At 60.8% G+C, this 54,925-nt stretch carries 58 protein-coding genes; 34 read left to right on the top strand and 24 right to left on the bottom strand.

Translation table 11 applies throughout. The features are described from left to right. Positions 1-106: 106 nt before the first annotated feature. The gene (locus A2I95_RS06680; RefSeq protein WP_291729017.1) at positions 107-1,438 is read right to left on the bottom strand and encodes an amidase; all 1,332 of its coding nucleotides are present in this window, start codon (positions 1,436-1,438) and stop codon (positions 107-109) included. Between the two features lie 111 nt (positions 1,439-1,549). Here A2I95_RS06680 and A2I95_RS06675 point away from each other — a divergent pair, with 111 nt between their 5' ends. Continuing rightward, positions 1,550-2,776 carry an FAD-dependent monooxygenase gene (locus A2I95_RS06675; protein WP_291729016.1) on the top strand — a complete coding sequence of 409 codons (1,227 nt, stop codon included), beginning with the start codon at positions 1,550-1,552 and terminating at the stop codon, positions 2,774-2,776. A 26-nt stretch (positions 2,777-2,802) separates the two neighbouring features. Here A2I95_RS06675 and A2I95_RS06670 read toward each other — a convergent pair whose 3' ends face one another. Genes A2I95_RS06670 through A2I95_RS06660 form a run of 3 tightly spaced genes read right to left on the bottom strand, consistent with a single transcriptional unit; the run spans position 2,803 to position 4,586 of the window. Further along, positions 2,803-2,991 (bottom strand): Trm112 family protein, encoded by a 189-nt coding sequence (locus A2I95_RS06670; protein WP_129372445.1) that lies wholly within the window; start codon positions 2,989-2,991, stop codon positions 2,803-2,805. Continuing rightward, a complete protein-coding gene (locus tag A2I95_RS06665; RefSeq protein WP_291729015.1) occupies positions 2,988-3,632 on the bottom strand; it encodes an LON peptidase substrate-binding domain-containing protein in 645 nt (214 codons plus the stop codon). Before A2I95_RS06665 ends, A2I95_RS06670 begins: the two co-directional genes overlap by 4 nt. A 27-nt stretch (positions 3,633-3,659) precedes the next feature. After that, on the bottom strand, positions 3,660-4,586 hold the full coding sequence (locus A2I95_RS06660) for a tetratricopeptide repeat protein (protein ID WP_291729014.1): 927 nt from the start codon (positions 4,584-4,586) through the stop codon (positions 3,660-3,662). Between the two features lie 74 nt (positions 4,587-4,660). Here A2I95_RS06660 and A2I95_RS06655 point away from each other — a divergent pair, with 74 nt between their 5' ends. Further along, positions 4,661-5,182 carry a DUF6653 family protein gene (locus A2I95_RS06655; RefSeq protein ID WP_291729013.1) on the top strand — a complete coding sequence of 174 codons (522 nt, stop codon included), beginning with the start codon at positions 4,661-4,663 and terminating at the stop codon, positions 5,180-5,182. A gap of 158 nt (positions 5,183-5,340) precedes the next feature. Here A2I95_RS06655 and A2I95_RS06650 read toward each other — a convergent pair whose 3' ends face one another. Continuing rightward, complete coding sequence (locus tag A2I95_RS06650; RefSeq protein WP_291729012.1) at positions 5,341-6,129, bottom strand: exodeoxyribonuclease III; 789 nt, start codon at positions 6,127-6,129, stop codon at positions 5,341-5,343. A 233-nt stretch (positions 6,130-6,362) separates the two neighbouring features. Further along, positions 6,363-7,049: a response regulator transcription factor gene (locus A2I95_RS06645; RefSeq protein ID WP_027256830.1), complete on the bottom strand. Its 687-nt coding sequence runs from the start codon at positions 7,047-7,049 to the stop codon at positions 6,363-6,365. 173 nt (positions 7,050-7,222) lie between these two features. On the opposite strand from A2I95_RS06645, the gene ribA reads away from it, so the two are divergent. Beyond that, the gene (ribA, locus tag A2I95_RS06640; RefSeq protein WP_291729011.1) at positions 7,223-8,311 is read left to right on the top strand and encodes a GTP cyclohydrolase II; all 1,089 of its coding nucleotides are present in this window, start codon (positions 7,223-7,225) and stop codon (positions 8,309-8,311) included. 14 nt (positions 8,312-8,325) lie between these two features. Further along, positions 8,326-8,820 (top strand): L,D-transpeptidase family protein, encoded by a 495-nt coding sequence (locus tag A2I95_RS06635; protein WP_291729154.1) that lies wholly within the window; start codon positions 8,326-8,328, stop codon positions 8,818-8,820. 57 nt (positions 8,821-8,877) lie between these two features. Here the strand turns inward: A2I95_RS06635 and A2I95_RS06630 are convergent, their stop codons facing one another. Together A2I95_RS06630 and A2I95_RS06625 are read right to left on the bottom strand one after the other, a co-directional pair. After that, positions 8,878-9,528 (bottom strand): YggS family pyridoxal phosphate-dependent enzyme, encoded by a 651-nt coding sequence (locus A2I95_RS06630; protein WP_291729010.1) that lies wholly within the window; start codon positions 9,526-9,528, stop codon positions 8,878-8,880. A gap of 123 nt (positions 9,529-9,651) precedes the next feature. Next, a complete protein-coding gene (locus A2I95_RS06625; RefSeq protein WP_291729009.1) occupies positions 9,652-10,668 on the bottom strand; it encodes a porin in 1,017 nt (338 codons plus the stop codon). A gap of 310 nt (positions 10,669-10,978) precedes the next feature. Between A2I95_RS06625 and A2I95_RS06620 the strand changes: the two genes are divergently transcribed. From A2I95_RS06620 to A2I95_RS06600, 5 genes are all read left to right on the top strand, one after another. Continuing rightward, positions 10,979-11,467 carry a DUF3576 domain-containing protein gene (locus A2I95_RS06620; RefSeq protein ID WP_291729008.1) on the top strand — a complete coding sequence of 163 codons (489 nt, stop codon included), beginning with the start codon at positions 10,979-10,981 and terminating at the stop codon, positions 11,465-11,467. 88 nt (positions 11,468-11,555) lie between these two features. Continuing rightward, positions 11,556-14,120: a leucine--tRNA ligase gene (gene leuS / locus A2I95_RS06615; protein WP_291729007.1), complete on the top strand. Its 2,565-nt coding sequence runs from the start codon at positions 11,556-11,558 to the stop codon at positions 14,118-14,120. After that, a complete protein-coding gene (gene lptE / locus A2I95_RS06610) occupies positions 14,107-14,622 on the top strand; it encodes an LPS assembly lipoprotein LptE (protein ID WP_291729006.1) in 516 nt (171 codons plus the stop codon). Before leuS ends, lptE begins: the two co-directional genes overlap by 14 nt. Further along, positions 14,619-15,647 (top strand): DNA polymerase III subunit delta, encoded by a 1,029-nt coding sequence (gene holA, locus A2I95_RS06605; protein WP_291729005.1) that lies wholly within the window; start codon positions 14,619-14,621, stop codon positions 15,645-15,647. Before lptE ends, holA begins: the two co-directional genes overlap by 4 nt. A gap of 75 nt (positions 15,648-15,722) precedes the next feature. Further along, positions 15,723-16,313 (top strand): glutathione S-transferase family protein, encoded by a 591-nt coding sequence (locus tag A2I95_RS06600; RefSeq protein ID WP_291729004.1) that lies wholly within the window; start codon positions 15,723-15,725, stop codon positions 16,311-16,313. Here the strand turns inward: A2I95_RS06600 and A2I95_RS06595 are convergent. Next, entirely contained in the window at positions 16,286-17,485 is a 1,200-nt protein-coding gene (locus A2I95_RS06595) for a TIGR03862 family flavoprotein (RefSeq protein ID WP_291729003.1), read from the bottom strand. The two genes, A2I95_RS06600 and A2I95_RS06595, sit on opposite strands and share 28 nt — an antisense overlap. Before the next feature lie 137 nt (positions 17,486-17,622). After that, on the bottom strand, positions 17,623-18,324 hold the full coding sequence (locus tag A2I95_RS06590) for a GntR family transcriptional regulator (protein ID WP_291729002.1): 702 nt from the start codon (positions 18,322-18,324) through the stop codon (positions 17,623-17,625). 202 nt (positions 18,325-18,526) lie between these two features. Between A2I95_RS06590 and A2I95_RS06585 the strand changes: the two genes are divergently transcribed. The 3 genes from A2I95_RS06585 (at position 18,527) to A2I95_RS06575 (ending at position 21,722) form a co-directional block, all read left to right on the top strand. Further along, positions 18,527-19,612 (top strand): TRAP transporter substrate-binding protein, encoded by a 1,086-nt coding sequence (locus A2I95_RS06585; protein WP_291729001.1) that lies wholly within the window; start codon positions 18,527-18,529, stop codon positions 19,610-19,612. Positions 19,613-19,677: 65 nt separating this feature from the next. Then, a complete protein-coding gene (locus A2I95_RS06580) occupies positions 19,678-20,175 on the top strand; it encodes a TRAP transporter small permease subunit (protein ID WP_291729000.1) in 498 nt (165 codons plus the stop codon). Next, entirely contained in the window at positions 20,172-21,722 is a 1,551-nt protein-coding gene (locus A2I95_RS06575) for a TRAP transporter large permease subunit (protein WP_291728999.1), read from the top strand. The genes A2I95_RS06580 and A2I95_RS06575 overlap by 4 nt, the downstream gene beginning before the upstream one ends. A gap of 62 nt (positions 21,723-21,784) precedes the next feature. On the opposite strand, the gene A2I95_RS06570 is transcribed toward A2I95_RS06575, so the two are convergent. From A2I95_RS06570 to A2I95_RS06560, 3 genes are read right to left on the bottom strand one after another with little or no spacing between them, the layout of a single operon-like run. Next, positions 21,785-22,471, bottom strand: a complete 687-nt coding sequence (locus A2I95_RS06570) for a VOC family protein (protein WP_291728998.1) — start codon at positions 22,469-22,471, stop codon at positions 21,785-21,787. Next, positions 22,468-23,079, bottom strand: a complete 612-nt coding sequence (locus A2I95_RS06565; RefSeq protein WP_291728997.1) for an enoyl-CoA hydratase/isomerase family protein — start codon at positions 23,077-23,079, stop codon at positions 22,468-22,470. The genes A2I95_RS06570 and A2I95_RS06565 overlap by 4 nt, the downstream gene beginning before the upstream one ends. After that, entirely contained in the window at positions 23,076-23,825 is a 750-nt protein-coding gene (locus A2I95_RS06560; RefSeq protein ID WP_291728996.1) for an SDR family oxidoreductase, read from the bottom strand. The genes A2I95_RS06565 and A2I95_RS06560 overlap by 4 nt, the downstream gene beginning before the upstream one ends. 135 nt (positions 23,826-23,960) lie before the next feature. Between A2I95_RS06560 and A2I95_RS06555 the strand changes: the two genes are divergently transcribed. The 5 genes from A2I95_RS06555 to lpxK all read left to right on the top strand — a co-directional run bounded on the left by A2I95_RS06555 (position 23,961) and on the right by lpxK (position 30,038). Continuing rightward, a complete protein-coding gene (locus tag A2I95_RS06555) occupies positions 23,961-25,484 on the top strand; it encodes a DUF2125 domain-containing protein (RefSeq protein WP_291728995.1) in 1,524 nt (507 codons plus the stop codon). A gap of 122 nt (positions 25,485-25,606) precedes the next feature. Beyond that, positions 25,607-26,953 (top strand): TldD/PmbA family protein, encoded by a 1,347-nt coding sequence (locus tag A2I95_RS06550; RefSeq protein WP_291728994.1) that lies wholly within the window; start codon positions 25,607-25,609, stop codon positions 26,951-26,953. Further along, positions 26,940-27,743, top strand: coding sequence for a 3'(2'),5'-bisphosphate nucleotidase CysQ (locus A2I95_RS06545; RefSeq protein ID WP_291728993.1), 804 nt, complete (start codon positions 26,940-26,942; stop codon positions 27,741-27,743). The genes A2I95_RS06550 and A2I95_RS06545 overlap by 14 nt, the downstream gene beginning before the upstream one ends. Positions 27,744-27,856: 113 nt before the next feature. Then, positions 27,857-29,050: a glycosyltransferase N-terminal domain-containing protein gene (locus A2I95_RS06540; RefSeq protein WP_291728992.1), complete on the top strand. Its 1,194-nt coding sequence runs from the start codon at positions 27,857-27,859 to the stop codon at positions 29,048-29,050. Next, complete coding sequence (gene lpxK, locus A2I95_RS06535) at positions 29,037-30,038, top strand: tetraacyldisaccharide 4'-kinase (RefSeq protein WP_291728991.1); 1,002 nt, start codon at positions 29,037-29,039, stop codon at positions 30,036-30,038. Before A2I95_RS06540 ends, lpxK begins: the two co-directional genes overlap by 14 nt. Positions 30,039-30,142: 104 nt before the next feature. Here the strand turns inward: lpxK and A2I95_RS06530 are convergent, their stop codons facing one another. Together A2I95_RS06530 and A2I95_RS06525 are read right to left on the bottom strand one after the other, a co-directional pair. Then, entirely contained in the window at positions 30,143-30,814 is a 672-nt protein-coding gene (locus tag A2I95_RS06530) for a DsbA family protein (protein ID WP_291728990.1), read from the bottom strand. Beyond that, on the bottom strand, positions 30,811-31,338 hold the full coding sequence (locus A2I95_RS06525) for a DUF721 domain-containing protein (protein ID WP_291728989.1): 528 nt from the start codon (positions 31,336-31,338) through the stop codon (positions 30,811-30,813). The genes A2I95_RS06530 and A2I95_RS06525 overlap by 4 nt, the downstream gene beginning before the upstream one ends. A gap of 84 nt (positions 31,339-31,422) precedes the next feature. Here A2I95_RS06525 and mutY point away from each other — a divergent pair, with 84 nt between their 5' ends. Together mutY and A2I95_RS06515 are read left to right on the top strand one after the other, a co-directional pair. Further along, positions 31,423-32,487, top strand: coding sequence for an A/G-specific adenine glycosylase (mutY, locus tag A2I95_RS06520; protein WP_291728988.1), 1,065 nt, complete (start codon positions 31,423-31,425; stop codon positions 32,485-32,487). Between the two features lie 85 nt (positions 32,488-32,572). After that, positions 32,573-33,706 carry an alkane 1-monooxygenase gene (locus tag A2I95_RS06515; protein WP_291728987.1) on the top strand — a complete coding sequence of 378 codons (1,134 nt, stop codon included), beginning with the start codon at positions 32,573-32,575 and terminating at the stop codon, positions 33,704-33,706. A 3-nt stretch (positions 33,707-33,709) separates the two neighbouring features. Here the strand turns inward: A2I95_RS06515 and A2I95_RS06510 are convergent, their stop codons facing one another. The 4 genes from A2I95_RS06510 to A2I95_RS06495 all read right to left on the bottom strand — a co-directional run bounded on the left by A2I95_RS06510 (position 33,710) and on the right by A2I95_RS06495 (position 37,732). Next, positions 33,710-35,098, bottom strand: a complete 1,389-nt coding sequence (locus A2I95_RS06510) for an adenylate/guanylate cyclase domain-containing protein (RefSeq protein WP_291728986.1) — start codon at positions 35,096-35,098, stop codon at positions 33,710-33,712. A gap of 194 nt (positions 35,099-35,292) precedes the next feature. Next, entirely contained in the window at positions 35,293-36,396 is a 1,104-nt protein-coding gene (locus A2I95_RS06505; protein WP_291728985.1) for a site-specific DNA-methyltransferase, read from the bottom strand. A gap of 107 nt (positions 36,397-36,503) precedes the next feature. After that, positions 36,504-37,121 (bottom strand): ribonuclease HII, encoded by a 618-nt coding sequence (locus A2I95_RS06500; protein WP_291729153.1) that lies wholly within the window; start codon positions 37,119-37,121, stop codon positions 36,504-36,506. Positions 37,122-37,216: 95 nt separating this feature from the next. Continuing rightward, a complete protein-coding gene (locus tag A2I95_RS06495; protein WP_291728984.1) occupies positions 37,217-37,732 on the bottom strand; it encodes a hypothetical protein in 516 nt (171 codons plus the stop codon). 170 nt (positions 37,733-37,902) lie between these two features. Between A2I95_RS06495 and A2I95_RS06490 the strand changes: the two genes are divergently transcribed. The 3 genes from A2I95_RS06490 to A2I95_RS06480 all read left to right on the top strand — a co-directional run bounded on the left by A2I95_RS06490 (position 37,903) and on the right by A2I95_RS06480 (position 40,586). After that, a complete protein-coding gene (locus A2I95_RS06490) occupies positions 37,903-38,196 on the top strand; it encodes a hypothetical protein (protein ID WP_291729152.1) in 294 nt (97 codons plus the stop codon). Further along, complete coding sequence (locus A2I95_RS06485; RefSeq protein ID WP_291728983.1) at positions 38,168-38,869, top strand: hypothetical protein; 702 nt, start codon at positions 38,168-38,170, stop codon at positions 38,867-38,869. Before A2I95_RS06490 ends, A2I95_RS06485 begins: the two co-directional genes overlap by 29 nt. Positions 38,870-39,011: 142 nt before the next feature. Continuing rightward, positions 39,012-40,586: a DUF427 domain-containing protein gene (locus A2I95_RS06480; protein WP_291728982.1), complete on the top strand. Its 1,575-nt coding sequence runs from the start codon at positions 39,012-39,014 to the stop codon at positions 40,584-40,586. Positions 40,587-40,830: 244 nt separating this feature from the next. On the opposite strand, the gene A2I95_RS06475 is transcribed toward A2I95_RS06480, so the two are convergent. Together A2I95_RS06475 and A2I95_RS06470 are read right to left on the bottom strand one after the other, a co-directional pair. Next, the gene (locus A2I95_RS06475) at positions 40,831-41,865 is read right to left on the bottom strand and encodes an ACP S-malonyltransferase (protein ID WP_291728981.1); all 1,035 of its coding nucleotides are present in this window, start codon (positions 41,863-41,865) and stop codon (positions 40,831-40,833) included. Next, entirely contained in the window at positions 41,862-44,051 is a 2,190-nt protein-coding gene (locus A2I95_RS06470; RefSeq protein WP_291728980.1) for an alpha-ketoacid dehydrogenase subunit alpha/beta, read from the bottom strand. The genes A2I95_RS06475 and A2I95_RS06470 overlap by 4 nt, the downstream gene beginning before the upstream one ends. Before the next feature lie 908 nt (positions 44,052-44,959). Here A2I95_RS06470 and A2I95_RS42520 point away from each other — a divergent pair. The 3 genes from A2I95_RS42520 (at position 44,960) to A2I95_RS06460 (ending at position 45,975) form a co-directional block, all read left to right on the top strand. Continuing rightward, positions 44,960-45,226 carry a cyclic nucleotide-binding domain-containing protein gene (locus tag A2I95_RS42520; RefSeq protein WP_367150962.1) on the top strand — a complete coding sequence of 89 codons (267 nt, stop codon included), beginning with the start codon at positions 44,960-44,962 and terminating at the stop codon, positions 45,224-45,226. After that, entirely contained in the window at positions 45,160-45,570 is a 411-nt protein-coding gene (locus A2I95_RS42515; RefSeq protein ID WP_367150960.1) for a Crp/Fnr family transcriptional regulator, read from the top strand. Before A2I95_RS42520 ends, A2I95_RS42515 begins: the two co-directional genes overlap by 67 nt. Before the next feature lie 234 nt (positions 45,571-45,804). Continuing rightward, entirely contained in the window at positions 45,805-45,975 is a 171-nt protein-coding gene (locus A2I95_RS06460; RefSeq protein WP_291728979.1) for a DUF1328 domain-containing protein, read from the top strand. Between the two features lie 87 nt (positions 45,976-46,062). On the opposite strand, the gene A2I95_RS06455 is transcribed toward A2I95_RS06460, so the two are convergent. After that, positions 46,063-46,878 carry a response regulator gene (locus tag A2I95_RS06455; protein ID WP_291728978.1) on the bottom strand — a complete coding sequence of 272 codons (816 nt, stop codon included), beginning with the start codon at positions 46,876-46,878 and terminating at the stop codon, positions 46,063-46,065. 92 nt (positions 46,879-46,970) lie between these two features. Between A2I95_RS06455 and A2I95_RS06450 the strand changes: the two genes are divergently transcribed. Genes A2I95_RS06450 through A2I95_RS06435 form a run of 4 tightly spaced genes read left to right on the top strand, consistent with a single transcriptional unit; the run spans position 46,971 to position 50,952 of the window. Next, complete coding sequence (locus A2I95_RS06450; protein WP_291728977.1) at positions 46,971-47,171, top strand: NepR family anti-sigma factor; 201 nt, start codon at positions 46,971-46,973, stop codon at positions 47,169-47,171. Then, positions 47,164-47,721: an RNA polymerase sigma factor gene (locus tag A2I95_RS06445; protein ID WP_291728976.1), complete on the top strand. Its 558-nt coding sequence runs from the start codon at positions 47,164-47,166 to the stop codon at positions 47,719-47,721. The genes A2I95_RS06450 and A2I95_RS06445 overlap by 8 nt, the downstream gene beginning before the upstream one ends. Continuing rightward, positions 47,718-49,490, top strand: coding sequence for a sensor histidine kinase (locus tag A2I95_RS06440; RefSeq protein WP_291728975.1), 1,773 nt, complete (start codon positions 47,718-47,720; stop codon positions 49,488-49,490). The genes A2I95_RS06445 and A2I95_RS06440 overlap by 4 nt, the downstream gene beginning before the upstream one ends. Beyond that, positions 49,468-50,952 carry a phospholipase D family protein gene (locus A2I95_RS06435; protein ID WP_291729151.1) on the top strand — a complete coding sequence of 495 codons (1,485 nt, stop codon included), beginning with the start codon at positions 49,468-49,470 and terminating at the stop codon, positions 50,950-50,952. The genes A2I95_RS06440 and A2I95_RS06435 overlap by 23 nt, the downstream gene beginning before the upstream one ends. Positions 50,953-51,074: 122 nt before the next feature. Here the strand turns inward: A2I95_RS06435 and A2I95_RS06430 are convergent, their stop codons facing one another. Next, on the bottom strand, positions 51,075-51,200 hold the full coding sequence (locus A2I95_RS06430) for an entericidin A/B family lipoprotein (RefSeq protein ID WP_129369379.1): 126 nt from the start codon (positions 51,198-51,200) through the stop codon (positions 51,075-51,077). 10 nt (positions 51,201-51,210) lie between these two features. Next, positions 51,211-51,699: a hypothetical protein gene (locus A2I95_RS06425; RefSeq protein WP_291728974.1), complete on the bottom strand. Its 489-nt coding sequence runs from the start codon at positions 51,697-51,699 to the stop codon at positions 51,211-51,213. A 324-nt stretch (positions 51,700-52,023) separates the two neighbouring features. On the opposite strand from A2I95_RS06425, the gene A2I95_RS06420 reads away from it, so the two are divergent. The 5 genes from A2I95_RS06420 to A2I95_RS06400 all read left to right on the top strand — a co-directional run bounded on the left by A2I95_RS06420 (position 52,024) and on the right by A2I95_RS06400 (position 54,857). After that, complete coding sequence (locus tag A2I95_RS06420; protein WP_291728973.1) at positions 52,024-52,512, top strand: MgtC/SapB family protein; 489 nt, start codon at positions 52,024-52,026, stop codon at positions 52,510-52,512. A 161-nt stretch (positions 52,513-52,673) separates the two neighbouring features. Then, positions 52,674-52,841 carry a NepR family anti-sigma factor gene (locus tag A2I95_RS06415; protein WP_291728972.1) on the top strand — a complete coding sequence of 56 codons (168 nt, stop codon included), beginning with the start codon at positions 52,674-52,676 and terminating at the stop codon, positions 52,839-52,841. After that, a complete protein-coding gene (locus A2I95_RS06410) occupies positions 52,838-53,386 on the top strand; it encodes an RNA polymerase sigma factor (protein ID WP_291728971.1) in 549 nt (182 codons plus the stop codon). The genes A2I95_RS06415 and A2I95_RS06410 overlap by 4 nt, the downstream gene beginning before the upstream one ends. Positions 53,387-53,555: 169 nt before the next feature. Next, positions 53,556-54,281 (top strand): Crp/Fnr family transcriptional regulator, encoded by a 726-nt coding sequence (locus A2I95_RS06405; protein ID WP_291728969.1) that lies wholly within the window; start codon positions 53,556-53,558, stop codon positions 54,279-54,281. Positions 54,282-54,608: 327 nt separating this feature from the next. Continuing rightward, the gene (locus A2I95_RS06400) at positions 54,609-54,857 is read left to right on the top strand and encodes a hypothetical protein (protein ID WP_291728967.1); all 249 of its coding nucleotides are present in this window, start codon (positions 54,609-54,611) and stop codon (positions 54,855-54,857) included. Positions 54,858-54,925 lie beyond the last annotated feature (68 nt).

Below are 54,925 nucleotides of genomic sequence, written 5' to 3'. Positions count from 1 at the left end.
TAATGCCTCGGTCACAGGATCATTGGCGCCCCGTTTGCGCCTCAGGTTACAGGTGGCGGGCGGGTGCGTCCACCCGGTGAAGTGCCCGATGGGCCGAATGTGGCTTTCAGGCCAAGGCCATTTCAATCGCGGCGCCGGTGCGCAGCAGAGCCTCTTCGCAATCCGGCTGGCCCATCACTTGCAGTCCGCAACTGGGCGTGCCCGTGGGCAGCGAAAGCGCGCACAGCCCCATCAAGTTGCCGATCCGCGTATTGCGCAGTGCCAGCAGGTTGGACTGCACATAATAGTCATGATCGCTTTGCAGCCTGTTCAAGTTCGGCGGCAGGATCGGCGATACCGGGCTGAGCACCGCATCAAACCCGGCTGCCGCCAGATCCCAGGCCATCCGGCATTGCTCCAGTTTACCCCAAGCCGCGACATAATCCGAACCGCTGAACTGCGCACCCGAGCGGAAGCGCTCAAGGATTTCAGAATACATCAGATACGGCGTTGCCTCGATCACGTCTTTCCACAGGCCATAGGCTTCGGTGGTGTAGAGAATCGGGCTAAGGCCCATTGCCTCCTCAAGCTCTGGCACTTCTAAAGGCACGATTTCGGCGCCGGCCTGTCTCAGCCTGTCCAGTGCCTCACGGTGTGCGGCCGCAACTGCCGGGTCCAGATCGTTCTGCGCCACGGTCTGCAGGTCAGCAAAACGGCGCCCTTTGAGCGGCGCAGGATTGCGCAGATCCGGTCCCGCCGTTCCCTCCAGCAGCCCCAGCAGCAGCCCGGCATCCTCGACCGAGCGGGCCAGCGGACCGATGGTATCGAACTTCAGGCACAGCGGCACCACACCCTCCAGCGTGACTCGGCCCGAAGTGGTCTTGAGGCCCGCCAGGTCATTCCAGGCTGACGGAATACGGACCGAACCGCCCGTGTCAGAGCCGATCCCGGCCGCGGCCAGGCCAAAGGCAACCGACGCAGCCGCCCCGGAAGACGAACCGCCTGGTGCGGCGTCCGGATCATTCACACAAGGCGGCGTTTCCTTGATCGGATTGAAGCCAAGGCCTGAGAACGCCAGTTCGCTCATATGTGTTTTGCCCAGGCAGACCGCCCCCATAAGGGTTGCGTTGTGCAGGACCGCTGAATCGTGTTCCGGAACCCGGTCTTTCAGCAGATCCGAACCGGATTCGGTTGCGGTGCCCGCACTGTCAAACAGATCCTTCCAACTGACCGGCACCCCGTCCAGCAGCGACCTGCGCAGGCCGAGATCCGCACGTGCCTGCGCGGCTTCTGCCTCGGCCAGGGCGCGATCATGTGTCACTTGGGTATAGATCCGGTCCTTCAACGGGTGCGCATCAATGGCGTCCAGATAGCAGCGGGTCAGCGCCACCGGACCGATTTCACCCGCCTCGATCCCCCGCCCCAGATCAGCGGCGGTCATTGTCAGCCAGTCTTGCATCAGCCCGTCTCCCCAAATGCAGTTGATGCAAACGGTAGCGGCAGTAAGACACAGGCACAATCCCGCGCTTCCCGGATGGACAATCCCGCCAGCAGGCGCATATTGCGGGGCATGAAAAATGCGTCTGATATCCTGATCGTAGGCGGCGGGCTGAACGGCCCCGCGCTGGCCCTGGCTCTAGCGCAGACCGGCCACAGCGTCACCGTGGTTGACGCGCATACCCCGGACAAGCTTGCCGACGAGGGCTTTGACGGGCGCGGCTATGCGCTGGCACTGGCGTCGCAGCGGCTGCTGCAGCAGACTGGCGTCTGGCAGCAAGCCGGCAACAACGCGCAACCCATGCTGGAGATCAAGGTGACAGACGGCCATGCAGGCCAGGGACCATCGCCTTTCTTTATCCACTTCGACCACGCCGAGCTGGAAGAAGGCCCGATGGGCTATATGGTTGAGGACCGTTTTTTGCGCCGCGCCTTTCTGCAGGCTATGGAAGACGCGCCGGGCATCACTCTGGTATCCGGGCGCACGGTGGTCGCCCAGGCACCGGATCAGACCGGTGTCACCGTCACCCTGGATGACGGCGGCGAGTTGCGCGGCCAGGTTCTGGTCGGCTCGGACGGGCGCCGCAGCGGCACTGCGCAGCGCGCAGGCATCAAGCGCACTGGCTGGGACTATGGACAGACAGCCCTGGTCTGCGCCATCGACCATGAGAAACCGCATCACGGCATCGCGCATCAGTTTTTCATGCCGCCTGGCCCGCTGGCAATCCTGCCGCTGCCGGGCAACCGGTCCTCCATCGTGTGGAGCGAGCGGACGGAGACCGCCAAGGCCATCCACGCGCTGACTGACGCCGAATACATTCAGGCGCTGCGGCCGCGCTTTGGTGATTTTCTCGGAGAGATTTCCCTGGCGGGCAAACGCTTCACCTATCCGCTGAACCTGACCATCGCCAACAGTTTTATCGGCGACCGCATGGCGCTGGTGGGGGATGCGGCGCATGGGATGCACCCGATTGCTGGTCAAGGGCTGAATGCAGGCCTGCGGGATGTCGGAGCATTGGCCGAAGTGATCACCGAGGCCACACGGCGCGGCGAGGATATCGGCTCATCCCTGGTGATGGAGCGTTACCAGCAATGGCGCCGGTTCGACACAGCCTCATTGGCTGCAGCCACGGATGTATTCAACCGGCTGTTCTCCAACGACAACCCGCTGCTGCGTCTGGGACGGGACATTGGCATGGGTTTGGCTGGAGCGATCCCTGGCCTGCGCCGCAATTTCGTGCGCGAGGCGGCGGGCCTGACCGGCGACTTGCCCAAGCTGTTGAAAGGGCAGCCAATCTAAGGCGTTGACGCCGGCATTGTGCAGCGTCAGTCCAGCGCGCGCGCCTCATCTACCAGCATCACCGGGATGCCATTGCGGATCGGAAAGGCCAAGTTGGCAGCACGCGAAATCAGTTCTTGCGCCTGGGCATCGTATTCCAGCACGGCCTGAGTCAGCGGGCAGACCAGCGCTTCCAGCATCCGGCGGTCAAAGGCAGGCGCCTGTGTTTCGGTCATTGCAGGGTTTCCTCCTGAGAGCCGCCGCGCAGGGCGAATTCAATCAAAGTGACAAGCGTTTCCCGCCTTGTGGCAAGGCAGGGCGCTTCGAGCAAGGCCTGTTTCTCTTCGGTGTCAAATTCCAAGAGCATGGCCAGGGAATTGATCAGCAGTTCGTCGTCCGCATCTTTCAACGCTTCCCAATCGGTCGACAGGCTCCGGGAAGAAAAGAACCGCTCCAGCAGATCCAGAAAGGAAGGCCGGTCAAGGGTATCGTCCGCCTCGGAGCGGCCAAGGTCCCTGTCAAATCCCGTCCAGCTGACGTCGCAACGCTGATAGGGGGTAAATCCATTGGCTTCGCGGGTGATACGGAACCGGGACACGCCTGAAAGCGTGACCAGGTATCTTCCGTCTTCTGTCTCGGAGAACTGCGTGACGCGCCCGGCGCAGCCAATCACATGCAGCTCCTCCCCCGTCCCTTTTGGCCCCGGACAGGGCTGCACCATGCCAATCAGCCGCTGCCGCGTCTTCAGCGTGTCTTCGAGCATCTGCAGGTAGCGCGGCTCGAATATATGCAGCGGTAAGCGCGACCGGGGCAGCAAAAGCGCCCCGGGCAATGGGAACACGGCAATCGTGTCCGGCAGATCAGCTGGTTGGATCATGGGACAGAGTGTAGTGCTGCCCCGGCCTTAGGCAAATATCATTGAGCTCAGTTTCCGGCGCCCGTTGAGAACCACCGGGTCGTTGGGCTTGAGCGCATCAAAGATGGTGAAGAGCTGCACCTTGGCGGCCCCCTCGTTCCACTCGCGGTCACGGCGGAAAAGCTCCAGCAACTCATCTACTGCGGCTTCCGCATCTCCTGCTGCATGAAGCGCCTGCGCCAGGTCGAAACGCGCCTGCAAGTCATCCGGGTTGGCGTCCACCGCAGCCCGCAATTCCCCCACCGGGCCAGCGTTCTCGGCCTGCCGCGCCAGAGCAATCTGCGCATGCGCGGCTTCAATCTCGGCGGCATCCGCAATCTCGGCGGGTGCGCCGTTCAAAACGGCCTCCGCCTGATCCAGATCGCCGAGCGCGATATGCGCGCGTGCCAATCCTCCGTAAGCCGCGGCATTCTTGTCATCTTCGCCCAGGATTGCGGCAAAGGTCTGTGCGGCATCCGCCACGGCACCCTCAGTCAGCATCTGTTCCGCCGCTTCCAGGGCTTCGCCCAGACCGCCGTCGGCTGAGCCGCCCCCCGCCTCGATGGCCTTATTCACAAAGGCCTCAATTTCCGATGCCGGCAAGGCCCCTTGGAACATGTCGATCGGACGCCCCTCTACGAAGGCAACCACAGTGGGGATCGACTGCAGCGGCAACCCCTGCTGCGCCAGTGCCTGTGCCAGGCGCTGATTTTCGTCCACGTTGATTTTGGCCATGGTCGCGGCGCCCTTGGCCTTGGTGACAGCTGCCTCCAGCATCGGACCCAGGGTTTTGCAGGGGCCGCACCAGGGCGCCCAGAAGTCGACAATCACCGGCGCCTGCATCGACGCTTCGACAACGTCCTGCATGAAAGTGGCTTCGGTCACGTCTTTGATCAGATCACCCGCCGGTGCGGTGCTGCCAAGAATTTCGGTCATCAGATTGTTCTCCGCTTGGAACTTGCCCCCTATATGGAATCCCAAGCGCCGGAAACCAAGAGAGGAGTTTGCCGATGGCCAGCCGCAGGTTCGATCTCTTTGCCCTTTCTGAAAAGATGATGCGTATGGATGACGCCGCTTGGGCGCGGCACGCCAACCCGTGGAGCGTTGTGAGTAGAATGACTGTTCTGCCTCTGATGACACTCGCCATCTGGTCCCGTGTATGGCTGGGTTGGAGGGCGGTTCTGCCCATAGCGCTGGTGCTGTTGTGGATCTGGTGGAACCCGCGCGCCTTTGGCCGGCCTGCCAGCACGGACACCTGGGCGTCCCGCGGCACATTTGGCGAGCGGGTGCTGCTGAACCGGGCGCAAGTTCCCATACCGCGCCATCACCTGGGCTGGGCTAAGGGCCTGGCATGGATCTCCGGCATAGGAGCGCTCCCCTGGCTCTATGGTCTTTGGATCTTGGATCCCGGTTTCATCCTTGGTGGCCTGACGCTGATGATTGGCGGCAAGCTGTGGTTTGTGGACCGGATGGTCTGGCTCTACCAGGACATGCAGGACAGACACCCCGAATACGCCCGCTGGCTGCGTTGAGCGGAAGTGCTCCCGTCTCCGTCAGCGCGCCCTGTCTGCGCCAGAACCCTTACGGTGTTGGGCCGGGCGCCGCGCTGCGCGTCAGCGCAGTGCCATGCCCAACGGAGGAGAAACATCCTGCGGATGTTGTGGATCAGGCGGGAGCGCTCCGCCTGTTGTCACAGATCAAAGGTTGCAAATACCGGCGCATGATCGCTGGGCTTTTCCCAGCTGCGGGCATCCCGCAGGATCCGGCTGGAATGGGCCGCGTTTTTGATGTCCGGCGTCGCCCAGACGTGGTCGAGACGGCGCCCCTTGTCGGCGGCATCCCAATCCTTGGCCCGGTAGCTCCACCAGCTGTACAGACGGCCGTCGGGGATATCGTTCCGGGTCACATCGGACCATCCGCCCGCATCCATCACTTCTGCGAAATGCTCCACCTCAATGGGCGTATGGCTGACAACCTTCAACAGCTTCTTGTGGTCCCAGACATCATCCTCGCGCGGGGCGATATTGAGGTCGCCGACCAGGATGGACTTTTCCGGTTTGTCCGCCTGGAACCAGTCACGCATCTCCGTGAGGTAATCGAGCTTCTGGCCGAATTTTTCGTTCTTTTCCCGGTCCGGCACATCACCGCCCGCCGGTACATAGAAATTGTGGATCACCACTCCGTTCTCCAGCCGCCCGGCCACATGGCGGGCATGGCCAAGACCGGCAAAATCCTGGTCCCCAGCATCTTCGATCGGCAGGCGCGACAGGATCGCTACCCCGTTGTATCCTTTCTGGCCGCGCGCAACCATGTGGCCGTAGCCCAAAGCAGCAAAGCCTTCCAACGGAATCTTGTCCACCGGGCTTTTGCACTCCTGCAGGCAGAGCACATCCGGCCCTTCCTCCTGCAGCAGCTTCTGCACAATCGGTTCGCGCAGGCGGACCGAGTTGATATTCCAAGTGGCAAGAGTAAATGGCATCGCGCGCCTCATCGTGAAATCCGGGTTCCGGCGCGATACTGCCTGTCCGGGCCGGGAAGGGCCAGAGATGAATTGACCCGCGGTTAAAACCATCCAGACAAAAAAAGGCCGGGCATCACGCCCGGCCAAGTCCAACAGGGAGGTGCATACCGTGACCCGGATATGCGCGGGATAGGGTCCGTTCTAAAGATGAACCACAGGGTCTTCTTTGATCTGGCTCAACGCCGATTACATCAGGCAACCAGCCGGTAACCGCCGGATTCCGTCACCAACAGGCGTGCATTCGACGGATCGGGCTCAATTTTCTGCCGCAGACGGTAGATATGGGTTTCCAGCGTATGCGTGGTCACGCCTGCATTGTATCCCCACACCTCATGCAGCAGAACATCACGCGGCACCACACCATCGCTGGAGCGATAGAGAAACTTGAGGATGTTGGTTTCCTTCTCGGTCAGCCGGATCTTACGCTCATCCTCCGTGATCAGGAGCTTCATCGACGGCTTGAAAGTATAGGGTCCAAGCGCAAAGACCGCGTCCTCAGACTGTTCGTGCTGACGCAGCTGAGCCCGAATCCGCGCCAGCAGCACCGGGAACTTGAAGGGTTTAGAGACATAATCATTGGCACCGGCATCCAGGCCCAGAATGGTGTCTGCATCGCTGTCATGGCCTGTCAGCATCAGGACAGGCGCTTTCACCCCCTGCTTGCGCATCAAGCGGCACAACTCGCGCCCGTCGGTGTCGGGCAGGCCCACGTCCAGAATAATCAGATCATAGAGGGCCTCCTTGGCGCGCTCCATTGCGCCTTGACCGTTTTCCGCCTCGAAAACATCAAAGTCCTCGGTCATCACCAGCTGCTCGCTCAAGGCCTCTCGCAGGTCTTCATCATCATCAACCAGCAGAATTTTCTTCAGTTGCGCCATCAGCTCGCCCTCCTGTTCACTCGACCACACATGCGCATCCCTTGCGCCCTCGGCAAGATTTGCTGCAATACTCTCACGCCGACGTGTCCATGGCAGGGAAAATGTTTCACATCCGTTGCATTTGGGCGTAAAGACAGCGAGCCTTTGTTACAAAATAACACCGGAATCCCCGTATGAGCCTGATGCCCACTATAATCGAACTGCTGGCCCGTGCCCGGGTCGATCTGCGCATGGGCCTGCCGGTGGTATTGAGCGATGGCCCGGAGGCCGCGCTGGCAATTGCTGTGGAATCACTGACAGACGCACGTTTGGCAGACATGCGTTTCTTGGGCGTTCCGACTTTGGCGCTGACCGCCCGGCGAGCGGAAACCCTGAAGGCCCGGGTGTATGATGCGGACACCGCCCGTATAATTGTCCCCGGCACTGAGGATCTGAAATGGATCCAGTCGCTGGCCGACCCGGCGGATGATCTGAACACACCGATGAAGGGTCCGCTGTCCAGCCAGCGCGGCGGCAATGCAGACCTGCACCGGCTGGCAATTGCACTGGTTAAATCCGCGCGCCTGCTGCCAGCTGCTGCTCTTGTGCCCATCAGCGATCCGTCCGGATTTGCCGCGGCCCACAGCCTTACCGCCATTTCGCGTACAGCCGCAGAACCCTTGCTGAGTGAAAGCTCCCCCCTGCACCCGGTCGCAGCTGCCCGCCTGCCAATGAATGCCGCCGAAGCCGGCAGGCTGCATATCTTCCGCCCGGAGGATGGCGCCGAGGAGCATTATGCTGTGGAAGTCGGCCGCCCCGACAGATCCAAGCCGGTTCTGGCCCGGCTGCATTCGGCCTGCTTCACCGGCGACGTGCTAGGCTCGCTGAAATGCGATTGCGGCCCGCAGCTGCACGGCGCACTGGCACAGATGGGCGCGGAAGGTGCGGGTGTCCTTCTGTACCTGAATCAGGAGGGCCGTGGGATCGGCCTTGCCAACAAAATGCGGGCCTACTCCCTGCAGGACCAAGGCTTTGATACAGTGGAGGCCAATCACCGTCTGGGGTTTGAGGATGATGAGCGCGACTTCCGGCTGGGCGCCTCTATTTTGCAAGAATTGGGATTCTCCCAAGTGCGGCTGCTGACCAACAACCCGAACAAGATTGCGATGATGGAGAAGACCGGCGTGCATGTGGCAGAGCGTGTTGCGCTGAAAGTGGGTGAGAATGCCCACAATCAGCACTACCTGGCGACCAAGGCCCGCAAGTCGGGGCATATGCTGTGACATCACCTGCCGATCTGGTCCTGACACCCCGCGGCGTGCGTTTTCTGGGGCGTGTGCTGCCTTGCACAATCGGCAAAGGCGGACTGTCCCGGAACAAACGCGAAGGGGATGGCGCGACTCCCGTCGGAGTACATCGCATTGCAGGCATGTATTACCGCCCCGACAGGCTGTGCCGCCCTGTCTCCTGGGCCAAGCCCATTGGTCCGCGGGACCTATGGTCGGATGATTCAGGAGATGTGAACTACAACCACCATGTGCGGACACCGCACCCGTTCAGCCATGAAAGACTGCGGCGCAGTGATCCGCTGTATGATCTGGTTTTGATCACCGATTGGAACTGGCCAGCCGCAACTCCGGGACGCGGTTCTGCGATCTTCCTTCACCAATGGAGGGGGCCTGGATACCCCACTGAAGGCTGCATCGCTTTCTCACGCGCGGATCTCCATTGGCTTGCTGACCGGGTTCAACCTGGATCCCGGGTTATCGTCCCGCAGCTAGCGCGCACCTGACGCAGCCAAGACTTTTCAAAAAGTCTTGGCAAAAGTTTTGCCCAAAACTTTTGTACCTCAATAGGTGCGGGCACCGAAAATGGCAGAGCCGACGCGAACATGGGTGGCACCAAGTGCTATGGCTTTCTCGAAATCGCCGCTCATTCCCATCGACAAACCCTTCAATCCGTTGCGCTCAGCAATCTTTGCCAGCAGCGCGAAATGCAGGCTGGCCTCTTCTTCCGCAGGCGGGATACACATCAGCCCCTTGAGAGGCAGATCAAGCTGGCGGCAGTCTGCGATGAAAGCATCTGCATCGGACGGCATCACGCCTGCCTTTTGCTCCTCCTCGCCGGTATTCACTTGAACGAACAAGTCCGGGCACTTGCCCAGCTCTTGCGCCAGCCGGGCCAGCGTATTGGCCAGCTTGGGCCGGTCGACTGAGTGGATGCTGTCAAACAGCTCCATCGCCTGGCGGGTTTTGTTGGTCTGCAACGGGCCGATCAAATGCAAATCGATGCCGTCAAACTGTTCCGCGAATCCCGGCCACTTTCCAGCGGCCTCTTGCACCTTGTTTTCACCGAAACAGCGATGGCCTTCCTGCAGCACCGCCTCAACCCGCTCGTCCGGCTGCACCTTGGAAACCGCAATCAGCTGCACACTGCCCGGCATACGGCCGGCCTGCTGTTCAGCTTTGGCGATTCGAGAACTGATATCTTCAAGCGGCATGGATATGGCCTCATAGCTGTTTGGCCGCAAAAAACACTGTTTGCCTGCAAATGTTAAGGGGCAAAAGAAAAGGGCGGGCTCCCGAAGGAACCCGCCCCGAATTCACGCTAGGTGAACTTCAGCTTAGAAGCTGAAGTGCAGACCTGCCTGAACGGAGTTGTCGTCGTTGTCGGCTGCAGTGTTCACGTAGCCAGCAACGAAGGTCACGCCGCCACCCAGGTCGTACTCGTAGTTGATGCCGAATGCGGTGCCGTCGGTCACGGTCTGACCTGCAGTCACGCCGGTATCGATGTCGGTGGAGTTCACCCATGCGATCAGGGTCGAGGCTGCGCCGATTTCAGCTTCGCCAGCCAGGGTAACGCTGTCAGCTTCTTCGGTCTGAGCCAGCTGCAGAGTCGCGCCGAACTGGCCGAAGTCAGCACCACCTGCCAGGAAGATCAGATCGTCGTCGGCTTCAACTGCAACACCACCTTTGGTGATGGTGCGACCGTTGTCTGCGGACTGGTATGCACCGGTCACGAAGTAATCGCCGAACGAGTAGTTCAGCATCAGCGCGGTGCGCTCAACACCGTTTGCGTCGGTAGAGGTACCTGCGACGCCGTTCTGCTTCGAGTAGGAGATGTGGCCGGTGAAGCCGCCAGCGGAGTAGATGGCTTCGATGCCGCCAACGCCAGCACCAGCAGAGGTGAAGGTGTCAAAGCCAGCGCCTTTGATGGCCAGGGAGTTGAAGCCCATGCCGTCGATGCCGGTGCCAACCGAGGTGGTGTTCAGGTACAGGCCCGGTGCGGAGTCGATCGCGCCCCAGATGTTGCCAACGTTCACACGCAGGCCGCCGTATGCGACGTGGAACTGCGGGCTGGAGAAGGTGGCATTGCCTTGAGCGCCGTCACGGTTTTCTGCCTGGGCACGGATACGGGCACCAACGGTTACACCGCCATCGGTTTCTTCCGACACATCAAAGGTCAGGCGGAAACGGCTGGTGATGTTGGTTGCATCGGTGTTGTCCAGGTTGCCGGTCACGTCGTTGGCTTCGTTGTAGTCCAGACCGAAACGGCCGTAGCCGGAAATGTTGACACCTTCAGCCGCGGCCATGCCTGCGGTGGCGATCAGCGCGGTGGTCGCGAAGAGAACCTTTTTCATCGTTTTTCCCTCGGTTTTCTAATCTTAAGCCCAAACCGGGGAATCCGGCGTGGGTATGCCAAGGGGTTTCGCTCTTTCACCCCCGTTTTGGCAAGTGTTGGGAAAGTCAGGCGAAACGATGCGCCGCGGGATGGTGCAGCTTTGCCACAGTCCCCCCTGCCGCGTCGCCCGTCCTGAAGAACCTTCATCCATTCTATGCCCTGAATTCCCCGGAAACGCGCACTGGAGCAGTACTATAGACGCTAAGGCCTTGCTCCGCCGGCGCGGCTTGCGTTAGGTGTTCGCGCAGAAAATGGCTCCGGGAGCGGTTATGAAATACGGAAAGACCCTGCGGGTAACAGTGATCGGCGCGATCTGTCTTGGCCTTGCGGCCTGCGGTGGCGGTAATAAAGGCGGAAAGCCGCCGGCAAGCACCGCACGGACGATCAGCCATAAGGAAGAGATCCAAGGCGCCGCGACACAGTCCTCGATCTGGGATGTATTCCGCGGCCAGCCTGACCAGAATGTGCAGGTCAACCGGTATCTATGGGCTGCCAGCCTGGACGTGCTGAACTTCCTGCCGGTTCAATCGGTCGATCCATTCACCGGTGTTATCGTCACGGGCTATGGCACCCCGCCGGGCGGCGGCCGCACTTACCGGGCCACCGTTCACATCAAGGACCCGGCCCTGGACGCGCGTTCCCTGAACGTTGCGCTGCAATCCAAGGGCGGCCCGGTCAGTGCCAGCACGTCCCGCGCAGTTGAGGATGCGATTCTTTCCCGCGCGCGGCAGCTGCGAATCGCAGACAAAAAACTCTGACCCGCTGCGCTCTGGAAACACCAGCCAAACCCCATTATCAGAAGCGCCGGGCCACTTGCCCGGCGTTTTCATGCAAAGGACCGCTCTGATGTCGCGTTACGAAGCCCCGGAAATCGAAGCTAAATGGCAGGAAGCCTGGGACAAGGCCGGGATATTCCAGGCCAAGCGCACCGGCGGCAAGCCGAAGTATTATGTGCTGGAGATGTTTCCCTACCCGTCGGGCAAGCTGCACATGGGCCACGTGCGCAACTACACGATGGGCGACGTGATCGCGCGCTATAAACTGTCTACTGGCCATAACGTACTGCACCCAATGGGGTTTGACGCTTTTGGCATGCCAGCCGAAAATGCGGCGATGGCCTCGGGCGGGCACCCCAAAGACTGGACCTATTCGAACATCGACACGATGGTTGAACAGATGAAACCGCTGGGCCTGTCGCTGGATTGGTCACGCATGTTTGCCACTTGCGACCCGGAATATTACGGCCAGCAGCAGGCGTTGTTCTTGGATTTCCTGGAGAAGGGCCTCGTTTACCGCAAAAACGCGGTGGTGAACTGGGACCCCATCGACATGACGGTGCTGGCCAACGAGCAGGTCGAGAATGGCCGCGGCTGGCGCTCCGGTGCGCTGGTGGAGCGGCGCGAGCTGACCCAATGGTTCTTCAAGATCTCTGATATGTCCGAAGAGCTGCTGTCGGCGCTGGATGGCTTGGAGAACTGGCCCGCCAAGGTGCGCCTGATGCAGGAAAACTGGATCGGCAAATCGCGCGGCCTGCAGTTTTCGTTTGAACGCACCGACGGCGCAGAACCGATTGAGGTTTACACCACTCGCCCCGACACTCTGATGGGCGCGTCTTTTGTCGGTATCTCGCCCGACCACCCGATTGCCAAGGCGTTGGAGGCCGAATCGGAAGAAGTCGCGGGTTTTGTCGCCGAATGCCGCAAAGGCGGCACCACCGAAGAAGCCATCGAGACCGCAGAAAAGCTGGGTTATGACACCGGCATCCGGGTAAAGCACCCGCTGAATCCCGACTGGGAGCTGCCGGTCTGGATCGCCAACTTCATCCTGATGGACTACGGCACCGGCGCGATCTTTGCCTGCCCGGCGCATGACCAGCGCGACCTGGACTTCTGCCGCAAGTACGATCTGCCGGTCACCGATACCTTCTTTGCGCTGGACAATGACACGCCGGTTGCCAACGAAGCCTTCGTGCCGCCGAAGACCGAAAAGGTCCGCTGGGTCGATCACTTTGCCGGGCTGACCGAGTCCACGGGTGAAGAAGCCATCAACGCCACCGTGGATTTTGCGGAACAAGCCGGCTGGGGCCAGGGCGTCACCAAATACCGCCTGCGCGACTGGGGGCTCAGCCGCCAGCGCTATTGGGGCTGCCCGATTCCCGTTGTGCATTGCGAAGACTGTGGCGTGGTGCCTGAGAAGAAAGGGAACCTGCCGATCGCGCTGCCTTACGACGAAGACGGCAAGGCCATCGACTTCTCTGTGCCGGGCAACCCGCTGGACCGCCACCCGACTTGGCGCAACTGTGCCTGCCCCTCCTGCGGCAAGCCTGCTTTGCGCGAAACCGACACCATGGATACTTTCGTCGATTCGTCCTGGTATTTTGCCCGTTTCACCGCCCCGCGCGCAGAAACGCCGACCGATATGGCCGAGGCCGAATACTGGATGAACGTCGACCAGTATATCGGCGGCATCGAGCACGCGATTCTGCACCTGCTTTATTCCCGCTTCTTTGCCCGCGCGATGCAGATTTGCGGCCACCTGCCAGAGAAATCAACAGAACCGTTTGATGCTCTGTTCACGCAAGGCATGGTGACCCACGCGATCTACAAGACCACCGGCGGCAACCACCGCCCAGTCTACCACTACCCCGAGGAAGTGGAGTTGCGCGACGGCAAGGGCTTCCTCGGAGACGGCACCGAGGTGGAGATCATCCCCTCCGCCAAGATGTCTAAGTCAAAGAACAATGTTGTGGACCCGCTGCATATCATCTCGTCGTTTGGCGCCGACACCGCCCGCTGGTTTGTGCTGTCCGATTCGCCGCCCGAGCGCGATGTGGAATGGACCGCCGCCGGGGCCGAGGCTTCCTATAAACACCTGAACCGGGTCTGGAACCTGTGCGACCGGATCGGCGAAATGGACCCGGATGCGGCGGGTGAAGGCGACGAGGCGTTGCTGCGCGAGACACATAAATGCATCCGCGATGTGACCCTGGGCGTCGATTCCTTTGGCTTCAATGCCGCGATTGCCAAGCTTTACGCCTTTACCAACACCCTCGCCAAATCCAAGGCAGGTGCCAAGGTGCAGAAACAGGCGATTATGACCCTGGCGCAGCTGATGGCGCCGATGACCCCGCACCTGGCCGAAGACATCTGGAACCACCAGGGCGGCGAGGGCTTGTGCGCTACCGCGCCCTGGCCGGTCGCAGACGAAGCCATGCTGGTTGAGGACACCGTCACCCTGCCGATCCAAATCAACGGTAAGCGCCGCGGTGAAATCGAAGTCGCCAAGGATCTGGACAAGGCAGAGGTTGAAAAACGCGCGCTGGCGCACGAAGCTGTGCAAAAGGCGCTGAATGGCGGCGCGCCGAAAAAGGTGATCGTGGTGCCGGGCCGGATTGTGAATGTCGTTGCTTAACCGCAGAACCTTGCTGATGGCGCTGCCCTTTGTGGCAGCGGCCTGCGGCTTTACCCCGGTGTACGCCCCCGGTGGCACCGGAACTGCGCTTTATGGCCAGATCGAGGTTCAGGCTCCGGAGGAGATCAAGACCGCCAGTGGAACTGATGCCTACTTCCTGGTGCAGAATCTGGAGCAGCGCCTGGGCCGCGGTGCCAGTGCTGCGTACAAGCTGGACCTGACACTCAGCACCCAGGAAGAAGGCCAGGCAATCACTGCGGGCAATGAGATCACCCGCTATTCGGTGATCGGCAGTGCTGGCTTTTCACTGACCCGCTTGTCGGATGGCAAGGTAACTTCCAGCGGCACCGTGCAGAATTTCACCGGTTACTCCGCCACCGGCTCCACCGTGGAGACGCTGGCAGGTGAACGTGACGCGCATGAGCGGCTGATGGTGATCCTGGCCGATCAGATCACTGCGCAGATTCTGGCGACCGCGGATCTCTCCGCTCAGGCGGAATGAAGCTCTCTCCGCGCGAAGCCGACGGCTATTTCGTCAAGCCTGATCCGGGCAAGACCGGCATCCTGATCTATGGCGCCGACGCAATGCGCGTGTCGCTGAAACGGCAGCAAGTGCTGGCAGCCCTGCTTGGCCCCGGTGCCGAAGAGGAAATGCGCCTGACCCGCCTGCCCGGCAGCGACCTGCGCAAGGATCCAGCACAGCTGCTGGATGCCGTGAAGGCGGTGGGGTTCTTTCCCGGTGTCCGGGCGGTTTTTGTCGAAGGCGCCAATGACACCGCCACGCCTGCCATTGCGACAGCGCTGGAAGACTGGCAGCCGGGGGATGCGCAGATTGTGGTCACAGCAGGGCAACTCAAGGCCACCTCGAAACTGCGGAAGGCGTTTGAAGGCCACAACAATGCCTATGCGGTTGGCATCTACGACGACCCGCCTTCGCGTGCCGAGATTGAGCGGATCCTGGGGGAGGCAAGTATCCGAGACGTTCCCGGTGACAGCATGTCAGCGCTGACGGATATCGCCAATGATACCGGTCCCGGCGATTTCTCCCGCATGATCGAAAAGCTGGCGCTTTATAAACACGGCGACAGCAGCCCGCTTTCGCTGGAGGATATCGGCGCCGTTGCTCCGCAATCGACCGAGGCCGCGCTGGACGATGTTCTGAATGTGGTAGCCGAAGCCCGCAGTGCCGAAATCGGCCCGCTGATCCGCCGCCTGCAGGCGCAAGGCACCAACGCTGTGACACTCTGCATCGGAGCAACCCGGCATTTCCGCACGCTCTACACCATTGCCGCTGCACCCGGCGGCCCTGCCCAGGGCATCGGCCAGCTGCGCCCGCCGCTATACGGCAAACGCCGCGACCGGATGCTGCGCCAGGCGCAGAACTGGGGCGCAAACCGGCTGGAGACCGCGCTGACGATCATTACCGATACTGACCTGGCGCTGCGTTCCGCGGGCCAGACCGCGCCGGCGCTGGCGCTGATGGAGCGCGCCCTGATCCGGCTGGCCATGCTGGGCCGCGCCCGCTGATCCGGGAATGTCTGCCCCGGCTTGATCCCCCTTGCTGTGCCGCCCATCTTAGGGACACATAACAGGAGAGAGACGATGTATACCGTCACCGGCATTCCGCTCACCCGCACCTTCCGGGTGCTTTGGGCGTTGGAAGAGCTTGGGCAGCCCTATGAGCTGAAACAGCACGCCCCCCGCAGCCCGGAAGTTCAGGCGCTTAATGTCTCAGGCAAGGTGCCAGTGCTTCAGGCCGAAGGCGAGGCCATCAGCGATTCAACTGCCATTCTCACATATCTCGCTGACAAGCACGGCGCCTTGACCGCACCTGCTGGCACGATAGCCCGCGCCAAGCAGGATGCTATGACGCATCTCCTGCTGGACGAAGTGGATGCTGTGCTGTGGGCCGCGGCCCGCCACAGTTTTATCCTGCCCGAAGATCAGCGGGTGCCGGAAGTGAAAGGCAGCCTGAAATGGGAATTTGCCCACAATCTGGCGCGGCTTGAAGGTAAGATGGGCGCAGAGTTCCTGATGGGTACGGAATTCACAATCGCCGACATCATCTGCACCCATTGCCTGAATTGGGCCCATAGCGCCAAATTCCCGATCGAAGGCGAGAAGCTGCTAGGCTATGGAAAACGGATGCGGAAACGCGACGCCTATCAGCGGGTTGCCGCACTCGCCAAGTAGCCTGCCGCTGACCGGCCCGCCCAACGCCCGGTAGCCAGGCACGCTGTCAGCAGATAGCCGCCCGTCGGCGCCTCCCAATCCAGCATTTCCCCGGCGCAGAAAGTGCCGGGGAGTTGTTTCAGCATCAGGTTCCCATGCAGCGCTTCCCGCTGCACGCCGCCGGCCGTGGAGATCGCCTCGTCCATAGGCCGCAGGCCTGCATGTTTGACTGGCAGCGTCTTTATCAACCCGGCCAGGGCAGGGGCATCCTGTGGCAAAGGCCGTCCGAATTCCTGCAACACTGCTGCCCTTGCAGCTCCCAGCTTCAACACCTTTCGCAGATGATTAGAAAAGCTCGCCTTGCCGCGCGGGCGGGACAGGCGGCGTGCAATTTCTGCCAGTTCCAGATCCGGGAGCAGATCCATCCGCAGTGTCTCTCTATCCCGCACTGCGGCGCAGACGGAGTAGATGCCGCCCCCTTCCAGCCCGTGCTCCGATATCACGGCTTCCCCGCGTGAAGACAAAGAGCCGGCATGCAATGCGATGCCCTTTAGCGGCTGTCCGAATTGCGGCGCAATGTGATCGGACCAATCAACCAGAAGCCCTGCATTGGCAGGTTTGAACGGGGCAATCTCTACGGCTTTTCCACCCAGCAGAGGGACCCAGCCTCCGTCCGACCCAAGCCGCGCCCAACTGGCGCCGCCCAGAGCCAAAACAACCGCCCTGGCATCAATCTGCTTCGGCCCGTCCGGTGTTTCAAAAGCAAGCACCGTGCCCTCCCAGCCGGCCCAGCGCCATCGCGTACGGACCTGTGCGCCGAAACCATCAAGGCGTGCCAGCCAAGCGCGCAGCAGCGGTGAGGCTTTCATGACCGTCGGAAACACCCGGCCTGTCGAGCCGGTGAACAGCTCGCTCCCCAGTTCCCGCGCCCAATTCTGAACCGCCTCTGCATCAAAGACGCGGATCATTGGCGACAGCCAGTCTGCGGCCTCTCCATAGCGGGTGATCAACTGGTCAAACGGTTCGTCCTTGGTCAGATTCAATCCGGACTTGCCCGCCATCAGGAACTTGCGCGCCACTGATGGCTTGGCTTCTGCCACCAGCACGCGATACCCGGCGCGGCCCAGCTCCTCGGCGGCCATCAGCCCTGCAGGCCCGGCGCCGATCACCACTGCATCCCAAGATTCCATCATGCCATCCCCTTGCCAGTGCCTGTTTTCAGCGCCCGGCGCCAGCGTCTCAATTCACGGCACCGAGCCCCTGAGGCTCGTGCACGTCCGATCCAATCTGCCCGCTTAGCGGCCGGCCGTTTCCGAGCGTTCATACTCCATCATCCCTGAGTGAACAGCTGATAACCCGGGTGGGCAACGGCCCGCAGGCTGGTGATCGGGGCGTCGCCGATCCAGGTTGTGCGTTCCATGACAAACAGCGCGTCTCCGATCGCACTCTGGAGAATTTCACTGTCGTTTTTGGTTCCAGGGCGGGCATAAAGGCGCAAATCGCACCTGCTGTAGGGGCGGTTGCGGACAAGCCATTCGTTTGCGCTTTCGCGTGTCAGGTCCACCGTATTTATTTCCGGCACAGTCTCCAGGCAGATCCAGCGGTCCTCGAAGATATAGGGGCGGCTGTCGGCAAGATGCAAAGCTTCGACCCGCAGCATCGGCCGGGCTTCATGCAGGCCGAAATTTGCCATTATGGCCGGGCTGGATCGCTGTACCGACTGCCGGATCAGTTGGTAGCGGTACACGCAGCCTTTCTGCTCGACCTCAAGCCTTGTGATCGGGATGTTCAGGGTTGCCCGGGTCACAGGATCGCGCTGCACCATAGTGCCGCCCTTGCGCCGCCGCTCCACCAGCCCGCTTTGAGCCAGATCCCGCATGGCCCGGTGAACGGTGGAGCGGGCGCAGCCGAACCGTGCGGCAAACTCCTCGTCCCGCGGCAGCTTATCTCCCGGCCCGTAGGTGGAGTTCAGGATCATCTCCCGGATGCTGTCCCGGATGGTTATCCAGGAATGCCGTGGCTTGTCCGTCAATTTTCATCCCCCAGGTCAAACGGGAAAATGTTTGCCGCCGCTCCATATTGCATTCTGCGCAGAATGGCGAATTCGAACCGCGCAACTGTGATTGACATTAATATGTAGCTACATATTAATGTAAAGCGCCTACAACATAACAAAGTCTGCGCTGCCGGCATCCGCCCATCGCAGATGCACCGACAGACGGAGGAATGGAGACATGGAAAGACGCGCGTTTTTGAAAACCGGCGCATTGGGCGCAGCGGCAACGGCGCTGGCCAGCCCCGCCATTGCCCAGGGCAAAATGCAATGGAAGATGGTAACCGCCTGGCCGAAGAACCTGCCTGGACCCGGTGTGGCGGCACAGATGCTGGCTGACCGGATCACCACCCTTTCCGGCGGCCGGATCGAAGTGAAGCTTTTCGCCGCGGGTGAACTGGTTCCGGGCCGCGGTGTGTTTGATGCGGTTTCTGAAGGCACCGCCGAGCTGTATCACGCCGTGCCGGCGTATTGGGGATCGAAATCCAAGGGCATCCTGCTGTTCGGCTCGCAGCCGTTTGGCCTGCGCGCGGATGAGCAATTCGGCTGGATGTACCACGGCGGCGGCCAGGCCCTTTATGACGAGATGTACGGCCGCTTCGGCATCAAACCGTTCCTTTGCGGCAATTCCGGACCGCAGTGGGGCGGCTGGTTCAAGACCGAGATCAACTCTGCCGAGGACCTGAAAGGCCTCAAGTTCCGCACCACCGGGCTGGCCTCGGAAATGGCATCGAAACTTGGCATGGCGGCCGAGGCCACCAGCGGCCCGGCGATGTTCCAGGGCTTGCAGACCGGGGCGCTGGATGCAGGCGAATTCATCGGACCCTGGACCGACAGCGCGCTTGGCTACTACCAAGTGGCCAAGAACTACTATTGGCCGGGTGTGGGCGAGCCTTCCTCTGCCGAGGAATGCGGTGTCAATGCCGCGGCTTTCGGGAACCTGCCGGAAGACCTGCAGCAGGTTGTGTCGCTGGCCTGCGAAAGCCTCTACAATCCGGTTTGGACGGAATACACCACCAAACACGCCCTGGCGCTGAAGAAGATGGTCGAAGAGGATGGCGTGCAGGTGAAAATGTTCCCCGAGGATGTGATCGCTGCAATGGGCGCCGCTGCCAAGGAGGTGATCACCGACCTGCAAGAGGACGACGACGGGCTGGTGCGCCGCATCACCGAAAGCTTCCTTGCCTACCGCGACAGCATTGGCGGCTATATGACCTATGCCGATAACGGCCAGATGAACGCCCGTGCCTCGGTAATGGGTTACTGACGGGCAGCGACAGCCGCCGGCGCCCGGAACGGCGGGCGCCGGTTTTTTAGTGGGGAGAGAGCAGAATGCGACGGGTTGCGGATGCGCTGGACGGTATCAACCGGAGGCTGGCGCATGTGGTGCGCTGGCTGGCGCTGATCATGGTGCTGACGCAGTTTGCGATCGTGGTCGGCCGCTATGTGTTCGGAGTGAATTCCATCGCCGCACAGGAAAGCGTTCTCTATATGCACGCAACCCTGTTCATGCTTGCTGCCGGCTACACGCTGCTTGTCGACAAGCATGTGCGTGTTGATGTGTTTTATGCCGGCCTCAGCCCCCGGTCGCAGCGCCGCATCGACATTTTCGGCCACCTGTTCCTGCTGCTGCCATCAATGGCGGCGCTTCTGTACTGGTCCTGGCCGTCGGTGCGAAATTCCTGGGCAATTTTCGAAGGTCCGATTGCTGTTGGCGGCATCGAAGCCGTGTTCCTGCTGAAGTCATTGATCCCGGCGTTCTGCGTGCTGGTGATGCTGCAATCTGCTGCCCTGCTGATCCGCCTGTTTTCCGAAAGTGACGCCCGATGACCGCATACCTTGACCTGATCATGTTCGCAGCCCTGATGGCGGCGATCCTCATGGGGTTTCCGGTGGCTTTCTCCATTGCCGGCGTTGCGATCATCTTTGCCTGCCTCGGGTGGACCCTGGGGGTGATGGACATCTCGCTGTTGGGCGCGCTTGGTCAAAGGGTATTTGGCCTGCTGAGCAACCAGGTGCTGATCGCCATTCCGCTGTTCGTTCTGATGGGGGCGATCCTGGAGAAAAGCCGCATTGCCGAAGAACTGCTGGACACCATGGGACGGCTGTTCGGCCAGTTGAAGGGCGGCCTGGGCATCTCGGTTGTGCTGGTAGGCGCACTGCTGGCGGCCTCGACAGGCATTGTCGGCGCCACGGTTGTGGCCATGGGCATGATCGCCCTGCCAGCGATGCTGCGCGCTGGGTACGATGCCCGGGTAGCGTCAGGTATCGTCTGCACAGCGGGCACGCTGGGGCAGATCATTCCGCCTTCGACGCTGCTGATCATTCTCGCCGACGTGATGTCGAATGCCTATCAGCAGGCCCAGTACGAGCAGGGAAAATTCTCGGTCGAGGCACTGTCGGTTGGCCAGTTTTTTGCCGCCGCACTGGTGCCTGGACTGGTGCTGGTGGTGCTGTATCTTCTCTATATCCTGGTCAGAGGCGTGCTGCGGCCACAGGACATGCCCTCCGCCCCGGAGGAGCTGGCCCGTCCCAGCGGACGCCAGGTCATGCGCGCCGTGGTGCCGCCGATCCTGCTGATTTTCGCCGTGCTCGGTGCCATCTTGGGCGGCGTCGCCACTCCGACCGAGGCCGCATCGGTGGGCGGCATCGGTGCCTTGCTGATGGCGGGAGCGCGTGCAGGGGGACCGTCCCGGTTGATCCTTTCCGGTGCCGCCGCGCTGATCCTGCTGGGGGTTTTGTCAGGGGTTCATCCGGTCCGCCTGCAACGCAGCGACCTCAGCGGGGCCGATCTCGCAGCGGGGCTGTTCTATGCGCTTCTGGCTGCGGTCGCAGCCATTGCCGTTTTGGCCGCCCTGCGCAGCGGCTTGAAGAAACGTATCCTGCATGAAGCGGTGACGTCGACAACAACCATGACCGCAATGATCTTTGCCACTATCCTGGCCGCTGGCATGTTCTCGCTGGTGTTCATCGGCCTGGGCGGCGAGGAGCGGGTTGCGCATATCCTTGGCAACATGCCCGGCGGCCCGTCCGGGGCGCTACTGTTCTGCATGCTGTTCATCTTCGTGCTCGGTTTTTTCCTCGATTTCGTCGAAATCTCGGTCATCGTGCTGCCACTGGTGACACCTGCCCTGATCCTAATGGGCCACGATCCGGTCTGGCTGGGCATCCTGATCGCGATCAACCTGCAGACCAGCTTTCTGACGCCGCCGTTCGGCTTTTCGCTGTTCTACCTGCGCGGCGCCGCACCAAAGGAGGTCACCACCCGTCAAATCTACCAAGGGGTCGTGCCGTTCATTGGCCTGCAGGCGCTTGGGGTGCTGCTGGTCTGGCTGATCCCCGGCCTGGCAACCTGGCTGCCATCTGCAATTTTCTGACGCCGGGCGCCTTCCCCGCCAGCCGCGTTCAATTTTCCCGCGGCTGAAAAACTGCGCAACCGCTAGGAGGTCTCCAAACCCAGAAACGCCGGACTCTCCCGCAACTGCGCACCAGCAATATGCTGAAATTCCAAAGTGGTGTATGGACGCCGCCACAGCCATTCGCGGTTCGCCACGGCCTGCAAATCCGGATCCGGAGGTGTTTCGTCTGTGAAGGCCAGAAAATACAGGTCGAACCCGAATTCCGTAACATCCTGCACCGACAATACCTTCATATCCGCATGCGCCGAAACTTCGGCGGCGATATCCCCGGTGCGCAGGGTGATCTGCCCGATATGCGCCCCGCCGCCCAACGGCAGTGCTGCATTGCCTGCCCCGTCAGGCCGGCTGCCAAGAAAATCATGCTGCAGCAGCTCAATCGCAAAACCTTCGGGATCATGCAGATGCGCCATATACCCGATGTCGCGGAACTGATGCGGGGCGGAGACCTCAACTCCTTTCTGACGCAGTTGTTCGCAAGCGATGTCCAAATCGGGCAGACAGATCCCGATCTTCCAATACCGCTCGTCCCGCGTGTGGGAACCTTGGGCACCGCCGGGCAGCAGGATCAGGTCTGCATCCTGTCCTGCGTAACCCGCACGCCAGGCCTCGCCTTCGGTCTGCACGTCCATGCCGAACACATCTGCATAGAACCCGGCGAGACGTTCAGGACTCTGTACCTGCAGCCGCAGGCCGGACAGCCGTTTCACCGGCACATCCTCAGTATCCCGGCCGCGATCTCGGACTGGGCCTCAAGTGAATGCGCCAGCAGATCCTGCGCAGTATCCATCAGCGCGTCCGGTTCTACAATCCGATCGACCAGGCCATAACTGCAAGCTTCCTGAGCGGTGATTTTCTGCCCGGCTGCCAGAATCATCTTGGTGCGCGAAGGCCCGATCAGCGCCGCCATGCGCCCAGCGTCCGAGGGCTGCGGCAAGTATCCAAGCTTCATCACCGGGTAAAATAACTTGGCCGAAGGCACCGCAATCCGGATGTCACAGGCCAGCACCATGCCATTGGCACCGCCAGCCAAGGTGCCATTCAACGCCGCCACTTTCAGGCAGGGAATTGAAGCCATAGCATTAGACAACCGCTCCCACACCGGCGACGTCGCCAGGCCTGCCCGCGCCTCGTCCAGGTCAGCACCCGCACTGAACACCTTGCCGGTTCCGGTCAGGATCAACCCGCGGGCCTCCTGCGCGCGTTCGGCGATTTCAGCCAGCTCGGTCAGCATCGCTTCGGTCAGCGAATTGGCTTTATCCGGGCGGTTGATAGTGAGGGTCCACAGACCGTTCTGCGCAATCTCCACATCAATCATACCAGGCCAACCCGCTGACGGATGCTGTCCTCGCGCAGAGAAACTTCCTGGCCGATGCAATCGTCCGCATCATCAGTGCACATCCACATCAGCGTCCGCGCGGGCCATTCGGCGGGGATGTGATCTTCCCATTCAAGCTCGCTCACCGGGTTAATGCCGCTGGTCTTGATTTCACGCTGCATCCGGGTTGCGACTGTGCCCGGCGACAGCCCCATGGCGCGGATACCGTTGGCACGTTCTTCCAGGTCCAGTGCCCGGGTTAGCATTGCTGCGCCCGCTTTCGACGAACAATATGCACTCCAGCCCTCCAGCGCATGATGCGCCGCGCCCGAACTGACAGTGATAATGGTGCCGCCGCCCGCTGGCTTCATCAGCGGCAGGGCGGCGCGGACACCGTTGAACACTCCGGTCAGGTTGATATCGATCAGCTTGCTCCAGTCGCCGGGATGGGCATCCGCCAACCGGGCAATGGGCTCGATCACACCGGCGTTGTTGATCAGAATGTCCAGGCTGCCAAATTGCTGATGTGCCTTGGCCAGCGCGCGCTCCACCGATGCGTAGTCTGATACATCGCAGGTAAATGTCAGCACATTTCCGCCGATCTCCTCCGCCAGCTCCCGCAGCGCCTCCTCGCTCCTTGCCAACAAGGCCAAATTGGCCCCGGCGGCGGCAAAAACCCGGGCCGTATCCGCGCCGATACCGCGGCTGGCGCCTGTAATTGCAACTGTTTTTCCATTGAAATCCATCGGCCGTCCCTCCAAGTGGCTGCTGACCCATGTGGTAAAGCGGTTAGGGGGAACGGTCCAGCCCAAGGCCCCCTTGACGGCACCGCCCGCCGGGCCGACGATGATTTCAATTATCTCACTGAGAAAGGTTCTCTTATGTCCGTTATTTTTGCACGCAGCGGCGTTGCAGCGGCAATTTTGGTTGTTTCCGCCCAAGGTGCCTTGGCAGATCTGAGCGCCCAGGACGTCTGGGCTGACTGGAAAGCGTATTTGACCAGCACCGGCTACACGGTTTCCGGCACTGAAGCCGTTTCGGGCAGCACTCTGACCATCTCCGATGTCTCGATGGTCATGCCGATCCCGGAAGAGGACGGCTCTGGCACGGTGAGTTTCCCGGAGATCCAGTTTGTGGAAAACGGTGATGGCACCGTCAACGTGCTGCTGCCCGCGGAATTCCCGATGGGCTTCAAATTCTCCGGCGAAGGCGAGAGCTTCGCGGGCAAACTGATTTATGCCCATGACGGCACCCCGATGAAAGTGTCGGGCGACGCCGAAAGCATGAGCTATGATTACAGCTCTTCCAAGGTCACCATGACGCTGGACGGGCTGACTGCAGACGGCGAGGCCGTGCCGGCGGACGTGGCGAAAGTTCAGATCGTCATGAACGACGTTGCCACCAAGACCGATATGAAAATCGCTGGCGCGCGCAAATATGACCAGACGCTGACTGCCTCCAGCCTGAGCTATGACATGGGTTTCAACGATCCCGAAAGCAACGGCACTGGCTCCTTCAAAGGCGCCCTGCAGGGCCTGAACTTTACCGGCACCAGCACCGTTCCGGCTGGTCTGGAAGGCCCCGACATGGCTGCACTGCTGGAGGCCGGATTTGCCTTTGACGGCACCTTCACCTTTACCGGCGGCAACGGCGCAGTATCCGGTGTGGACGGCAGTGAGAACTTCGCCATGGAGAGCAACTCCCAAGGCGGCTCGATCGCGGTGGCGATGGACAAGCAGCATCTGACCTATGATGTGTCCCAAATCGGCACCAATGTGAATATCTCCGGCTCCGAGATCCCGTTCCCGCTGGCGCTCAGCATGGCGGAGACCGGTTTCAAACTGATGATGCCGCTCGCCAAATCCGAGGAAGAGCAGGACTTTGCCCTGGGCATTACCCTGCGCGACTTTGCGGTTCCGGACATGCTGTGGGGCATGGTCGACCCGACCGGCCAGCTGCCGCATGATCCAGCCACCGTGGTGCTGGACCTTGCCGGCAAGGGCAAAGTGCTGTTCGACCTGTTCGATCCGGAAGCCATGGAATCGGTGGAATCCGGCGAAGAACAACCAGGCGAACTGAACGCGCTGACCGTGAAACAGCTGCAGGTCACCGCAGCAGGCGCCGAGCTGACCGGCACCGGCGACTTCACCTTCAACAACGAAGACCTCGTCAGCTTCGACGGCATGCCTGCTCCCTCAGGTGAGGCTGACCTCAAACTGACCGGCGCAAACACCCTGATCGATAAGCTGATCGGGATGGGCCTGATGTCCGACAGCGATGCCATGGGCGCGCGGATGATGATGGGCATGCTGGCCGTGCCGGGCGAGGGCGAAGACACCCTGACCTCGAAAATTGCGATCTCCGAGGACGGCCAGATCCACGCCAATGGCCAGCGCATCAAATAACCGTCAAATCCCTGACAGGTTTTTCAAAGGGGCCGCCAGGTGCGGCCCCTTTTTTGCTGCCCGCCCTTGCGGCAAGCCGCCTCACTGGATAGCTCTGATAGGGAGCAGAACAGAAGGTGCCCATGACCCAGTCTCCCGAAGCGCTTTGCCACGCCCTGATTGATGCCGCCCGCAAGTCCGGCGCGGATGCCGCCGATGCCATGGCAGCGGAAGGCAGTTCCCTCAGCATCGAAGTGCGGAAAGGCAAACTGGAGCACGCGGAGCGCTCTGAGGGCACCGACCTGGGCCTGCGGGTGTTCGTCGGAAAACGGCAGGCACTGGTCTCCTCCTCGGACATGCGCCCGGAAACCATCGCTGCGATGGCCGAGCGTGCCGTCGCCATGGCCAAGGAAGCACCTGAGGACCCTTATGCAGGCCTTGCCGATCCGTCGCAGCTGGCCAAGAACTGGAACCTGGCGCCGTTGGAGCTGGAAGACCCCAGCGGCGAGCCGGCGCCTGCTGCCCTGCAGTCTGACGCGCTGGCTGCCGAGACCGCCTGCCAGGAAATCAACGGCATCACCCAGGTTCAATCCGCAGCGGCCGGTTATGGCCGCCATGTTGTGCATATGGCCGCGACGAACGGTTTCTCCGGCGGCTACCAGCGCACCGGGCGCTCGCTCTCCTGCACCGGGATTGCAGGCAGCGGCACAGGTATGGAGCGTGACTACGACGGGGATTCACGCACTTTTCAAACCGACCTGCGCAGCGCCCAAGACATTGGCCGCACCGCCGGCGAACGCGCGGTGGCCCGGCTTGGCGCCCGCAAACCCAAAACCGGCAGTTTTCCGGTTCTGTTTGACGAGCGCATCTCTTCCTCGCTGATCGGGCATCTGTTGTCTGCGGCCAATGGCGCCGCGATTGCCCGGGGTTCCTCTTGGCTGAAAGGGTCACTGGGTGAGCAGGTTTTGCCCGAAACCCTCTCCATTGTTGAAGACCCGCACCGCCCGCGCATTTCCGGTTCCCGCCCGTTTGATGGCGAGGGTCTGCCGACGCGCCAGCGCACTGTCATTGACAACGGTGTGCTGACTGGCTGGACGCTGGACCTCGCCTCTGCCCGCAAGCTGGGCTTGGAAAGCACCGGCAACGCCGCCCGAGGTATCGGCGGGGTGCCTTCGCCCGCGACCTGGAATCTTGCTCTGACTGAAGGAGAAGCCAGCCGCGATGATCTGATTGCGCAGATGGGCACCGGTCTCTTGGTGACGTCGATGATCGGCTCGACCATCAATCCGAACACCGGCGATTATTCCCGCGGCGCTTCGGGCTTCTGGGTGGAAAACGGCGAGATCGCCTATCCGGTCAACGAATGCACTATCGCGGGCAACCTGCTTGACATGCTGCGGCGGATCGTTCCCGCCAATGACGCGCGCCGGCACCTCTCGACCGTGGTCCCGTCGCTGCTGATCGAAGGAATGACCCTTGCCGGCAACTGACCTTTCCCTGCTTGTGAAAGCGGCGGAACAGGCCGGCGATATTGCGTGCCGTTTTTCCGGCCCCGAAGCCAAACGCTGGGACAAACCCGGCGGCGCTGGTCCTGTGACCGAAGCCGACCTGGCCGTCAATGCAATGCTCGAAGACATGCTGCAACAGGCGCGGCCCGGCTACGGCTGGCTGTCGGAAGAAACTGAAGACAATGACGCGCGGCTGTTGCGCGATAAGGTTTTTATCATTGACCCGATCGACGGCACCCGCAGTTTTGCCGAAGGTTCCCGCACCTGGGCGCATTCCTTTGCCGTCGCTGAACACGGCAAGGTGACCGCCGCCGTGATCTACCTGCCGCAGCGGGAGCTGATGTACACTGCCGCCAAGGGCCAGGGAGCGGATTGCAATGGCAGCCCGATTCATGTGTCCCCTGCAACAGAACTTTCCAGTTCTGAAGTGCTGGCTGCCAAACCTAACCTGCAGGCCCATCATTGGTTGGACGGCACCCCGCCCGAATTCATCCGCAGCTACCGGCCCTCGCTTGCCTACCGGCTGGCCAAGGTGGCAGACGGCCGTTTCGGCGCCATGCTGACCCTGCGCCCAAGCTGGGAATGGGACATTGCGGCAGGTGACCTGCTGATACGCGAGGCTGGCGGCATCCTTACCGATCAAACCGGCAGGCCCTTGCGCTTCAACAATCCGCATCCGCGCCTGAACGGGGTGGTTGCCGGCAATCCAGCGCTTCAGAATTCGCTGCTGACGGCGTTGGACCCGAACGGTCCTGGCATCGCTGGACATTAATCCAGACTGGCCTTAAGCGGCAGCAGCAGAAGCGCTATTGTCATGCGCAAATTTTTCACAGACAAACCCGCATGTTGCAGATACCTTGGGCCGGAAATTTCAGATCGAGCCAGATGCAACGGCGAACCACAACTCCCAACCGCTCTTCCGTTCTGCAGCCCCGCCCCAAAGGAGAGCTGCTGTGGGTGCACGCAACCACTCCTGAACGTTATCAAGCGCTTTGCGATATCGGCCGCCGCCTCAAATCCCTGCGCCCGGACCTGTCGGTGCTGGCCAGCTGGGAGCCTGGTTTGCGGCTGACCGGTACAGTTGGCTGCGATATTCCGATTGGCCCGCTGCCTGAGGACACCATGGCCGAGGCCCGCGAGTTTTTAAACCATTGGCAGCCCGACGCTTGCATCTGGACAGGCTCGCCAGCACGACGGGTGCTGCTTCGGCAAATGCGCGAGCGCGGCACCGGCGTGCTGCTGGCGGATCTGCTGGAGGATGAAATGCCCAACCGTGCCAGCCGCTGGCTGCCGGACCAGCGGCGGCGGCTGCTGGACGGGCTGACCTGCATCCTGACCCCCTCCAAGTCTGTGCAGGCCCGGCTGACCCGGATCGGACTGCCAGCGGAACGGGTGCAACTGGCCAGCAAGCTGCGGGTGTCGGCAATTCCGCCTGGTTGCAATGACGAAGAACTTTCTGCCATGCAGCAGACCCTGGGCAGCCGCCCGGTCTGGCTCGCCGCCCATACCAAGCTTAGCGAACTGCCCCGTGTCCTTGACGCGCATCGCGCCGCATTGCGTCTGCTGCACCGGCTGCTGTTGGTGGTCGCGCTGGAAGACGGCGCGGATCTTGCAGCAGCCCGCAGCCTGCTGCAGAACAGCGGACTGTATTTTGCCGATTGGGAAAACGGCGGTGAACCAGAGGACCTCACCCAGGTGCTTTTGGCGGGCAGCGAGGATTTGGGCCTTTGGTACCGCCTGTCTCCAGCCGCTTTGATCGCCAGCAGCCTGGATCCTATGGCTCAGGGCCAGTCGCCTTTGGACGCAGCGGCCTTAGGCTCGGCCTTGCTGCACGGACCGGGTATCCACGCGCATCGCGACCTTTATGAAAGACTGGCCGCGGCGGGCGCTGCCCAGCCGGTGCTGACTCAATCGGAACTGGCCGATGCGGTTGTTGCGCTTTCCGCCCCGGACAAGGCCGCCGAAATGGCGCTGGCCGGCTGGCGGAGTGTCACGGAAAGCGCCGCTACAGCCGACATGTTATTGGAAAAGATCCAGACCCTGCTGGACCAACGCGAGGATACCGATGCGGGCACCTGAATTCTGGCACAAACCGCCAGGTGATTTTGATATTCGGGCAGCTTTGCTGGCGCCTCTAGGCTGGGTCTATGCACGCGCCACAGCTTCCCGGGTCGCCAAAGGCAACCCGATGCGTGCTAATGTCCCGGTGATCTGCGTTGGCAATCTGAATGCTGGCGGCACCGGCAAGACGCCCACGGTGATCTGGCTGCTGGAAACGCTGCGCAACCAGGGGCATGAACCGCATGTTGTGACCCGCGGATATGGCGGCACGATGGAGGGGCCGGTGCAAGTCTTCCCTGGCCGGCACAAGGCCGCGCAGACGGGGGATGAACCGCTTCTTCTGGCCGCCTTTGCCGAAGTTTGGGTTGCCAAGGACCGCGCCGCTGGCGCGCGCGCCGCGGCGGATGCAGGGGCTACCATCATCATACTGGATGACGGGTTTCAGAACCCTGCCGTGGTCAAGGACCTGTCGCTGATCGTGGTGGACGCGCAGCAAGGCTTTGGCAATGGCCGCTGCCTGCCCGCCGGCCCGTTGCGGGAGCCTGTTGGCGTTGGCCTGAAACGGGCTGATGCGGTGCTTTCGCTTGGACCGGAAGAGGCCCAGAGAGCTTTTGCCACTGCCTGGGCAAGCCAATTGCAGGGCCTGCCGCATTTCGCTGGCGCGCTGCAGCCCTTGCAGACCGGGATGCCCTGGAACGGTACCCGCGTTCTGGCTTTTGCCGGCATCGGTCACCCGCAGAAATTTTTCAACACTTTGCGCAGCCTTGGCGCTGACATTGCACGGGCCGAAGCGCTTGACGATCATCAGCCGCTCTCATCCGCGCTAATGAACCGGCTGGAGAATGAAGCCAAACTGCTTAACGCCCAGCTGGTCACTACGGAAAAAGACGCCGTCCGCCTGCCAGACAGCTTCCGCTCCAAGGTCATTACCCTGCCTGTGCGGCTGCAGATTGCTGGGGATGACCGATTAAGGGATCTATTGAAGAAGGCGGCGCCAGCTCCCTGACCTCCAGCTCTCGCAGAGGCTGCCGAAAGAGCAATTGCCCGGCAACCTCTGCCCTGAAAAGCCCAGGCATACGACCGGGCTTAAAGCTCTTCTGCAGGAAGAGTTTAGCCTTCCAGCTCTGCGTCCAACAGCGTCTTGAACTCTGTATAAGACTGATTGGAAATCTTTTCACCATTCAGGATGAACGACGGCGTTGCCTCGATGCCGTGCTCGGTGGCGTTTTCCTGATACCAGGCCACCAGGGTTTGCGCTTTCTCGCCATCCTGCAGGCAGGCTTCCAGCTGCTCATTCCCGATTCCCGCCAGGCGGCCGATTTTGCGTAGCTCATCGACAATCTCGGTTGCGCCGCCGGCCCGCGCCCATTCGGACTGGCCCTTGTAGATCAGATCGGAAATACCAAAGAATTTTTCCGGTCCGCTGCAGCGCGCAATCATCGAGGCCCACAGCCCGTAACGGTCAAAATAGACTTCTCGGTAGATGAACTTCACCTTTCCGGTGTCGATGTAATCAGCCTTCAGCTTTTTGAAGGTTTCATTGTGGAAACTGGCGCAATGCGGGCAAGTGTAGGAGGCGTATTCGATCAGCGTGACCGGCGCGTCCGCGGCCCCCAGGGTCATCTCGGCGATTGTTGAGATGTCCACCTCGGCCTCTTGTGCAACAGCGGCGCCAACCAGCGGATTCTGCGGCAGATTGTTCTGAGTGTTGAAACCCGACAGGGCATAACCGCCCGCAACAACCGCAACCGCGGCAAAGACACCAGACATCAGACGGGTCATTTGAACCCCTTTCCTTGCGTTTTCTGTTTTGTCAGCACGTTTTGCCCCAAGCGTTCCAGGGCAGCGCGCAGATCGTCGTTCTCCACACCAGCAGCCGCCTGGCTGGCAGCCGCAGTATCCTGCGGGTCGGGCGGCTGCGGCGCTTGCACTTTGGGGGCATATTTGAATTCCACGCGGCCATCGGAAAATCCCGTCGGTGCCGTCTGCGTGATCCGCACCTTGGAGATGGCATTGAAGCCATAAACCGCATTCACCCGCTCACGCAGGCGTTCTTTTTGCATTTCAAGCATTGGCGCATTGGCTCCGGTCGTCAGCACCGTCAGAGTTGCGCCAAAGGAACCGCGCCCGTAACCCACGTTAACCGGACGCGCCATTGCAGCTATATCCGGACCGGCGATCTCTTCCCAGTGGGTCAGCAGCCGCGACACCGCAAAACCACGGCTTTCCCCCGCCTTGCGGATCTGCTCGTTGAGGAGCTTGGAGGTTCTTGCGAACCCGCGTGTGGTGCTGCGCCTGAATGCCATGATCTAGCTTTTGCGTGACTGCCTGCCCTATTGTAAAGAGCCGGAATGCAGGCGCCAGCCAAACCGCGAGCCAGGGAATAACGAATGCGTGACTTGAACAGCAATTCCGCCGCGATGAGCGAAGACCTGCTTGCGTGGTATGATGCCCATGCCCGCGGGATGCCCTGGCGGGTGGGCCCGGCGGCGCGTGCGGCAGGCATCCGCCCCGATCCTTACAGGGTTTGGCTCAGCGAAGTGATGCTGCAGCAGACCACGGTGGCGGCGGTGCGGGACTACTTTCTTCGCTTTACCAGCCGTTGGCCGACGGTGTCCGATCTTGCAGCGGCTAAGGACGCAGAAGTCATGGCCGAATGGGCCGGCCTTGGCTACTACGCCCGGGCCCGCAACTTGCTGAAGTGCGCTCGTGTGGTCGCAAGCGGTATCAGCGGAGAATTCCCAGACAGTTACGATGGCCTGCTCAAACTGCCCGGTATCGGCCCCTATACCGCCGCCGCCATCGCCTCAATTGCGTTTAATCGCCCCGAGACTGTTCTGGATGGCAATGTGGAACGGGTGATGGCCAGGCTGCACGACATTCACGACCCGCTTCCCGGTGTGAAACCTGTACTGAAAGAACGCGCGGCAGAACTGACCCCATCTCAGCGGCCCGGTGACTACGCCCAGGCTGTGATGGACCTTGGCGCCACCATCTGCACCCCGCGCAACCCTGCCTGCGGCATCTGTCCCTGGCGCGATCCCTGTGCAGCGCGGTCTGCGGGCACTGCGGCTGAGCTGCCCAAGAAGACGCCAAAGAAACCGAAACCCACCCGGAATGGCGTCGTATACCTGGCGAAATCTGCCGACGGCACATGGCTGCTGGAACGGCGGCCGGACAAAGGGCTGCTGGGCGGAATGCTTGGCTGGCCCGGTTCGGAGTGGAATGACGCCCCGGATCCGAACCCGCCCTTTGAAGCGGATTGGCAAGAGGCGGATGGGGAAGTGCGCCACACCTTTACTCATTTCCATCTGATCCTGCGGGTGATGACGGCCGAATTGCCTGAAGGTTTTAACCAGAATTCAACTCAGGAACTGATACCACACCGCGACTTCCGCGCCGCCAGCCTGCCCACAGTAATGCGCAAGGCCTTCGATTTGTATCAGGGCCTCTAAGGTATCCGGCGCCGCTCTTGGGTTTTCAGATTTTAGGGCATAGTGTCGGCGCAAACGCGCGCTGATTGATTTGGGAGACACAGGCATGATCGCCCCCGAAACCCTTGCCCGCTGGCAAAGCGCCCTGCCGTTCTGGATGTCTTTTTTGCTGCTGCCGCTGGTTTGGATTGCTGCAGTTTACGGCGGCTGGACACTGGTTCTGCCGCCGTTGGTGACCTGGCATCTGTTTGCGGTGCTGGACGGGGCATTCGGGTTGAATCTGGAAAACGCCGACCCGGAAACGCCGGACAGTGATCTCACCTGGTACAAGGCGCTGACCGCTGCTTGGGTGCCACTGCAATTCGTCACGCTGTTCGGATTGATCTGGTACGTCAGCGGTGCCGATCATCTGAGCGCATTCGGCAAATTCGCTGTTTTCTTTGGGGTCGGCGTCGTCACCGGCGCGGTAGGTATCAACTACAGCCACGAGCTGATGCACCAGTCCAGCCGGGTTGAGCGCTGGCTGGGTGACATTCTGCTGGCGATGGTTTTGTACTCCCATTTCCGGTCCGAGCACCTGCTGGTGCATCACCGCTATGTCGGCACCCCGCGCGACCCTGTCACGGCGCGGTACAACGAAGGCTTCCACCGGTTCTACCCGCGGGTGCTGCGGCAATGCTGGCATTCCGCGTTCCGCGCCGAAAAGGAAAAGCTGGCGAAGAAGAACCGCCCCTGGACCGACCGTTCGAACCCGTTCTTCCGCTATTGGGCGCTGCAGGCAGCCATGCTGATGCTGGCGCTTATGCTGGGCGGCGTGACCGGCGTCTTGCTGTTTTTGGTGCAAGCCGGCGTCGCAATCTGGCAGCTGGAGGTGGTCAACTATGTCGAACACTACGGGCTGACCCGCAAACATCTTGGCGACGGCAAATACGAACCCGTGCAGCCGCGCCATTCCTGGAATGCGGCGCATAAAGCATCGAACTGGCTGCTGATCAACCTGCAGCGCCATTCGGACCATCATTACAAACCAAACCGCCGCTTTCCGCTGCTGCAGAATTATACAGAAGCCGACGCGCCGCAGCTGCCTTATGGCTACCCGGTGATGACCATTGCCGCGATGGTCCCGCCCTTATGGCGCCGGGTGATGAACCCGCGGGTGCGGCGCTGGCGGCAGACATACTACCCCGAGATCACCGATTGGCACGCCTACAACAAAGCGCAGAACCCGGTGCCGCGCTAGGGCTTACGCCCAGGCCAGAACCGTCATCGGCTGATCCAGCCCGCGCACCTCTTGATCCGGGTGCCGGGTGTTACCTTCCAGCAGATCCAGGCCGATTTGCTCCGCCCTCACCTGCGTGGCCAGCGTTTCGCTGATCACAATCCCGGCCTGCAGCTTGCGGGTCAGGTTCTCCAGCCGGGCGGCGATGTTCACCGTCATGCCCAGCACCGCAAACTCCAGCCGGTTGGAACCAATGTCACCCAGCAGTGCCTCGCCATAATGAATTCCGATCCCGGCGCGGATCTCCGGTTTGCCGTGGCGGGCGCGCTCCCTGTTCCATGCCAACAGCGACTCGCGCATGGAATGAGCACAGGCCAGGGCATTGGTGGCATCCTGCCGGCCAGCAACCGGCGTTCCAAAAGTCGCCATCAGCCCGTCGCCAAGATATTTATCCAGCGTGCCGTGATGGCGGAACACCTCCCGCTCCATCCGGCCGTGGAATTCCCGCAACAGGTCAATCACCAAACGCGGGTCCATGCCTGAAGACAACCGGGTAAAGCCAACGATATCGATGAACAGCACCGCCACATCCTCGCTGCGAACTTGTTTCAGCGGCTCGTCGTTCTGCGACAGTTGATCCACCACATTGGGTGAAAAATAGCGTGACAGGTTCGCCCGTTCCCGTGTCAGGCTTGCATTGCTTCTGAGCAGCCCGTTGAACCGGCGCACTGAAAAGCCCAACGTCACTGCCACCAGCACAAATACCACTGCCTCCTGCACACGCAACTGAACCATAAAACTGTTGGGGTCGAAAAACTCCGCCAGCTCGGGCTCAAAACCCAAGGCGGCGTTCATGACTTCGGTAAGGCCGGGAACCGGGTTGGAGAACCACCAGACCAGCCCCAGCGCGCCCAGCCACATCGTAGCCGTCCATGTCCCGATCGCAATCACTGTGCGCCAAGAGTAAGCCATGGTGCCGGCGGCCAAGATGACAAAGAAGTACTGAAAATTATCAAATCTGTACTGCATGGCAACCGGTATGCTGCGGCTGTCAAACGGACTGGGCACGACCAGGCCGAACGTCATGATGAGAAGGTCCAGGAAGATCAGGAACAGCTCCAGCCGTGACTTTCCTACTTTTCCTGCGCGGCTGATGAACCAGCCATTGACGCATAATAGTGCAAGGATTCCATGATAATAGAGGATTTCCCAGGCCGGGTTCAGGAAGACGATGAAGACCGCGATTATGGGCAGCGCGATCCAACGCGCCCGTACCGCCAGCTGCAACCCCCGCCGCTTGTGGGCATCCAGAGCAGCCTCGGCAAATTTGCTTTCCGCAGATGACAGCTGCTGGCTGCCGGCTTGGAACGCTGGAACGGCTTCGGTCCCGGAGGCAAACGCGGTATCGGTCATGGGCTTTCCCCTCTTCCCGCTGGCTGTTGCAGCGTTATTACTGCAGATAGTTGCGCTGATATGAACAGGGAATAGCGCATCACAGGGCAGAAGCACAAAAAACCCCGCCTGATGCAGGCGGGGCAAGGTGTGCGCCTGTGCGTTAAGCACAAGCACCTGCAATAGGTTTTTTTACGTTCAGAAAAGCCCAGGCCTCAGTTTTGCATCTCAGCACGGATCTGCTGGCGCAGCACGTCGATCGGTACTGTCTTGCCCTCACGCTTAAAGCACCAGTAGGTCCAGCCGTTGCAGGACGGCGCGTTTTCCAGATGCGCACCCACCTGATGGATCGAGCCCTTGATGTTGTCGCCGATCAAAGTGCCGTCAGCCCGCACTTTGGCCTTGTGGCGGCGGTTCATCGAATACAGCTCTTCGCCCGGGCGCAGCATGCCGCGCTCGACCAGCTGGCCGAAGGGAACCCGCGGTGCCGCGCGTTTGCTGGCGGACACTTCCAGTGCCTCGCGGTCGAACTTGCGCACCGCCTTGATCCGCTTCTCTGCCACCTTGCGATATGCTTCCTCACGCTCAATGCCAATGAATTCGCGTCCCAGCATCTTGGCAACCGCACCGGTGGTGCCAGTGCCGAAGAACGGGTCCAGCACCACATCGCCCGGGTTTGTCGACCCGACCAGAATCCGGTGCAGCAGCGATTCCGGCTTTTGCGTCGGATGCGCCTTGTCGCCGTTTTCATCCTTCAGCCGCTCATGCCCGGTGCAGATCGGCAGCACCCAATCGCTGCGCATCTGGATGCCTTCATTCAGCGCCTTCAGGGCTTCGTAATTGAAGGTGTACTTCGCACCTTCCGACTTGGACGCCCAGATCATCGTCTCATGCGCGTTGGTGAACCGCTTGCCGCGGAAGTTCGGCATCGGGTTCGACTTGCGCCAGACCACATCGTTCAGCACCCAATACCCTGCGTCCTGCAGCACTGATCCGACACGGAAGATATTGTGGTAGGAGCCGATCACCCAGATGGAGCCGTTCGGCTTCAGCACCCGGCGCGCCGCCTTGAGCCACTCGCGGGTGAACTGGTCATAAACCGCAAAGCTGGAAAACTGGTCCCAGTGGTCATCCACGGCGTCGACTTTGGAATTGTCGGGGCGGTGCAGCTGGCCTTTCAGCTGCAGGTTATACGGCGGATCTGCAAAGATCAGATCGACCGAACTGGCCGGAAGGCTGTTCATCGCTTCGACGCAATCACCGCCCATAATCGTGTTTAAAGGGAGCGCTGCCGCGCCCTTTGTCATAGTTTTATTCATTGCTCTGCCTCATACCCGCGGCGCATTTTTGCGCTCATTAGGTTGTCCACAGGATGAGTCATCGCGGATTCGAGGTCAATTTGTTTATTAGAACAACACCCTACGGTTCACTCTTGATACAAGATGTTGTGTACGGGTTTGAATGACCGCCGATGATGTGGGGTCACGCCTAAATCAACTAATGCCGCGCGGTGCTGTTTCGAGGGGTAGCCTGCGTTTTTCTCCCAGCCATATCCCGGAAACTGTTGCGCCAAATCCACCATGATCCTGTCACGCACCAGTTTGGCGATAATCGAAGCAGCTGCGATGGAGACCGATAAGGCATCGCCCTTGACCACTGCTTCAGAGGGCAAAACCAGCCCTTTGGGGATCAAGTTGCCATCAATCAGCAGATAATCCGGTGCCGGATCCAGTGCTGCTACCGCGCGCTCCATCGCCAGATGCGAAGCACGTAAAATGTTCAGGGAATCAATCTCTTCGACTGAGGCATGCGCAACGGACACCTGACCAGAAGTCAAAATTCCGCCTTCCAGCGCTTCGCGTTTTTTAAGGCTCAGTTTCTTGGAATCATTGAGGCCTTCGGGAATGGCAGATATGTCCAGCACCACCGCTGCGGCAGTCACCGGCCCGGCCAGCGGGCCGCGGCCCACCTCGTCCACACCGGCAATTCTCAGGTACCCTTTGGCAAGGGCGGCATCTTCCAGGCTGTAGTCAGGTTGTGTCATGCCAGTCACAAAGCCAATTCAGGCCCGAAATTCAACCCGCACAAAAAAGAGGGGGCCTAAGCCCCCAAGTTTCTGCTGCCCGAAAGCGGATTTTGTTAGCGGTTGACCATCCGGTAGCCATGCTGCTTCAGACAGCGGGGTTTGTAACCGGTGCGGTCGCGTTTGCCGTTCCAGAAGGTCACCTTGCAGGCTCGCGGCAGATTCGGTGTGTACCCGTAATTGCGGTCGAGGCAGCCTTTGCCGGCCAGCGGATAATTGCGGCTGTAGCGCGGAAAGTAACGGACACACTGTGCCGGCAAGTCATAGCGGTGCACCCGCGGCGGCAGCGGCTTCACGTGCCCGCCATGGCGATTGTGCGAATTGTGCCTATGGCCGCCATGCCCATGGCCGCGCGGCGGGTTATAGGTCCGCGTGACATGACGGTCGTCATCCTTTCTGGCATCATTGATTGCAGCGCCCAGGATCCCCAGCAGGGCCATCCCGGCGATGAATTTGGCGACATCCTCGTCTGCGCGCGCCGGCGCTGCCGAAAAGCCGGTGATGGCGATTGAGGCTGCCACGATCAGCGCGATGAATTTGCGGTGCGGCTTGGAACCTTGTGTCTGGGCCATATCGGGACCTTTCTTTTGATTATCGGATGCGCAGCCTGTGCGCCGTTGATGACCCCAACCTGTCCCCACCGCCTTCAGACAGGCAATATCGGCCGCTTGTTATCGGATATCAGTCACCTCAACCCCCTGCGGTTATTGAATTTCAACGCCCGCCGCCGCAGGATGCCCCCATGAAACAGCACCTCCTGATACCCGCTCTTGCGGCTGCCCTTCTGGCGCTTTCTCCGCCGGCCCAGGCGGCTGATTGCTATGCTGATTACAAGGCCAAGCAAGACAACCCGCTGCGCCTGCATTATGGCGTGATCCAACTCTCCGGCACCTGCAAGAAAAAGGCTGCCCGAGGCGAGATCCAGGCCCGCATTGCACCCGGCGGCTGGAAGCTTTTGAATGTCCTGTCCATCTTCGGCCCCGAAGGCCTGCAGCAAAGGAAGGCCAATGCCGGATCCTACTATCTCCGTTTCTGAAGCCCGCGCGGCCGGCAGCAGGGTGATCGCGCTTGGCATTGCTGCCATGGTTGCGCTTCTGGTGGTTGCCGGCACTGTTCTTCTGCTGACGCTGCCCGATGCCAATGCCTTCAATGCACGGGTCGAACGGCTGTTTGTCGAAAACGATCTGACAGCCCAGGCCGAGATCAAGCTGCTGGAAATCCTGGCCCAGTCCGGTACCGCCTTTGCTGATACTCTGACCAGTTACAGGATGGTGATCTTTGTGCTGCTGGTCTTTGCAACCGCGATGCTGGTGGCTGCACTGACGGTGCTGGGCATGCTGGTGATGCTGAACCGGCGCATGGCGCAGATCGAACGGTCAGGCATTCAGGTCAATGAATTGCTGATCAGCCGCGATGAGAACACTGTCTACCTCAATAATATGGGGTTCAAACTGACCCCCGCCGCGATGGAAACCCTATCTGTTCTGGCAGAGGCGCGGCTGGACGACGACGTGCTGTCGGGCGCGGAGATCGAAGCCGTAATTTCCGGCCGCGCCTCCGCCGACTGCGAGGAGGCCGCCGGCGCCACCCGAATCAAACGCCTGCGGGACACGCTGGGCAACCAGATGGTGAGCGAACTGCTGGTCAAAAACATCGCCAAACGCGGTTATGTGCTGGCCATCAGCAGGGACGTGATCCGTATGGTCTGAACTGTCTGGCTCCGCTTTGCTCAACATCATGTGTTCAGATCTGGAATTTCTGTTCCCAGACCCCACATAGTCCAGAACCGGCCCACGCCGGCCGGTCCTGGTTTTCAGCACATTTCCGGCGCAAAGGACAAGGACCACAGGGATGGATGCACAGGTACAGGCACCGCATCGGGGCTACGGCATTGTTATCGAGCCGCTTGAAGGCTTGGTCACGGCCCGCCGCAATGGCACCGTTCTGGCGCAAAGCTCCCGCGCCAAGGTGATGTATGAAACCCGCCTTCCACCCGCAATTTATTTCCCGGCTGACGACGTGACTGCACCGCTGTCGCCCCACACCCCCTTGCAGACATTCTGTCCATTCAAGGGCACGGCCAGCTACCGCGATGTGCTGCTGACTGGGGGCGGCGTTCAAAACGGTGTTTGGTCTTATGAGGAGGCGATGCCGGAGGCAGCGGCCATCTCTGGCCATATTGGTTTTATGCCTGGCGCCGAGGCCGAATTCGACCTGGGCAGCAACAAGGTGGAGATGCCGGACTACGGCAATATCTCCGGCCCGGTGATCGATTGGCTGCTACGGGACGCCGCCCTGGTTCAAACCCCTGAGGACCTGACAGCCGCTCTGGCAGAAAAATTCGTTGAGCAAGGCATCTACTTGTCCCGCCTCTCAGTCATGGCCTGGTCGCTGCACCCGCTGATCGCGGGCAAGAACTTCATCTGGCAGAAGAAATCCGGCGAGGTCACCACCTATGCGCCGTCTTACGAAATCCACGACCACCCTGCCTATCAGAATAGCCCGCTGCGCCATGTCTCCAACGGCTTGGGCGGAGTGCGCCACCGGCTCGGCTGCTGCAAATCCGCGGATGCCTTCCCGATCCTTGAAGACCTGCGCAAGGAGGGGGCCACTGATTATGTCGCCATGCCGTTGCGGTTCTCTGACGGGCGCATCAATGTGCTGACCCTCACCAGTGATCACCCGAACGGCTTTTCCACTGCTAACCTGGGGCTGATATTCGAATGCTCCGATGTGATTGCCCGCTACTATGAAATCTTCATGCAGCGCGAAAACGCACAGTCGCTGCTGGAAACCTATGTCGGCAAGCGCACCGGTGCCCGGGTGCTGGGCGGTGAAATCCGCCGCGGTGACGGAGATGAGATCGACGCCGCCATCATGTTCTGCGATCTGCGCGGTTCCACCCGGCTGGAAGAACAGCTGGGCCGCCAGGACTATATCGCACTCCTCAACCAGTTCTTCGAGACCGCCTCCACCATCGTGCATGATCATGGCGGCGAAGTGCTGAAATTCATCGGCGACGCTGTGCTGGCGGTGTTCCCGGCCGGCAGCGATCCTGAAAAGGCCCGCACGCAGGCCCTGAACAGCGCCCGCACTATCGTGGCCCGGTTGGAGGAAATCGCCACCGAGGAGAACGGCCACCGTTGCGAAGCCGCCATCGGCATCGCCTACGGGCGCGTGACCTACGGCAACGTCGGCTCCCGCGAACGGCTGGACTTCACGGTGATCGGTCAGGCCGCCAACATCGCCGCCCGGCTGGGCGACTACGGCAAGACTGTCAACCACCCGGTCGTTGTCAGCCAGGACATCCTGAGCGATCCATCACAAGGCCTGTCTCTGGGCGCTGTCAGCTTGCACAACGTCTCCCGGCCCGTCACCTGTTTCGCAGTTCCAGCAGCGGCAGAACCGCAGGCCGCGGCCGAATAACCGCTTCCTGTGTTCAGCTGCAGGTCAAGGGCGGCCCAGCCGCAGCACCTTGCGCAGCTCACCCTTGAGGCGAGTATGAACGCGCCGCGCTGAAAACGGGGCCTTCAGGGCACTGTTCCCCCCGAAGGCCTTCTCAGCAAAAAACCTTCCGCACTGCCCCCAGGGCAGTGCCACGCCCAAGGCTGGTTTGCCTGCATCTATGATGCAGGCAACAGACGCGGGAGTTCCGCTGTCCGGGCCGGGCTCACCCCGTTACCAAAGAGCGTTGCGCGTCATCCCCCATCGAAATCAACAGCGGCGCCTCTGCCTGCCGCGCCTTGAAAGCCGGCTTTCCAGTCATCCCTTGCCAGCCGCATTGCACAAGAGATTGCGCAACTGCGCCGCCCAGCGTGGTACCGGGGCCGGTCACGATGAACAGATCCGGCGCGAACTCGCAGGCGGCGTTCTGTACCGCACGGGTAAAGTCATACGGCTTCACCACCTGATGCCCCAGCGTGTAGTCCGCCAGGGCCTGCGTATCCGTAGCGCCCGGCCACCAGATCTGCCCGCGACCGTCGATCAGCGGCACCTCCGGCTGCTGGAACAACTCCGCCCCCAGCTGCTTGCGCCCCTCAGAAGCCACCGGCGCTTGCAGCGCTGTATGGAACGCGGCGTGGTTGGCCAGCCGCATGGGGAAGCGGTCGTCCAGCACTGGCACCGCCGCCTCAAACGCTGACAGCCCGGCCTCGTTTCCGGCCAGCACCAGCATTCCGCCCAAGTCAATCGACAACGCCAGATCATGCCCCTCGCGCGCATTGATCTCTGCCGCCAGGGCCAGCAGCTCCGCCTTGCGCACGGGATCATTCTGCCAATCGGGGCCAGCAAAAGGATACACCAGCTGGCCACCGATCAGCTGCTGCTGCATCAGCGTGCCCATGGTGTTCACCACCTTGAACCCATCCGCCGCGCTCAACGCCCCGGCCGCCGCCAGCGCAATATACCACCCCATAGAGTTGCCGGTGACCGCGACAACGTCGATGTCCTCCGCCAACGACTGTGCATCCGCCAGCGCTGAGGCATAGATCAATGGCGAAGCAATGTCCCCACGGGAATACTTTGACACCGAAAACCGGGTTGCCCCGTCGAGCGCCGTGACGTCCTCCTGCCCGGCGTCCTTTCGCTGCGCATCAAATCCGGCGAACAGTGCCGCCTTGTCCGCATGGTGGCGGTGCAAATAACCGAGTTCCGCCTTGTTGTAAGTGCCCCGTCCCGGGCAGATCAAAACAGCCGTACGGGTCATGACTTGCCTCCTGCCAGCTTCAAAGCAGCTGCAACAATGCTATCCTTCGACGGCAGCGTGGCACCATAGGCCGGCCCTGTGGCAATAAAACAATCACTGGCCGCCACCCGCGCCGTTGGAGCATCGCCTTGTTCCGCAAACAGTGCCATCAGCGCCTCTGACAGGCTGCCTGTGATGCGGCATTCATCAACGACCAGCACATGTCTACAGCCTTTCACCGCCTCCAACAGCGCCGCCTCCGGCAACGGCGCCAGCCAGCGCAGATCCACAATTCGCGCGTCTACTCCCTGGACCGCCAGTTCCGCCTTCGCCTGGGTCGAGAGATACCGTCCATTGCCATAGGTCACGATGGCCAGATCGGTGCCTTCCCCATGCACACCCGCTTCGCCCAAAGCGATCCGCCGGTCCGGCGAGGGGTAGGTCCGCATCCAGCCGCCATCCTTCGTCTGATGCAGGTCCCGCATCGGATACAGCGCAATCGGCTCCACAAAGACCACCACCCGCTGCTCTTCGCGCGCCAGCCGCACCGCCTCGCGCATCATCATTGCAGCCTCAGCCCCATCTGAGGGACAGGCAATCACAATTCCAGGAATATCCCGCAGCACCGCCAGAGAGTTGTCATTGTGGAAGTGCCCGCCAAAGCCCTTCTGATAGCCAAGGCCCGCAATCCGCAGCACCATCGGGTTGGTGAATTGCCCGTTCGAAAAGAAAGGCAAAGTCGCCGCTTCGCCGCGCAGTTGGTCCTCGGCATTGTGCAGATAGGCCAGGAACTGGATCTCCGGGATGGGCACAAAACCATTGTGGCCCATGCCAATCGCCAGCCCCAGGATCGATTGCTCATCCAGCAGCGTGTCGATTACCCGGTCCGGTCCGAACCGCTGCTGCAATTTCTGGGACACGCCGTAAACGCCGCCCTTGCGGCCGACATCCTCGCCCATCATGACAATCTCGCCATGCTCCAGCATCAAATCCGTCAGCGCCCAGTTGATCAGCCGCGACATCGGCTGCGGCTCTTCCATCGCCCGCATGTCGCTGCCGAACGCCGCTGCCCTCTCCTCAAGGCTCGAGCCATTGGTGGGCGCACAGTCCCGTTTCGGCGGAACCAAACTGGCGACCACGTCCTCCGCAGTTTTCAGATGCGGCCGCGTGACGGCCTCCCTGCGAACCCGCTCCACCCGCGCACAGGTGTCCCGATAGATTTTCAGCGCCTCAGCCGGTTGCAGCGCCCCGGCCTCTGCCAGTAACCGCACTGAATGCAGCAGCGGGTCATTGGCCTCATCCGCCTCAATCTCGGCCTTGCTGAGGTAGGTGGTCGGGACATCCGCCCCGGCATGGCCATACAGCCGCACGGTGCGCAGATGCAGGAAGGCCGGCTTCTTGCGGGTCCGTACATACTCCGCGGCCTCTTGCGCTACTGCAAAAGCGTTATAGATATCCAGCCCGTCTGCCTTGAAATACTTGATGCCCGGCCGCTGCGCCATCGAGGCCTCGATCCAGCCCTTCGGCGTTTTCACGGAAATGCCGATACCGTTGTCCTCGCAGACAAACAGCAACGGCAGCGGCGTCGATTGCACCGAACTCCAGCCCGCGGTGTTGATTGCCCCCTGCGCGGTCGAATGGTTGGCCGAAGCATCCCCGAAGGAGCACATGACAATGGCGTCTTCCGGCAGCACCTGGTGCTCCGGCTGATGCCGCTTGGCTGCGCCGATGGAATAAGCCGCCCCCACCGCCTTTGGCAGATGCGAGGCAATGGTGGAGGTCTGCGGCGGAATCATTAAAGTCTTGGAACCCAGAACCTTGTGCCGGCCGCCTGAGGTCGGGTCTTCGCTGGAACAAGCAAAGGACAGCAGCATGTCCCAAGCAATCCGTTGACCCGGCACCTGATCCGCCCGGGCAATCTGGAACGCAGCATCACGGTAGTGCAGGAACGCCATGTCGGTCGGGCGCAACGCTTGCGCCACCGCTGCCATCCCCTCATGCCCCGAGGATCCGATGGTGTAAAACCCCTCGCCCGCCTTTTGCATTGCCCGGCTGGTCAAGTCCAGCGCCCGGCTCAACACCTGTGCACGGAATGTGCCGACTGCCTCTGAGACGCCAAGCGGCCCTGCTGGTGCCGCACCTGCAGGGAAGTCTGCGGCATTAACCCGGTCCAGGAAATTCTTATGCACAATCTGGGCGCGGTCCATGCGGCCTCCTTGGGATAAACTTTGGGTGCATTTATCCGCGAAGGCGCCATCAAGGCCAATGAGATTGCCTACTTGTTTCATTCCCAATTGGAATGATGTGACGTAAAATCAGTCCATTTTATCACGTCAAATCAGGACGATTTAGTACTAGCAGGACGATCCAACTTGATTGAGAAGCAAATATTATGAAATCTTTCAATAGGTTTTCAGATATACATCCAACCCCTTGTGTTACTCAGTCTCGGCACACGGATTTGTTGGCGGGTTGGCAGCCGCTCTTGGCGACACTTGTGCCAATGTCGGCACCACTCTTGCAAAGCAAGCCTGCCACATGAACGGAACGACCGTGCAACACTGGGCTGCAAGCTGACCCGGCGCAGCAACTCATTTCCGGATCGCATGATGCTCTTGCGAGCTGCCAGCTGCGCCTGAACCATCCTGGTGGAAACCGGCCGGGCAAGCACCGGCCATCTCAAGCGCGGTGAGTGCCCGTCCAGTTCATCTTCGGCCGCATCTCCCAATAGGACAAGCCGCCCGCCGCGCCTCTGAACTGCCTGATCAATCTTGAGCCTGATAACCTGTTCGGATCCCGCTTCGACAAAAGCCACCGCAATCCGCCGGTTTGGCGTGATCTACATCAGCGCGCATTCATGCCCCTTTTGCACGCTGATTTCGGCCACCGGATCGAAGTCCGAGATGGTATCGCAGATATCGCAAGTGATCAGATAGTTTCTGGATACGATCAGATAAGCATGTGTCCTGTTTTTACTGGGCTTCTCAATTGCTGCCGCCCCCTACTACCCAAGCAGGTTGGAACTTTCCCGGCGCCTGCGCATCAAACTGTGACATAGCTGCGAAGGGAAAAGGCCATGCCACCCAGAAGTTTAAAACCGGGGAGCTTACGGTAGATGCTGGCAATCCTTCTTGAAGGGTCGAACAGCCCGCAGCTCTACACCGTGCTTAAGGGCGTAGGCACGCGCTACGCGACGCTGGAAAATGGCCGCCGCCAAGTGACTAATTTCCTGTTCCCGGGCGATTTTGCCGGCCTGCAAACCAGCCTGATGGGAGAGATGAAGCATTCCGTGGAAGCGGGCACCCCGATGGCGCTGTGCGTGTTCCCCGCGCTGCCCTGTTCGAGCTTTTCCAGAAGCAGCCGGAGCGCGCCTACGACATGACTTGGATAGCTGCGGTCGAAGAGCATTTCCTGGGAGAACACATCGCTTCCTTGAGGCAACGGGATGCCTCGCAGCGCATTTTCTGGGCACTGGTGCGAATTTTCGAGCGGCTTAAATCGGTGGGCATGGAAGTAAAGGGTACAGTACCGTTGCCATACTGCCCGCAGGATCTGGCAGATGCGCTTGGCGTGTCGCTGGTGCATACCAACAAGATGCTGAAAACGCTGCCGGACAGCAAACTTGCAATATGGCAGAATGGAATCCTGCAAATCAGGAACCTGCCCGCGCTTGCAGAAATGGCGATGATCAAACTGACAGTACCTGAACGGCGACCGTTGATCTGATACAGCCTTATCCCTGGCGTTTGACCGCCGGTCTTCTGCGGTGGGGCTTTTCCCGTCCACGGGTCATGTAGGGAAGGGTACCGGCCAATTCCGTTGCCTGTACCTGATCTGCGAATTCGCCCTGACGTGTCCCAGCAAACTCCCGACTGGTTATAAAGCCACGAACCACAATTTGGAACTTTTGTCGGTTAGAGGGGTTTTACTAGCAGCAACTCGCAACCGAAAGGACACGGCATGCTCTATTGGGCCCTCGTTTTCCTGGCCGTTGCCATCATTGCCGGCATCTTCGGATTTGGCGGCATCGCTTCGGCCTCCGCTGGGATCGCACAGATCCTGTTTTTTATTTTCCTCCTTCTGTTTGCACTGGCGCTGATCCTGCGCGTCCTTCGCGGTACCTCCCGCTAACTCCTACGATACCTGAAGTCAGCGCGGCCTCCTACCCGGTCCGGAACCCGGACCGGGTCTTGTGTTCTGTATCCCTGCGGGCGCTGTTTAAACTCTCAGCGTTTCAGTCGAGGAAAAGAACATCGCTTGGCTCACTGCTGAACGCACCTGATCTTCGGTATATGGCTTTGAGATAAGAAACGCCGGCTCCGGCCCCTCGCCGGTCAACAGGCGTTCGGGGTAGGCCGTAATGAATATCACCGGACGTTCACCGTGTTCGGCTAATATGCGATTAACCGCATCGATGCCGCTGGAGTTATCTGCCAGTTGGATATCCGACAGGATCAGTTCAGCCGGGGCCTTGGCGGCCAGATCCAGCGCGCGGGTCTCGGTGCGGGCGATGCCTGTCACGCTGTGGCCCATTCCTGAAACGATGGCTTCGAGATCCATTGCGATGACCGCCTCGTCCTCGATGATCATGATCCGGCCTGAGGTGACGCGCGACATTTCCTCATAAGCGATAGAGATCAGCTCAGAGGCTTCGCTTTCGCTCACGCCCATGATGATGCCAGTATCAGCAGCACTGAACTCTTCGATGGTGTGAAGCAGCAGCGCTTCACGGGTGTTCGGCGTAAGCCGCCGCATGTGTTTCTGTGCCTTGGCCGCCAGACTTGTACCGTCGACCTCTTCCCCGGCGGGGGCGCCGGACGAGGACCAGATCGCATGAAAGACGCGGAACAGTGCGACTTTGGGGGAAAGCCCGCTGTCGTAATCACTTTCGCCGGTCAGGATGGCTTCAAGCGAAGCCAGCGCATATTTGTCGCCGCTGCTTTGGCTGCCTGTCAGTGCCCGGGCATAACGGCGCAGGTAGGGTAGGTTTGCGCCAATCTGGCTTGCGATCAATTCTCCCGATTGAGCGGTCATTTTGCGTCGTCCCTTTTTTTGCAATACATATGGAACTATACGCGCCTCCCTGCGTTTAGTTCCAGAAACTGCGCAAAAAACTGATGGATTGAATGACACAGCCACGACGCGCCCGGCCGCGCAACGAACAGGCCGACCGCGAAATTGACGAAAATCTCAAGCGGGCTTTCGATCAGATCGCGAGTGAACCGGTGCCGGACCGGTTCACCGATCTGTTGAAGCAGCTGAAGGAAAAGGAAGCGCGCGCGCCCCGCGCCCCGGATCAGCCTGAGGAGAACCGCTCCGATGACTGACCCCGCACCTGATCCGAGAGAGGACCTCGTCAACCACTTGGGCGCCTTGCGCGCTTTTGCGCTCAGCCTTGCCCGCAATGGGGCCACAGCCGATGATCTGGTGCAGGACACGCTGGTCAAAGCCTGGACCAACATCGACAAGTTCAAAACCGGCACCAACATGCGGGCCTGGTTGTTCACCATTCTGCGCAACACCTATTATTCGCTGCGCCGCAAGCGCAAGCGCGAGGTGGAGGATACAGATGGCGCGTTGTCCGGCGCCCTGACGCAAAAGCCCGATCACGACGGGCGGCTCCACATGCGCGATTTCAACGCCGCATTTGCGCAATTGAACGACGAGCAGCGCGAAGCTCTGGTGCTGGTTGGGGCAGGCGGATTTTCCTATGACGAGGCAGCAGAAATGTGCGGCGTGAAGACCGGAACTGTCAAAAGCCGGGTAAACCGTGCCCGTGCCCGCCTGGCCGAGCTGATGGAACTGGATGAAGAAAACAAAATGGAACTGACTGATACGGTCACGGCTGGGATCGTTGCCCAGCAAAACGCCGCATGATCAAAGTCCCACGGCTGCAGGCCGGAAGCCTGCTGGTACGCCTGGCCGCGCTGATGACATTTGCGCTGCTGCCGCTGGGCCTGATCGCGCTGTATCAGACCAACGCCGTGGTGGCGGAAGCCAACCGGCTGTCCCATGCATCATTGCTGGCCTATACCCAGCAGGCTGCAGCTAGAGAACGTGAGCTTCTACAGCGGGCCGGCGGCGCCACAGAAGGGCTGGCCGCCGCGATCCTGCCGGTATTCGGCACCGGCGGCCGCTGTGCAGACATGATGAAGGCGTTTACCCAGGGCCAGAATCCGTTCACTTTTGCAGCCTTCATCACACCCGACGGCGCGATGGAATGCGCCTCGGACGGCAGCATCGGGAACGTCTCCGAGAAGTGGCTGTTTCTCAAGGCCCGGCAGGCCGCCCGCCTCTCGTTTGCAGCGGGTCAGGACATTTTGGGCGGAGGCGGCCCTCAGCTGGTGGCAACCAGCCCGGTGCAGCGCGACGGCATCCTGCTTGGCTATGTGTCCATCGCGGTCCCGCACCAGCTGACCAAGTCACTGGCAGGCACTAAATGGGCCGATCAGGGCATCCGGTTTGTCACCTTGGACGCACAAGGGGAAATCCTGTCCGCAAGTGTTCCGGAACAGCAGGCCACACAGTCACTGCCGGTTTCGGTCCCGCGCCGGAAATTGCTGCAGCAGGCCGGCAGCACATTCTTTGAAGATGCGCGCTCTGGCCTGGAACGTTTTTATGCAGTGAGTGAGATCCTGCCCGGCCAGGTCGCCGTTGTCGGCAGCTGGCCAGTGGAAAATGCCATGTCGGTGAGCGCCAGCCCAACCTCCTGGATGACCCTGGCTTTTCCGGCCCTGATGTGGATTGCCGGGATTTCCGTTGCTATCCTCGGTTTGCAGCAAATGGTGATCCGCCATCTCAGCGCATTGCGCAGGGCAATGCGGCGCTACGCGCTGGGGGAACGCGAAGACGCAACTCTCGAACTCAACGCCCCCCCGCGGGAGTTCGGGGAGGCCCAGCAGTCCTTCAACCGTATGGTGGCGATCCTCAGCGAAGCAGAGCGGCGGCGTGAACTTGACCTTGAGGAAAAGACCATGCTGCTGCGCGAGGTGCATCACCGGGTGAAGAACAACCTGCAGCTGGTGGCGTCTATCATGAATATGCAGGGCCGGAACGCGCAGACGCCCGAAGCCCGGCGGATGTTGTCTCAGTTGCAGCGCCGGGTGCGAGGGCTGGCCACCATCCATCGCGGCCTGAACACCAACCCAGACGTTTCCACCGTCGATAGCCGCGAGCTGATCAACGAATTGATCGCGGAGATCGGTTCCATGAATGCAGGTACCGGACAGGACGTCGCGATTGTAACGGACCTTGCACAGATACCACTTAGCCAGGATCAAGGAGTAACCCTGTCGATGCTGGTATCGGAGGCGATGACCAACGCGGTCAAATATATCGGCGTGCCCGACGGGGGACGGCCGGAAATCAGCGTCAGCCTGCGCGAAACGGCCGAAAATTGGCTGGAACTGGAGTTGACCAACACCAAAGGACAACCGCTGCTGGATTCAGAGGAGGAAATCGGCGGAACTGGTATCGGAGCGCGGCTGATGGCTGCCTTTGCCACACAGCTTGACGGCGAAGCTGCCACGAGCGAAACAGAGGACAGGTATACCTACCAGCTGGGCTTTCCCGCCGTAGCAGGGGCCGTACCACCAGCGGCCCCTATGACGGAACAGGAGCATGATGCAGCAGAGCCCGCCGCCTGAAAACCACTGCGGGGATTTTGCGGTGCTGATCACAGCGGAGCAGGCATGGCCTGCCTTCGAACGTGCAGTGATGGATGCCCGGTGCGAGATCATTGCCAGCTTCCGCCTGTTCGATTTCGCCACCCGCCTGCTGAGCCCCGAAGCGCTGGAAAGCGGCGCAACCTGGGCTGATCTGATCGCTGATGCCCTGCAGCGCGGGGTGCGGGTCCGGCTGGTGGTTAGCGACTTCGATCCCGTTATGGCTGCGCCATTGCATGCCGCCGCACAGCAGACGGTGAAGCAGGCGCAAAAGATCATGGCAAGGCTCAGCAGTGAGCAGGCTGCGCTGCTATCGGTCTCCGCCGCGCTGCATCCGGCGCGGGCGGGACTGGTGCCGCGGCTTGCCTTTTCGCCGTTCGTTTTGCGCAAACTGCGCAAGCTGCCCAAACGGTTGCGGCCTGCCGCGGCCAGCCGTCAGGGGGTGCCGCAGCTTTACCCGGTTTCGCAGCACCAGAAAGTCGCGGTGATCGATCGTGAGGTTCTTTACATCGGCGGTCTGGATCTGAACCGGCGCCGCTTTGACACGCAGGAGCATGACCAGCCGGCGCATGAAACATGGGCCGATGTGCAGCTGAAGGTGCGCGGACCCGAGGCCCAGGAGGCGGCAAGCCATCTGGAGCGCTTTCAGGATGAAATCGCCCTGCGCAAGCAACCGCCCGAAGGCAAGCATATCCGCCGCACGCTTTCAGCACCGCGTCGCGCCGGTTTCTGGGCCTTGTCGCCGAGGACGGTCCTGAAGGAGATCGAAGATGACCACCTGGAGGCCTTCGAACAGGCCCGGCAGCTGATCTATCTGGAAACCCAATATCTGCGGTCCGGCGTGATTGCGCGCGGGCTGGCAGATGCCGCACGCAGAAACCCGGACCTGTCGCTGATCCTGATCCTTCCCGCGCTGCCCGAGGAAGTCGCCTTTGATGAAAGCCGCGAATTGGATGCGCGCTATGGCATGGCGTTGCAGGCCGAAGCGCTGCAGGACATCAGCACCGCCTTCGGTGCGCGTGCCTGCATTGCCAGCCCGGTTCAACGCCGCATGGCAGCCCGCGAAGCGCCTTCGGTGCTGGCGGGATCACCGATGATCTATCTGCACAGCAAGGTTCTGCTCACCGACCAGGATTTCGCCATGGTGGGTTCAGCCAATCTGAACGGGCGTTCGATGCGATGGGATACAGAGGCGGCGTTGCGGATCACACAGCAAGACAGGGTCAGGCTGCTGTGGCATGCGCTGGCGCGGCACTGGTGGCAAGAGGATTTGCCGGCGGAGGCGCTGGACCCCGCCGGTGCAACTGCCTGGTGGCAGAACGAAATCCGCCGCAACAAGGTGCGCCGCCCCGAGGCGCGTCGCGGACTTCTGGTTCCGCATGACCCCGATAGGATGTCAGAACTGCAGCAACCTTTGCCGGGGGCGACTGAAGACATCGTCTGAACTGCCGGCAGCGCGCTTTGCGAGACATTCCAACGCAACTGGCTCAAATGGCCCGGCGCCGTTAAGCCGCCGGGCTAGATGCATCCAGGAAATACAGCAGGTTCTATTCTGCAGGTTCTATTCTACTGTGCTTCCTGGGATTCTTCAGTGATTTCATTGCCCAGGTTCGACACGTCTCTGCCGAAGCCTTCGGTTGTTTCACAGGCGGCCAAGCCGGCCAGTGCGAATAGTGCGAGAATAATGCGCATAGTCTTTTCCTTATTTCAGTTTCGACGCAACGTTGCCTGCGAAGGCATCGATGATGGCGGTGTAGAACACTTCGCTGTCCACCGCGACGGCGGCAGGGTCAGTGCCTTCGGGGTAATATGTACTCAGCTGGTCTGCCGAGACGGTCAGATCGTAACGCATATCCTTGGATGCGTCGGGCATATCGATGTCCACATCGCCTTTCAGCATCCATTCTCCAACGCCTAGGGCCTGTTCGAAATTGCTGGCCAGCATAACGGAGTCGATCTCAACATGGATTTCCGCCGCCTCTTCAGTATCTTCATCCGCGATTTGGCCGACGAGACGCTCAGCCAGGGCGGTTTCCAAGTCTGTTTCCAGGCTGGTCCAGACTGCGGCTGCCGGGTAATTCTCGATCGCGCTCAGGTCTGCCGTCACGTCTATTTCGGAGACTTTTGAGCCGGCTGCAGCTGCCGTCGCCATAGCCGTAACAAGGGCGGTGGTGCGGATCAGATGAGTCATGTTTTTATGCTCCTTACATTTCTGCCCCTCTTGGGGATGCACCGAAGCAACGCGCGGGCTTCTTGAAAGGTTCCTCGATTGACCGGAGAAATTTTGGATAAGATCGGATTCTCGCAAGTTTTCCTTTAAAGAACAGCCCTTAGGCGCAGGAAACGGAGCACGGATGCAAGCGCCTGTTCGCGCAAAGGAGCATTCGAACTGGTACCTGGCAGCGAGCCCGCAGGAGGATCCAGGTCAGGGAACTCTTGGTAGTTTCAAGCGTTTGCCAAGCACAACCCTGCAGCCGCGCGGGGAACAGGAGTGGTGGCGGGGAGGATCGGCTGAATGGACATATTTGCAGGCGTAGGAAGCTCTTCAACACAGCTGGACTGGGCCTTGCGACTGGCCGTTGCCCGGGCAGGCGGTGCACTGCTGGGACTGGACCGGGAATTGCGCCACCGCCGGGTGGGTATCCGTACCTACATGATGGTTTCGCTTGGTGCTGCCGCTTTCGTTATCCTGGGGCTGGAATTCGGCCGTCAGATGCAGGCCGAGGGCCTGTCTTCGGATCCGACCCGCGTGACCCAAGGGCTGATGGGTGCAATAGGCTTCATCGGCGCGGGGGCGATAATCAAGGGCGACAAGCGGGTCGGCGGCATCACCACGGCAGCCAGCATCTGGGCTGCCGGCGCGGTTGGAATGGCGGCAGGCCTCGGCTTCACAGTGATGGCTTTTCTCACGGCAAGGCTGGCGGCCCTGCTTCTGTCGGTCAGCCGTCTAATGGCGCATCGTGGCGCAGATGACGGGCCTGACATCAGCTGTCTTCCCCGGTGAGCTTCGGCTTGAGAGAAGGCAGGCAAACCGGCGTCAACGCGCCTATCGATATCTGCGATGGGTGGAGAACTCATCCGGCTACCCCTGATTTTACGGCACCCGGCAGGAACCATTCCCGTCTTGACGCGTTGGCTTCCGGTGAGCGTCGAGCAGAGGGAAGAATGGCAAAACCAGAACACCACCACCAAGTGCCTCGTGCTGCGGACCATATCGACCGCAACTTGAAGAAGGCTTTTGACGAATTAGCGGCGGAACCGCTGCCAGAGCGGTTCACCGATCTGCTGAAGCAGCTGCGCAAAGCTGAGCTTCATAAGAAGGACATCCAATGACAGCTGATCCGCGCGATGAGTTGACCGAGCATCTCGGCGCGCTGCGCGCCTTTGCGCTCAGTCTCACCCGGAATTCCGCAACCGCCGATGATCTGGTGCAGGACACGCTGATCAAGGCCTGGACCAACATCGGCAAATTCAAATCAGGCTCCAACATGCGGGCTTGGCTGTTCACGATCCTGCGCAACACTTTCTATTCGCTGCGCCGCAAGCGCAAGCGCGAGGTAGAAGATGCCGACGGATCACTGGCTTTGGCGCTGGCCTCCAAGCCCGATCACGACGGCCGCCTGAACATGCGCGATTTCATGCAGGCCTTCGACCAGCTGCCGGACACACAGCGCGAGGCGCTGACCCTGGTGGGTGCAGGCGGGTTTTCCTATGAGGAAGCCGCCGAAACCTGCGGTGTAGCGGTTGGCACGATCAAAAGCCGGGTCGGGCGCGCCCGTGCTTCACTTGCAGATCTGCTGCACCTGAAAGATGACGAGGCACTGGAGCTGACCGACAGTGTGACAGCCGGGATTCTATCCAAGAACCCCGCTGCCTGAATATCTGGTCCGTGTGTCAGTCGTGCGCTGCTCCTAACGGAGAGCGCGGTCTTGCCCTGCGTCTTTTTTCTTCCCAGAGGCCGGACCAGCTGACAATAGTAGCGCAGGCGCATCCGCTGGGCATCTGCACAGGCAGAACGGAGCCGCGCCTCTGCCGGTGAGGCTGGCCATGACAACCAATTGCGAAAACTGCCCGCTGCGCAGGCAGTCCTTGTTCCTGGAATTCTCGCCGGAAGAAGCCGACTTCATGCAGCGCTTCAAGACTGGTGAAATGCAGGCAGGCCCCGGAACCCACCTGCTGACCCAGGGGGAAAAATCACCGCAACTGTTCACCGCCCTGTCCGGCATGGGGCTGAAATACAAGATGCTAAGCGATGGCAGCCGCCAGGTGGTCGGCTTTGTGATGCCCGGAGACTTTCTAGGCCTGCAGGCCGGGGTGATGGGGGAAATGGGCCACTCGGTCGAGGCCGTGACAGATATGACGCTCTGCGTGTTCAACCGCGCCGACATCTGGGATCTGTTTGCTTTCCACCCCGAACGCGCCTTTTCTGTTGCCCATCTGGCCGCGGTCGAGGAACACTTCCTGGGTGATGCGCTGGCCGCAGTCGGGCAACGCCCGGCTTATGAGAAGATCGCCTGGGCAATGGCCCGTTTCTTTCGCCGCGCGGAAGGTACTGGTCAGGTTCGTAAGAATTCGGCCCCCCTTCCCTTTATCCAGCAGGATTTTGCGGACGCTTTGGGCTTATCTCTTGTCCACACCAACAAGCAGCTTGCACAATTGCGCAAGAATGGCGTCCTGAGCTGGCAGCAAGGTACGCTGACGATCCATGATATGGGCAAGCTGGAGGAGCTGGCGGGTGAGGAAAGCCATGTCCGTGAACGTCCGCTGGTCTGATCCGTTACGTTGCCTGACCGGCGCCCTGCAGCACCTTTGCGCAGGGAAAAGAGCCACAGAGTTTTGCGTTCCTAGCATTTCTTGGGGAACAATTCTGCGTGCTGTGCGTCTTACAGAAGTTAGCAGCGCTTAAACGCTGCCGGACCCGTCCCCAATTGGTCCATGCACTACCCCCGCCGCTGTTCCGGCGGGGGTCTTTTTCTTTTGTGTTCAGCTCGTTGAGACTTGCAGAGACACGCAACTTTTTGACGCATCGGGCGGCTTTTACGGAACCTTTCCGACCGCGGTCACGTTGGTTGGATGAAGCAACCCGAAAAAGACAGTATCATGAAACCTCCTATTATTTTTGCCGCCGTCGCTGGCATCCTTGTCCTGGCATTTGGTATCTACATGATCGACATTGATCAGACCGAGGAAATCCGTCTTCCTGATGTGGATGTCTCTGTCGAAAGCGGTCAGCTGCCGGAATTCGACGCCGAGGTTGGCGACATTGAAACCGGCACGGAAGAATTGACCGTGACGGTCCCCACCGTCGACATTCAAAGCCCTGAAGAAGACGCCAGCGACGGCAGCTGATCAAGCGTCCTGGCTTGCACAAAGCGCAGCGGCGGCCGCTGCGCTTTTCTTTTGCGCAGCATCCGCAG

Source organism: Leisingera sp. F5, from assembly GCF_001593695.1.
This window is presented reverse-complemented; position numbering and strand designations above follow the sequence as displayed.

Bases quoted from the DNA above. Each gene is read 5' to 3' on its own strand.
- A2I95_RS06680 (WP_291729017.1), bottom strand. From the start codon at position 1,438: ATGCAAGACTGGCTGACAATGACCGCCGCTGATCTGGGGCGGGGGATC.
- A2I95_RS06675 (WP_291729016.1), top strand. From the start codon at position 1,550: ATGAAAAATGCGTCTGATATCCTGATCGTAGGCGGCGGGCTGAACGGC.
- A2I95_RS06670 (WP_129372445.1), bottom strand. From the start codon at position 2,991: ATGACCGAAACACAGGCGCCTGCCTTTGACCGCCGGATGCTGGAAGCG.
- A2I95_RS06665 (WP_291729015.1), bottom strand. From the start codon at position 3,632: ATGATCCAACCAGCTGATCTGCCGGACACGATTGCCGTGTTCCCATTG.
- A2I95_RS06660 (WP_291729014.1), bottom strand. From the start codon at position 4,586: ATGACCGAAATTCTTGGCAGCACCGCACCGGCGGGTGATCTGATCAAA.
- A2I95_RS06655 (WP_291729013.1), top strand. From the start codon at position 4,661: ATGGCCAGCCGCAGGTTCGATCTCTTTGCCCTTTCTGAAAAGATGATG.
- A2I95_RS06650 (WP_291729012.1), bottom strand. From the start codon at position 6,129: ATGCCATTTACTCTTGCCACTTGGAATATCAACTCGGTCCGCCTGCGC.
- A2I95_RS06645 (WP_027256830.1), bottom strand. From the start codon at position 7,049: ATGGCGCAACTGAAGAAAATTCTGCTGGTTGATGATGATGAAGACCTG.
- ribA (WP_291729011.1), top strand. From the start codon at position 7,223: ATGAGCCTGATGCCCACTATAATCGAACTGCTGGCCCGTGCCCGGGTC.
- A2I95_RS06630 (WP_291729010.1), bottom strand. From the start codon at position 9,528: ATGCCGCTTGAAGATATCAGTTCTCGAATCGCCAAAGCTGAACAGCAG.
- A2I95_RS06625 (WP_291729009.1), bottom strand. From the start codon at position 10,668: ATGAAAAAGGTTCTCTTCGCGACCACCGCGCTGATCGCCACCGCAGGC.
- A2I95_RS06620 (WP_291729008.1), top strand. From the start codon at position 10,979: ATGAAATACGGAAAGACCCTGCGGGTAACAGTGATCGGCGCGATCTGT.
- leuS (WP_291729007.1), top strand. From the start codon at position 11,556: ATGTCGCGTTACGAAGCCCCGGAAATCGAAGCTAAATGGCAGGAAGCC.
- lptE (WP_291729006.1), top strand. From the start codon at position 14,107: ATGTCGTTGCTTAACCGCAGAACCTTGCTGATGGCGCTGCCCTTTGTG.
- holA (WP_291729005.1), top strand. From the start codon at position 14,619: ATGAAGCTCTCTCCGCGCGAAGCCGACGGCTATTTCGTCAAGCCTGAT.
- A2I95_RS06600 (WP_291729004.1), top strand. From the start codon at position 15,723: ATGTATACCGTCACCGGCATTCCGCTCACCCGCACCTTCCGGGTGCTT.
- A2I95_RS06595 (WP_291729003.1), bottom strand. From the start codon at position 17,485: ATGATGGAATCTTGGGATGCAGTGGTGATCGGCGCCGGGCCTGCAGGG.
- A2I95_RS06585 (WP_291729001.1), top strand. From the start codon at position 18,527: ATGGAAAGACGCGCGTTTTTGAAAACCGGCGCATTGGGCGCAGCGGCA.
- A2I95_RS06580 (WP_291729000.1), top strand. From the start codon at position 19,678: ATGCGACGGGTTGCGGATGCGCTGGACGGTATCAACCGGAGGCTGGCG.
- A2I95_RS06575 (WP_291728999.1), top strand. From the start codon at position 20,172: ATGACCGCATACCTTGACCTGATCATGTTCGCAGCCCTGATGGCGGCG.
- A2I95_RS06565 (WP_291728997.1), bottom strand. From the start codon at position 23,079: ATGATTGATGTGGAGATTGCGCAGAACGGTCTGTGGACCCTCACTATC.
- A2I95_RS06560 (WP_291728996.1), bottom strand. From the start codon at position 23,825: ATGGATTTCAATGGAAAAACAGTTGCAATTACAGGCGCCAGCCGCGGT.
- A2I95_RS06555 (WP_291728995.1), top strand. From the start codon at position 23,961: ATGTCCGTTATTTTTGCACGCAGCGGCGTTGCAGCGGCAATTTTGGTT.
- A2I95_RS06550 (WP_291728994.1), top strand. From the start codon at position 25,607: ATGACCCAGTCTCCCGAAGCGCTTTGCCACGCCCTGATTGATGCCGCC.
- A2I95_RS06540 (WP_291728992.1), top strand. From the start codon at position 27,857: ATGCAACGGCGAACCACAACTCCCAACCGCTCTTCCGTTCTGCAGCCC.
- lpxK (WP_291728991.1), top strand. From the start codon at position 29,037: ATGCGGGCACCTGAATTCTGGCACAAACCGCCAGGTGATTTTGATATT.
- A2I95_RS06530 (WP_291728990.1), bottom strand. From the start codon at position 30,814: ATGACCCGTCTGATGTCTGGTGTCTTTGCCGCGGTTGCGGTTGTTGCG.
- A2I95_RS06525 (WP_291728989.1), bottom strand. From the start codon at position 31,338: ATGGCATTCAGGCGCAGCACCACACGCGGGTTCGCAAGAACCTCCAAG.
- mutY (WP_291728988.1), top strand. From the start codon at position 31,423: ATGCGTGACTTGAACAGCAATTCCGCCGCGATGAGCGAAGACCTGCTT.
- A2I95_RS06515 (WP_291728987.1), top strand. From the start codon at position 32,573: ATGATCGCCCCCGAAACCCTTGCCCGCTGGCAAAGCGCCCTGCCGTTC.
- A2I95_RS06510 (WP_291728986.1), bottom strand. From the start codon at position 35,098: ATGACCGATACCGCGTTTGCCTCCGGGACCGAAGCCGTTCCAGCGTTC.
- A2I95_RS06505 (WP_291728985.1), bottom strand. From the start codon at position 36,396: ATGAATAAAACTATGACAAAGGGCGCGGCAGCGCTCCCTTTAAACACG.
- A2I95_RS06500 (WP_291729153.1), bottom strand. From the start codon at position 37,121: ATGACACAACCTGACTACAGCCTGGAAGATGCCGCCCTTGCCAAAGGG.
- A2I95_RS06495 (WP_291728984.1), bottom strand. From the start codon at position 37,732: ATGGCCCAGACACAAGGTTCCAAGCCGCACCGCAAATTCATCGCGCTG.
- A2I95_RS06490 (WP_291729152.1), top strand. From the start codon at position 37,903: ATGAAACAGCACCTCCTGATACCCGCTCTTGCGGCTGCCCTTCTGGCG.
- A2I95_RS06485 (WP_291728983.1), top strand. From the start codon at position 38,168: ATGCCGGATCCTACTATCTCCGTTTCTGAAGCCCGCGCGGCCGGCAGC.
- A2I95_RS06480 (WP_291728982.1), top strand. From the start codon at position 39,012: ATGGATGCACAGGTACAGGCACCGCATCGGGGCTACGGCATTGTTATC.
- A2I95_RS06475 (WP_291728981.1), bottom strand. From the start codon at position 41,865: ATGACCCGTACGGCTGTTTTGATCTGCCCGGGACGGGGCACTTACAAC.
- A2I95_RS06470 (WP_291728980.1), bottom strand. From the start codon at position 44,051: ATGGACCGCGCCCAGATTGTGCATAAGAATTTCCTGGACCGGGTTAAT.
- A2I95_RS42520 (WP_367150962.1), top strand. From the start codon at position 44,960: ATGCTGGCAATCCTTCTTGAAGGGTCGAACAGCCCGCAGCTCTACACC.
- A2I95_RS06460 (WP_291728979.1), top strand. From the start codon at position 45,805: ATGCTCTATTGGGCCCTCGTTTTCCTGGCCGTTGCCATCATTGCCGGC.
- A2I95_RS06455 (WP_291728978.1), bottom strand. From the start codon at position 46,878: ATGACCGCTCAATCGGGAGAATTGATCGCAAGCCAGATTGGCGCAAAC.
- A2I95_RS06450 (WP_291728977.1), top strand. From the start codon at position 46,971: ATGACACAGCCACGACGCGCCCGGCCGCGCAACGAACAGGCCGACCGC.
- A2I95_RS06445 (WP_291728976.1), top strand. From the start codon at position 47,164: ATGACTGACCCCGCACCTGATCCGAGAGAGGACCTCGTCAACCACTTG.
- A2I95_RS06440 (WP_291728975.1), top strand. From the start codon at position 47,718: ATGATCAAAGTCCCACGGCTGCAGGCCGGAAGCCTGCTGGTACGCCTG.
- A2I95_RS06435 (WP_291729151.1), top strand. From the start codon at position 49,468: ATGCAGCAGAGCCCGCCGCCTGAAAACCACTGCGGGGATTTTGCGGTG.
- A2I95_RS06430 (WP_129369379.1), bottom strand. From the start codon at position 51,200: ATGCGCATTATTCTCGCACTATTCGCACTGGCCGGCTTGGCCGCCTGT.
- A2I95_RS06425 (WP_291728974.1), bottom strand. From the start codon at position 51,699: ATGACTCATCTGATCCGCACCACCGCCCTTGTTACGGCTATGGCGACG.
- A2I95_RS06420 (WP_291728973.1), top strand. From the start codon at position 52,024: ATGGACATATTTGCAGGCGTAGGAAGCTCTTCAACACAGCTGGACTGG.
- A2I95_RS06415 (WP_291728972.1), top strand. From the start codon at position 52,674: ATGGCAAAACCAGAACACCACCACCAAGTGCCTCGTGCTGCGGACCAT.
- A2I95_RS06410 (WP_291728971.1), top strand. From the start codon at position 52,838: ATGACAGCTGATCCGCGCGATGAGTTGACCGAGCATCTCGGCGCGCTG.
- A2I95_RS06405 (WP_291728969.1), top strand. From the start codon at position 53,556: ATGACAACCAATTGCGAAAACTGCCCGCTGCGCAGGCAGTCCTTGTTC.
- A2I95_RS06400 (WP_291728967.1), top strand. From the start codon at position 54,609: ATGAAACCTCCTATTATTTTTGCCGCCGTCGCTGGCATCCTTGTCCTG.